Below are 57671 nucleotides of genomic sequence, written 5' to 3' on the forward strand. Positions count from 1 at the left end.
TTGAGGCTTGCCGCTTCAGATGCTCTCCAGCTCTTTCTGCCACGCCTTGTTCTCTTTCTTCGAGGTACCGCCCAGCATTTCGACGGTTTGGCGCAGGCGGTAGCGTGTGAGGTCTGGGCCCAGGTGTGCCATGGCATCGAGTACTGACACCGAGCTGGCCTGGCCGGTGATGGCCGGGAACAGCAAGGGCATCAGATCACGCAGTTTCAGCTCCATATAACCAGCCACTGCCTGAATGACCGCGGTGATATTGTCTTTGTCCCAGTCGCGCAAGGCTTCCAGCTTCCACAGCAGCAGTTGCAGAGCCTTGCGCACGCCGTCCGCATCCAGTTTTTTGTGCGCAAACAATTCCGGCGCCGGGTCCACCTTGCCAGCCATGAAAAAGCCCAGCAGGTTCGGCAGGTCGCTGAAGGTCTCAACACGGGTCTGAGCCAGCGAAATCATCGGTTTAAGATACGCCGGATTAAGCGCCCACTGCTGTACTGCAGCGGCAAAGTCATCCTCAGACAGCTCGCGAATCCATTGGCCGTTGAGCCACGACAGCTTTTCGATGTCGAAAATCGGGCCACCCAGCGATACGCGCTGAATGTCGAAGTGCTCAACCATTTCGGCCAGGGTGAACTTTTCACGCTCATCGGGCATGGACCAGCCCATGCGACCCAGGTAGTTCAGCAGCGCCTCCGGCAGATAGCCCATACGCTCGTAGAAGGTGATGCTGGTCGGATTCTTGCGCTTGGACAGCTTGCTCTTGTCCGGATTGCGCAGCAACGGCATATGACACAGCGCAGGCATCTCCCAGCCAAAGTACTGGTACAGCAGGATGTGCTTGGGCGCCGAGTTGATCCACTCCTCGCCGCGCAGCACGTGGGTGATGCCCATCAGGTGGTCGTCCACCACGTTGGCCAGGTGATAGGTCGGCAGACCATCTGCCTTCATCAGTACCTGCATATCGACCTGCTCCCAGGGGATGTCGATTTCCCCGCGCAGCATGTCCTGCACCTTGCAGATACCTTCGTTCGGCACCTTCATGCGCACCACATGGGACTCTCCCGCTGCAACGCGGGCACTTACCTCTTCCGCACTCAGGTGCAGGCAGTGTCCGTCGTAGCCAGGCGTTTGCTTGTTGGCCATTTGCTCGGCGCGCAAGGCATCAAGACGCTCGCTGGAGCAGAAGCAACGGAAAGCATGGCCCTTCTCGATCAGCTCTTCACTGTGCTGCTGATAGATGGCGCTGCGTTCGCTTTGGCGATACGGGCCGTGCGGGCCACCCACATCCGGACCCTCATCCCAGTTCAGGCCCAGCCAGCGCAGCGAATCCAGAATTTGCTGCTCGGAGGCAGCACTGGAGCGTACCTGGTCGGTATCTTCAATGCGCAGGATGAACTGGCCACCGTGCTGACGGGCAAAGCACTGGTTAAACAATGCGATGTAGGCGGTGCCAACGTGGGGGTCGCCAGTCGGGGACGGAGCAATGCGGGTACGAACAGTCATGGACTCTCTCGATCAGACAGCCCGGCTGCGACCGAGCTGTATTGGTGTAGTAGGCCGCCGATTTTATCAGGGCTCAGCCTTCAATCTCTATATAGTCGGACGCCCGCTCCTGCAGACGCTCGATGACAAAATCAATGAAGGCCTTGACCTTCATCGCCTGAAAACGGCGTGACGGATAAAGCGCGTACAGCTCACTGGAGGGCAGGTGCGTGTTCTCCAGCACCCGCACCAGGGTGCCGTCCTCCACGCAGGCTTCGGCGATGAAGGCCGGCACATTGATGATGCCGGCACCCGCCAGCGCAGCCTCACGGGCAAAGGTGATGTTGTTTACCAGCAGCACCGGGTTGATCGGCACACTGACCGCCGGCTGCTCGAAACGCCATTTGCGCGCCCCATCAACCAGCGCATGAATGCAGCGGTGCGCGCTCAACTCGGCTGGCGCAGCGGGCATACCGTAGCGCTTTATATAGTCGGGGCTGGCATACAGCTGGCGTGGGCTGGTCATCAAGCGGCGCGCCACCAGGCTTGAGTCCTGCGGGCGCCCGAGGTGAATCACCACATCCACCCCCTCCTCGACCGGGTCAACCGTGCGGGTGCTCAACTCGACCTCGACCTGAATGGCCGGATAGGCGCGCATGAACTGCCCGACTACTCCGCCGAGAAACAACTGGCCGAATTCAATCGGCGAGCTGACCCGCAGCAACCCTGTCGGCTCGCGCTGCAGCTGCATGATCGCCTGCTCAGCCTCGGCAAACTCCTGCATGATCTGGCGACAGCGCTCATAGTAGGCCTGCCCCACCTCGGTGAGGCGCAACTTGCGGGTGGTACGGTTCAGCAACCGCACGCCCAAACGCTCCTCAAGCTGCGCAATGCGCCGGCTTACAGTGGATTTCTGCATACCCAGCGTGGTCGCGGCGCTAGTAAAGCTGTGGCACTCGACTACCCGAGTGAAGATCAAGGCGTCATCCAGCCCCATTACAACTGTTCCCCTGCTGCAACAAAGTTTCCAGATTCTAGCGCCTCCGACGCCCCGGGGAACAGTGTTAGAGTGCGGGCAGAACAAAAATTGAGGTAACGCATGTCAGCCCGCGTCAGAGTCCGTCTGTTTGTCTTCCTGCTCATTTGTGCCCTGCTGGGCGCCGCTGCCTTTGCCCATTGGTGGCTGGTAGGCCGCCACTACCAAGAGACCGACAACGCCTACGTGCAGGGAGACATCACGTCGGTTTCCAGCCGCCTGTCCGGTCAGGTGCTCGATGTTCTGGTAAGCGACAACCAATCAGTCGCCGCTGGCGACCTGCTGGTGCGCCTGGACGCACGTGACTTCGAAATCGCCGCTGCCGAAGCGCGCGCCAATCTCGCGACCCGCCGCGCCGAACAGCAACAGGCGCGGTCACGCCTGACACAGCAGGACAGCCTGATCGCTGCCGCTGCCGCCAATGTCGAGGCCAGCCAGGCCGAACAGCGGCGTATCGAGCTGGATATCAAGCGCATCACCCCCCTGCGCCAGTCCGGCTACGCCTCGGAAGAACAACTCAGCAACTTCCACGCCCAGCTGGAGGTGGCCCGCGCACAGGTCAGCAAGGCCCGCGCGGACCTGCAAACTCAGACCCTGGCCAAAGACACCCTGAATGCCGACATCGCTCGTCTGGACGCCCAGATTCAAGTCGCCGAAGCGACCGTAGAACAAGCTGAGCTGGCGCTTGAGCGCACCGAGATTCGCGCACCTGTTGCCGGTCTAGTCGGGCAACGCACCGTGCGCATTGGCCAGAACGTCGCCCCCGGCAACCACCTGTTGGCGGTGGTGCCTAACAGCGATCTGTGGGTCAAGGCCAATTTCAAGGAAACCCAGATCGACCAGATGCACGAAGGGCTGCGAGCGGAACTGGTGTTCGACAGTTTCCCCGACCAGGTCATTGAAGGCCGCGTACAGAGCCTGTTCCCGGCCTCCGGGGCACAATTCAGCCTGCTGCCGCCGGACAACGCCACCGGCAACTTTACCAAGGTCGTACAGCGTATTCCGGTCAAGCTGGTCATCGATCCCGAGCACCCCTTCAGCGACCTTGTTCGCCCTGGCATGTCGGTGCACGTGAAGGTCGACCTGCGTGGCTGATGCCGGCTTCAACAACGAGATTCCACCACCGGGCAGGCGCGACTGGATAGCCTTGCTCAGCGCCATCCTCGGCGCCTTTATGGCGATTCTCGACATCCAGATCATCAACTCCTCGCTGAAGGACATTCAGGGGGCGCTGTCGGCGACCATTGAGGAAGGTTCCTGGATATCCACTTCCTATCTGGTGGCCGAAATCATCATCATTCCGCTGGCGGCCTGGTTGACCACCATCTTCTCGCCGCGACGCTTTGCGATCACCATCTCCACCATCTTCGTCATTGCCTCGCTGTTGTGCTCCATGGCCTGGAACCTGGAAAGCATGATCGTGTTTCGCGCCTTGCAAGGCCTGGCCGGCGGCGCGCTGATCCCCTTTGCCTTTACCCTGATCCTGACCAAGCTGCCACCTGCCCAGCGCCCCAAAGGCATGGCCATGTTTGCCATTACCGCCACCTTCGCGCCATCAATTGGCCCCACCATCGGCGGCTGGCTAACCGAAAACTTCGGGTGGGAGTACATTTTCTATATCAATATCTTCCCGGGCATTCTGATGGCTGCCGGCTTGATGTACGGCCTGGACAAGGCCAAGCCGCGCTGGGACCTGCTGCGTCAGGGTGACTATATCGGCATCGCTACCATGGCGATTGGCCTGGGTTGCCTGCAGGTGTTTCTGGAAGAGGGGCATCGAGAGGACTGGTTTGAGTCGCGGTTGATCACGACCCTGGCGATCATTGCCTTCATTAGCCTGTGCAGCTTTGTGATTGTCCAATTGACCCGCGACGATCCGCTGGTAAACCTGCGCCTGCTGAAAGACCGCAACTTTCTGCTCGGCAGCCTGGCCAATATTGGCCTGGGCGTTGGCCTGTACGGCACGGTGTTCGTGCTGCCGGTGTACCTGGCCCAGATCCAAGGCTACAACGCCCTGCAGATCGGCCAGGTCATCATGTGGATGGGCATACCGCAGCTACTGATCATTCCGCTGGTGCCGATCTTGATGCGGTTTATCGACGCTCGCCTGATCTGCGCTACGGGCTTCTTCCTGTTTGCCTTTGCCAGTTTCTTCAGCGGCCGCCTGAATCTGGACTTTGCCGGCGACCAGTTCATCGCCATCCAGATTTTCCGCGCATTCGGTCAGCCGATGGTGCTGGTGCCCATGTCGATCCTTGCCACTGCCATGATTGCGCCGTCGCAAGCGGGGTCCGCCTCTAGCCTGTACAACATTTTGCGCAACCTGGGCGGCGCCATCGGGATCGCTGCCCTGGCGACCATCCTAGACAGTCGCGCCAAGTATTACTTTGACTTTCTGCGTGAGCACATCACGCCCGGTAATGCAGCGTTTGAACAGCGTATGCATCTGCTCACCGCTCAGCTCGGCGACCCCCAGGCTGCGCTGCAACTGCTCAATAATCAGGTGCATCAACAAGCGGCGATCATGGCCTACAACGATGCCTTTCACCTGATCGCTATCATGCTCGGCTTTTCGATGGTTTTCGTCCTGATGTGCCGCGCCCTTCCCAAGGAAGAACCAGAACCGGCTGCCAGCACTGCCGAGCCCGCCCCTAGCTGAGCCTCTGCGCGGGCGATCCCGCCGGCGGCCAGCTGTGTCTTTTTTTGAGCACCCTATGGCAATAGAGCCTTCCTGCGAGTAGCATCAGCGAATACTGTCAAAAATATTCAACAATCGCATAGGTGCCCTCATGGTCGAGACTCAACACACCACGTCCTATTACGCCGCCTCGGCCAACCCTTCACCAGCGCGCCCCGCACTGCAAGGCACTAGCGAAACGGATGTGTGCGTCGTGGGTGCTGGCTTTACCGGCATTTCGGCCGCCCTGCACCTTGCCGAGCAGGGGTTTCGGGTCACCGTACTGGAGGCTGTGCAGGTGGGCTTCGGCGCATCCGGACGCAACGGCGGGCAGATCGTCAACAGCTACAGCCGCGATATCGATGTTATCGAGCGCACCCTGGGCGCCGACCAGGCTCGCCTGTTGGGCGACATGGCCTTTGAAGGCGGCCGTATCATCCGCGAGCGGGTGGCCCAGTATGGAATCGATTGCGACTTGAAGGACGGCGGCGTGTTCGCGGCGTTTAACGCCAAGCAGATGCAGCACCTGGAGGCACAGAAAAAGCTCTGGGAACGCTACGGCAACACCCAGCTGGAGCTGCTCGATGAGCGCCGTATCCGCGAGGTGGTCAATACCGATATTTACGTCGGCGGCATGCTGGATATGAGTGGCGGCCATATCCATCCGCTGAATCTGGTGCTGGGCGAGGCGGCTGCGTTTGAATCGCTGGGCGGCATTATCCATGAACATTCGCCGGTAACCCGCATCGACCAGGGCGAGAACCCCGTGGTGCACACGGCCAACGGGCAAGTGAAGGCGCGCTACGTCATCGTTGCCGGCAACGCCTACCTTGGCGACCTGCTGCCGCAGTTGGCGGCCAAGTCGATGCCCTGCGGTACGCAGGTAATTACCACCGAGCCCCTGTCCGAAGAACTGGCCAGTTCACTGCTGCCACAGGACTACTGCGTCGAAGACTGCGCCTATCTGCTGGACTACTACCGGCTCTCCGGCGACCGCCGCCTGATCTTTGGCGGCGGCGTAGTCTATGGTGCCCGCGACCCGAGCAACATCGAGGCAATGATTCGTCCCAACCTGGTTAAAACCTTCCCGCAGCTCAAGGACGTGAAGATCGATTACGCCTGGACCGGCAACTTCCTGCTCACGCTGTCGCGCTTGCCACAAGTCGGTCGCATCGGCAGCAACATCTACTACTCACAAGGGTGCAGCGGGCACGGGGTCACCTTTACCCACGTTGCCGGGCGTGTGCTGGCCGAAGTACTGCGCGGCCAAGCCGAGCGATTCGACGCCTTCGCCGCCCTGCCACACTACCCCTTCCCTGGCGGCCGCCTGCTGCGTGTGCCATTTACTGCCATCGGCGCCTGGTACTACCAGATGCGCGACAAGCTCGGGCTGTAGTCGAGGGCGCGCGGGAGGTGAAGCAGATCACAACGGCAGTGGCACTTCGGAACCTGCAGCCGTTGCACAGGTCGTTAAAAGGGAGCGCAACATGCGCATCGGACGTCCACCTTCCGGTGGTTGAAAGCTTCCACGCAGGGAAGCCACAACAGAATGAGGAATAACCCATGACTTTCATGCGATCCACCAGGCGTTACCTGTCTATCCTGCTGACCGCACTGTTCATGCTGACATCGATGGCCAGCCTGCAAGCCCAGGCCGCCATGGTCGGCACCAGTGAAGCCGTCGCCCAGCAACAACTGAGTGTAGACCGCGCCGAGCTCAAGGCAATGCTCGACGATCAGGCCGTACAGGATAAGCTGGCCAGTCTCGGCGTCTCTCAGGACCAGGTCGAAAAGCGTATCGACAGCCTGACCGCCAATGAGCTTGCCGAGTTCAATAGCCAGCTGGATGACGCGCCGGCCGGCGCCGGTGTTGTCGGTATCATCGTGCTGTTTCTGGTGATTTTCATCATCACCGACATGCTGTGCGCAACCGACATCTACAGCTTCGTCAACTGTGTGAATTAAACCATGTACAAGGCTCTGCGCCTTGGCCTGCTACTAGGGCTGGCAGCCATGCTGTCAGCCTGTGCCGGCCTTGCCCCCCGCACCACTTTCGATCTACCCACCGACCTGCCCGCCAACCGCTTGCTGACTAACCTGCCCTTTCACGCGCAGGATGCCTATCAGTGCGGCCCGGCATCGCTGTCCATGCTGCTGGGTCAACGGGGAATCCAGATCAGCCCAGAGCAACTGAAGGGTCGAGTCTACCTGCCCGAACGTCAGGGCACATTGCAGGTGGAAATGGTCGCTGCCGCCCGTGAGCAGGGGCTGCTGGTATACCCACTGCCCCCTGAACTGGACGCTATTCTGCGTGAACTGGACGACGGCAATGCGGTGCTGGTGATGCAGAATCTGGCCTTCGACTGGTATCCCCAGTGGCACTACGCCGTCGCCGTGGGCTACGACCTGAATACCCGGGAGCTGATCCTGCATTCAGGGCTCAATGCCCGTCAGCGCGAGCCCTTCGCCGTCTTTATGCGAACCTGGGAACGTGCTGAGCAATGGGCGCGGGTTGCGGTACCGCCGGGCCATATCCCGGCCAGCGCCGAGCCCCTGCCCTACCTGGCCGCCGCGGCAGACCTGGAGCAACTCGGTCAACGCGACAACGCCGCCAAAGCCTATCAGGCCGCCGCCGAGCGCTGGCCAGAGCAACCCGCAGCGCTGCTGGGCCTGGGCAACATTGCCTGGAACAACGGCCAGCAAGCAGACGCCATCGAGCATTTCAGTGAATTGGTACGCCGTTTCCCCGATTATCCAGCCGGCTGGAACAATCTGGCCACAGGTATGCAGGAAATGGGTTGTGACGCCGCCGCCGAGCAAGTGCGAGCCTGCGCTGCAAACAGCCAGAGTGTCAGCGATGGCAGCTGCATGATCCCGGTCTGTCGCTGATCCGAGAGACAGCACGCGCCACTTTTCGCCAGCACTGCGCAAGATGTTGCGCAGTGCGCCGAGATAAGCATCACACCTCCCGCAGCCGAAACCTCATAAGCAACATAACCCTATGATTAGCAAAGAATAAAAATATCGGCACAAAGCTTGCCTCATGCTGAGCTATCGACCCAGGACGGGTTCAGTTCAGTAGCAAATGGATTAAGCAATGCGCCTATCGCTTCCCCCTCTCCACTTCGCGCCTTCCACAGCGCTCTTCCTATCGCTCTGCCTGCTCTGCGGGTGCAACGGCAACCTGCGCTTCGATGACGAGCAATATCAGCCCCTCGACGCCTCCCATCGCACCACCGATGCAGGAGGGCGCTAGATGGAGCTGATGCTCGAAGTAATCTCCCCCCCGCCAGAGCCGCAGCAACCACCGCTATCACGCCTGTTCAGACAAGCTGGCGGCGTCATTGGCCGGGCCGCCGATTGCGACTGGGTACTGCCCGATCGCCAGCGCATCATCTCCGGTCACCACGCGCAGATCAGTTACAGCGACCAGGCGTTCTATCTGACCGATACCAGCAGTAACGGCATTCACCTGAAAGCTGACGGTCGGCGGCTGACCAAGGATCAGCCCGAACGCATTGAGCACGGCCAGATCTACTGCCTGGGCGAGCTGGAGGTCCGGGCACGTCTACAGCAGGTCTCGGCCAGCAACCACGCCCCCATCCCTGACGACGCCTTCCTCTCTCTGGATGGCGACAGCAGCGGCGCCGACAGCCCAGACCCACTCGCTGCCTGGCTCAGTGAACCGGCCGCTTTGGTGCAGCCTACCTCCAGCGCCGAGCACCATCGCGTCGAGGCCGAACACGTCAGACTTCCACGCGCACAGACCACACTCACAACCACACCCGCTGCGGAGGGCGAACTGGCCGAACAGCTGTGCCAGCAGCTTGGCATTCAGCCTGCGTCGTCCGCCCAGGCGGTCGCCATCAGCAAGCAGGCCATCACACTGTTACGTAGCGCCGTGGCCGAACTGCAACACAGCCTGTACGCACAGCAGCAAAGCGCCGGGCAACTGCAAGGTGGCAGCAACCGCCACCCGTTAACCACCGGCCAGGACAGCGCCGCCGCGCTGCAGCAATTGCTCAGCGCCGCTGACGGCGACGAACTGCTGCGCAGTGCCTGGCGCCAGTTGCGCACCCATCAGCTGGCGCTGCAGCAGGCCAGCAATCGGCTGACCGATCAACTGCCGGCGCTACTGGCGCCCGCGCAATTGCTCGGCCCAGCTCTGCTACGTACCGACGGTGCCCGCTGGCGCGCGCTGCAGCAGCAGTACCAGCAACCCGCCGCGCTGCAGCAACGCTGTCAACAGGCTCTCAAAGACGCCTACCAGGAGCAGCACCAGCTGCTGCAAAGCCTTCACCACAACCCGTTCGGATGACCCTCAATGTATCGTCTTCTTCCCGTACTAGCAGCCTGTCTGCTGAGTGCCTGCAGCATGCTGTCACCCTACTCGGAGCTCACCAAGATAGACTTGCAGCTCAGCGCCAGCGACAGCCTGAACCCGGACTTGCATGGCCGCCCCTCGCCCGTCGTGCTGCAACTGGTTGAGCTGCGCCATCCGGTAGCCTTTGAGCAGGCCGACTTCTTCGCCCTGCAGCAACGTCCACAACAGATATTGTCACCCGATCTGCTGGCCCTCCAGGAGCTGGAACTGCGCCCTGGCGAGCAGCGCAGCTTCAAGATTGCAGCGCGCCCGGATACCCGCTACCTGGGCCTAGTTGCGGCATACCGTGACCTGCCCAACAGCCGCTGGCGTATCCAGTTGGCGCTGCAACCCGGTAAGCGCAACACCTTCGAGCTGGCCTTGGGTGAATACGGCATCGAACCACGCCACCCAGCCGGAGACCGCTGACATGCCGGCATTGAAAGTCGTCTGGCACGAAGGCATGTTGCTGCGCCCCCAGCACTTCCAGCAGCACGATCGCTACTACGACGAGCAACTGACCCGCCGCACCAACGGGCTGCATGCGCACGCCTGGGGCTTTACCCAGCTGACGCTGGACAGCCAGTTTCTCGCCCTAGGCAAGATCGTCATCACCGATGCCAGCGGGCTGCTGCCCGACGGCAGCCTGTTCGATCTGTCCCAAAGACCCGAACCTTTGGCCCTCGATGTGCCCCCCGGCACCCTGAACAGCCCTGTCTACCTGGCCCTGCCGCTGGTCAGTGGCGGGCACGTTGAAGTCCAGACTCAAGGCACGGACAGCTCGCTGGCACGCTATGTCAGCACCGACCACGACGTTAGCGACGCCAACGCCGGCGCGGCCGGCAGCGCTACCCTGCGCTGCGCACAACCGGCTTTTCGGCTGATGCTCGGCGAGGCTAAGGACGACCAGGCGCTGGTGCGCCTGCGCCTGTGTCAAATCCAGGAGAGCAACAGCGACGGCAGCATTCGTCTGGACGACGAGCAGGTCGCCAGCTATCTGCACTGCCAGGACAGCCCCTTTCTGCAGAAATGCCTGCAGGAGGCCATCAGCCTGGTACAACACCGCGCCGATGCACTGGCCGAGCGCCTGCGCAGTCGCGGCAAGGCGGCCAGCGCCGAACTGGGCGATCTACTGATGCTGCAGTTGCTCAACCGCCACGAGCCCCTGCTGCGCCAACTGCGCAGCGGCAGCCATACACCACCAGCCGCCCTGTTCAGTCTGCTACTTAGCCTGCTCGGAGAGCTTTCCACTTTCAGCTGCGACAGCAAGCGACCGCCCACCGAGTTGCACTATCAGCACAGCGACCAAGGCGGCAGCTTCCGCCAATTGATGCGCGCCCTGCGGCAAAGCCTCTCGATGGTGCTGGAGCAGCACGCGCTGGAGCTGCCGCTGCAGCAACGACAATACGGCATTCGTGTCGCCCCGCTCAGCGACCCGGCGCTGCTGGACAACGCCCTGTTTGTCCTCGCCGCCAAGGCTGATTGCGATAGCGACAGCCTGCGCAAGCGCCTACCCAATCACCTCAAGATCGGCGCAGTCGAGCAGATTCGACAATTGGTCAACCTGCACCTGCCAGGCATCCGGCTGCGCGCACTGCCAGTGGCTCCGCGTCAGCTGCCGTTCCACAGCGACCGCACCTATTTTGCGCTAGAGCTCAGCGCTGACGAGCGCGCGCAGCTTGCCAGCTCCGGCGGCTTCGCCTTTCACGCCGGCGCAGAGCTGAGCAACCTGCAACTCGCCTTTTGGGCCATCAGGAGCTGACTTCCATGCATGCAATGGCATCCCCCCAGGACGACCGCACGGTCATCCTCGCTCAGGACGACAACTTGTCAGCCGACACACCGCTCACTGATTACAACCCGGTGTTCCAAGCGGCACCTCTGGCCCAGCGCCTGACCTTACCGCCCGGCAACAGCTCGTTACTGATAGACGCCCACGGCCCCAACACCTTGTTGGCGCTCGCCGCCCCACTGTTCTCCGAACTGATTCAGCTGAAGTACGCCGCCCCGCAGGACAGCCCTGAGCTACTGCGCGAGTCTCTGCGCGTCGGCATCCAGCAGTTTGACCTGCAGTGCCAGGAACACAAGGTTGAGCAGACCACTCGCCATGCGGCCCGCTACGTCCTCTGCACCGTGCTGGATGAAGCCATTCTGGGCACCCGCTGGGGTAACGACAGCGACTGGTCGCAACACAGTCTGCTCAGCCAGTTCCACCAAGAAACCTTCGGCGGCGAGAAGTTCTTTGTGCTGCTGGAGCGCCTGTTTCGAGAGCCGAGCCGTCACCTAGACGTTCTCGAATTGATGTACGTCTGCATTGCGCTCGGCTTTCAGGGCCGCTACCGCCTGCAGCCGCGTGGCGAAAGCGCCCTGGCAGATATCAGCGAACGCCTGTATCGCGAGCTGAAACGCTACCGCGACGAACCCGACAGCCGACTCGGTACCACAGCGGCGCCCGAAAACGGTACGCAACAACTGTCACGCGGTATGCCCGCGTGGCTGCTGATCGCCGGCACGCTGGGCATGCTGTGGTTGCTGCACAGTGGTTTCAGCAGTGTGCTGGACCAGCAACGCAATAACACCTTGCAACACTACAGTGCCCAGGAGGCTCAGCCATGACACCCGCGCTGACCCGCTTACTTACCCTACTGCGCTCACCACCCGGCTGGTCCGCGCTGTTGCTGATACTGCTCGGCTTGCTGATCTGGCAGCTGGGCCCCATGGTATCCATCAACGGCCACGCTATCTGGAGCAGCCGCTGGAGCCGCGCGGCGACCCTGGCCTTACTGGCCACGCCATGGGTGATATGGCGCCTGATCAGCTACTGGCGCAAACGCCCGGCCCCCAAGCCACCCAGCCCGGAAGAAGAGCAACAGCAGGCCCGTCAGATCGACGTGCACCTGGCCCTGCATCAGCGCTGGCTGCTGGCCCAGCAGCAAATGGGCCACGCCGGACTCAGTGCCCGCGAGCGTCGACAGTTGCCCTGGTACTTGTTGATTGGCCCGCAAAACGCCGGAAAAAGCAGTCTGATTTGCCAGTCGGAACTGCCCCTGGTGAGCACCACCGCCGATGCACCGGAAGGTGACGCCGGCCCAAGTCCGGCTGAATGGCACTGCCACCGAGCAGGTGCGCTGATTGACTGCAGTGGCCACTGCCTGCCCGACGCCGAGTCCGCCGCACCAGCAGCGCACTGGCAGGCACTGCTCAATCTGCTGCGCCAGCGCCGCCAACCGGCACTGAACGGCGTGCTGGTCACCCTACCAGTCGACCTGCTGCAACAGGACCACAACCTTGAATTGGACAATCTGGCACGCCGCCTGCGTCAGGCACTGGCAGAGCTGCGCCATCAGCTTGGTCTGGACCTGCCGGTGTATCTGCTGCTGAGCAAGGGAGACCTGATCCCGGGCCTCACCGAACTGCTAGAGCAATTGCCGGCCAATCAACGTCAGCAGCACTTTGGTATCCATATCGATGACCAACCCAACACCGATCCGCAACAGCAAAGCCGTGCCTATGCCGGCCTGCTCGGCCGCCTGAATACTCAGATGCTGAACCGCCTGCATCAGGAGCGCGACCCGGCCCGTCGCAGCCAACTGTTTGACCTACCCTGGCAGCTCGCTCGCCTGGAAGGTCCACTGCAACGCTTTATCGAGCAGAGCTTCAGCGCCAACCGCTACCAGCCCGGTGCCCGCCTGCAAGGCCTGTACTTCACCTGCGCAGGTCAACACGAGCACGACTGTCTGATGTCCTCACCACTGCCGGCCAGACAGTCCGGGTTTATCACGGAGCTGTTGGAGCAGATCATCCTCGGTAACCCCCAGCGCGTATGCCTCGACCAGCAGCGCCGACAACATCAGCGGCGCCGTCAGCGCATCGGCCTGGGCCTGGCTGCCGCCGGACTGGCAGCCTGCACCCTTGGCTGGGGCTGGGCCTATCACCAGCAGAGCGAGCGCCTCAGCCAGCTGGCGCAGCTGGCTGAGCACTTCCTGCCTACTACGCCTACCATTGAAGCGCATAGCCGCATCACAGCGCTGCTGCAGCAATTGGACACCCGCTACGCGGCCACCCTGGTGCAACCCAAGGTAACCAGTAGCGCGCTTGGCCAGAACCTGACGTTGGAGCAGGCTCCAGCAGTACAACCACAGGTGCAACGCCACTATCAGCAAGCGCTACGCGATTACCTGCAACCTCTGATCAGCCGCCAGCTGGAGGCGCGGTTGCGCAGCGCACACGCCGATCGTCAACAGCTGATTGGCCACCTGCGCGCCTACCTGATGCTCAGCCAGAGCGAGCGCCTGGACGCTGACTACCTGCAACAGTGGATGCGCGAAGAGTGGCGCCACCGATACCCCGACCAAGCCGACGTCCAACAACACCTGAACCAACACCTTGCCAGGCTGCTGGCACTGCCCTGGCAGTCGGCAGCAGCAAACCACGAGCTAATCAGCGCGGTGCGCGAACAACTGCAGCAAGAGTCTCTGGCCCAGCTGACCTATCGTCTGCTGCGCGAACAGGCCCGCGCCCTGCCCACCTACCGCCTCGACAGCCAGTTGGGTGCCGATCACCAGCTGTTGGCCAGCCGACCGGTGGAGATTCCCGGTTTCTATAGCAAGCCGGGCTATCAGACGCTGTTCCAACAACGGGGGCCGGCGTTAATCGAGCGCCTGCTGGAGGACAACTGGGTGCTTGGCAATCGCAGCCGCCTGACGCCCAGTGAGCGGCGGCAGCTGCTGATTGAAGTGGAAGCGCTTTACTTTCAGGATTACACCGATCAATGGGTACGCGCCCTGGCCGCACTGCGCATGGCACCGCTACGCAGCGGTCGTGCCGTCACCGATCTGGCCGCTCTGGGCGCCAGCAGCGCGCCACACCTGCAACTGCTGCTGCAATTGCGCGAGCACACCCGGCTGATTGACCCGGCACTCGACCATTCAGCGCCTGCCAGCCCGGCCAAACAGGCGTTGCAGCAACAATTCTCCGAGTTGCACGCACTGCTGGATGACACCGGCGCGCCCAGTCCAGCGCTGCGCCAGAGCCAGCAGGCGCTAGCGCAGCTGCAGCTGCAGGTCGCCCAGCTATATAACAGCGGCGACAGCGGCCAACAGGCCTTTGAAATGGCGCGCAAACGCATGCAGCATCAGGCTGATGCCATCAGCGCCACCCGTGACGCCGCCGGCGTGCTGCCGGCGCCACTCGACAGCTGGATCGGTCAGGTGGCGTCCGACGCCTGGGGACAGGTGTTGGCCGACGCAGGACGCTATCTCAATCAGCGCTACCGCGCAGACCTCTACAGCGTCTACCGCAGCGCCCTCGCCCAGCGTTATCCATTCAGCGCTGACAGCAACCGCGACGTTGAACTGAATGACTTCCGCAGTTTCTTCCAGCATGAGGGTACGGTCGAGCGTTTTATCGGAAGTTACCTGCAACCCTTCGTCATCCACAGCAATGGACGCTACCGCCTGCGTTCGCTGGACGGCCGCAATCTGCCGCTCTCTGCGGCTCTACTGACGCAACTGGGCCGCGCTCAGGCGATCCGTGACGGCTTCTTTGCCGACGACCCCTTCGAGCCCGGCGTACAGTTTCGCCTTGAGCCCTATGCCCTGGATGCCAGTCTCGGCCGATCCAGCTTTCATTATGGCCCGCAGCAACTGGAGTATCGCCATGGCCCGATTGTCGCCACCGCTTTCCGCTGGCCTGCGGCAGAGGGCAGCGAGCGCATCAGCCTGACCCTGGAAGACCTCGGCGGCCGCCGCATGCGCCTGCAGCAGGAGGCCGGCGCCTGGTCTCTATTCCGTCTGCTAGATCGGGTGGATATCGAACGCCAGGAAGAGCGCGATGCACTGCTACTGCGCGCCAGCATCGGCGGCATGCGCGCTCAGTACCTGCTGCACAGCCAGCGAGCGCCCAATCCGTTTGACCCTGAACTGCTACGTAACTTCGCCCTGCCAGCGCAGCTATGATCCACTGGGACAGTGCAAGCCAGACGCATACCGGCAAGGTACGCAGTCGTAACGAAGACGCCGTGCTGGACCGGCGGCCACACAGCCTGTGGGCAGTCGCCGACGGCATGGGCGGCCACCAGAACGGCGCTCTGGCGAGCAGGATGATTGTCGAGCAACTGGCAGACCTGCCGTTAGGCGCCAATCTGGATCAAAACCAGCGGCGGATACGTCAGGCTCTGCATCAGGTCAACCATCGCCTGACCCAGGACCTGACGCTGTCCGCCGGCCAGCCCGCACCGCTGATTGGCAGCACCGTGGTCGCGGTCACCGCCTATGGCATGCGCGCAATGTGTCTGTGGGCCGGCGACAGTCGCTGTTATCTGTGGCGCCGGCAGAAGCTCTACCTGCTATCCAAGGACCACACCCTCGCCCAGCAACTGATCAGTGGCGCCAATATGAGCCCGGCACAGGCTGCCCGACACCCCAGCGCCCAGGCGCTCACCCGCGCGGTGGGCGCGCACCAGATCCTGCGCCTGGACGTCACCGAGTTCAACCTGCAAAGCGGCGACCGACTGCTGCTATGCAGCGACGGCCTGTACCGTGCGCTGACAGTCCGCCAACTCAACCAGGCACTGGCGCTGCACAGCGCCCGCGCGGCGGTTGAGCACCTGTTTGCACAGGTCCTGCAAGGCGCCGCCAGCGACAACCTCAGTGCCATTGTCATCCGCCCGACTCCCCCGCCGAGCCTACCGTGAACCAGGCAACCCAACCCCTGCAGGCACCCAGCGAGCTTCCGCAGCTGATGGGCAAACGCTACCAGATCGAGCGCCTGCTTGGCGTCGGCGGCATGGGCGCGGTGTATCGCGCCCGCGACCTGCTACGTGAACAGTTTGGCGACCCCGAGCCCTGGGTCGCACTGAAAACCCTGAACGACACCTTCGCCCGCCATCCCGACGCCAACGCCCTGCTGTACAGTGAATTTGCCCTTACCAGCCGCCTGCATCACCGCCATATAGTGCGCCCGCACAGCTTTCACGTGGACGCCGAAAGCCAGCGCGCCTTTCTTACCCTGGAATTACTGGATGGTCCCACGCTCGATCAGATCATGGCCTCGCACCCGCAGGGCATGCCCTGGGCCGAGCTGCAACCCTTGGCTCTGGCCCTGCTGGATGCCCTGCGGCACGCTCACCAGCGCGGCGTGCTGCACGGCGACATCAAACCGACCAACGTGATGCTCTGTGCCAGCGGTGTCAGGTTGTTTGACTTCGGTCTGGGCCAGGCTAATGAAGGACTGTTGAGCAGCCTCCCAAAACTGTCGCGCCGCCGGCTGGCCGCCTGGACACCCCGCTACGCGGCGCTGGAACTGCTGGATGGCGGCGACCTTAGCAAGGCCACCGATCTCTACGCACTTGGTTGCGTACTGTATGAGCTTGCCAGCGGGCATCACCCCTTCAGCCGCCTGACCGCACGCCAGGCCATGCGCATGGACCAGTACGCCAGCTTGCAAAAACCCGCCGGCTTGCCAGCGCACTGTTGGCCAGCACTGCGCACTGCGCTGGCTTTCGAACCGGCACAACGTCAAGGCAGTGTGGAACAGCTACGGGAGGTTTTCGGGCAACCGAGTCGACGCTGGTGGCTGCCGCTGAAGCGTAATCGGCCGACGGTATTGCCGCCGGCCTGAGGGTCAAATCAGAGCGCCAGCTCGCGATTGGAGGCGGCGATAAAGGCCTTCTTCAGGTCTTCGTAGGTGTGAACTGCGGGGAATTGCGGAAACTCGCGAATCACATTGTCCGGGGCATGGAACAGAATACCGGCATGTGCTTCAGACAGCATGGTAGTGTCGTTGTAGGAGTCACCCGCCGCGATGATGCGGTAGTAGATACTCTTCAGCGCGATGACCGACTGGCGCTTGGGGTCTTTCTGGCGCAGCTGATAGTCAACAACACGGTCGTTCTCATCCGTGATCAGGCGGTGGCACAGCAGCGTTGGGAAACCGAGCTGACGCATCAGCGGCTGGGAGAACTCATAGAAGGTGTCAGACAGAATGACGACCTGAAAACGCTCACGCAGCCAATCGACAAACTCAACAGCGCCTTCCAGCGGCTTCAGCGTCGCGATGACTTCTTGGATATCCGACAGCTTGAGGCCGTGCTTGTCGAGAATAGACAGACGTTGCTTCATCAGCACGTCGTAATCGGGAATGTCACGGGTGGTCGCCTTGAGCTCCTCAATGCCGGTCTTTTCGGCAAAGGCAATCCAGATTTCCGGGACCAGTACGCCCTCCAGGTCAAGGCAAGCAATTTCCACGCGACACTCCTGATTTTCAATAGTTGAGGCTGGCGCACAATCTACCGGCAAGCGCCCCCGCGCGCAACGGGAAGCGGGTTTCCACCGCCCGCCACCATGGCAAAAAGGCATAAAAATATAACCAAATAAAAGAGGATGGACTAAGACGCCCTTTGTTAGACTGCCGGCGTAAACCAGAAACGGTGGCACACCGATCCACCGCCGGATTGAGAGCCTGATGCAATGAGTAATTTCGACATCGACCAGTTGGCCAGCGAATACGCCAACAAGTCGCCCCAGCAGATCCTCGAACTTGCCCTGGGCCAGTTCGACAATCTCTGGCTGTCATTCAGTGGCGCCGACGATATCGTCGCTCTGGATATGGCCTGGAAAATCAACCCCGAGATCAAGGTGTTCACCCTGGACACCGGCCGCCTGCACGCCGAGACCTACCGCTTCCTTGAGCAGGTACGCAAACACTACGGCATTGAGCTTGAAGTGCTGTCTCCAGATCACCAGCAACTGGAAGCCTACGTCCGTGAAAACGGCCTGTTCGACTTCTATGAAAACGGTCACGGCGGCTGCTGCGGTGTGCGCAAGATTGCCCCGCTGCGCCGCAAACTCGGCACAGTCGACGCCTGGATTACCGGCCAGCGCAAGGATCAAAGCCCCACCCGTGCCGACGTGCCGGTGATTCAGCTGGACACCGCCTTTTCGACGGACGACCACTCACTGGTGAAGTTCAACCCGCTGGCAAACTACAGCAGCGAGGACGTCTGGAACTACATCCGCATGCTGGAAATCCCCTACAACCCGCTGCACGAGAAGGGCTTTATCAGTATCGGTTGCGAGCCCTGCACCCGTCCGGTCCTGCCCAACCAGCATGAGCGCGAAGGCCGCTGGTGGTGGGAGGAGTCGACCAAGAAGGAATGCGGCCTGCACGCCAGCAACCTGATTGCCCGCAGTTAGGGCCTGTTACCGACCGAGGCCGGTGCTAGAGCACCGGCAACTCGACCCCATCAAATAAAGCTTCCAGCTCCACCTTATTACCGCACAGCAGCGCCTGCTCGATCACATCGCGGGTCAGGTGAGGCGCAAAGGCTTCGATAAATTCGTACATATAGCCGCGCAGGAAGGTGCCTCGGCGGAAGCCAATCTTGGTCACACTCGATTCAAACAGCCGGCTGGCGTCAATGACCACCAGGTCCGGGTCAGCCACCGGGTCAACCGCCATGTGCGCGACAATGCCGACTCCCAGGCCCAACCGCACATAGGTCTTGATCACGTCGGCGTCGGCAGCGGTAAACACCACCTTGGGCGACAATCCGCGATTATTGAACGCATCGTCGAGCTTGGAGCGGCCGGTAAAACCAAACACGTAAGTGACCAGCGGCCAATCCGCCAACGCCTCCAGCGTCAACTCTGGCAGCTGCGTCAAGGGATGCCCTTTGGGCACGATGACGCAGCGATTCCAACGATAACAAGGCATCATCACCAGGTCGGAGAATAACTCCAGTGCTTCGGTGGCGATGGCAAAATCGGCGGTGCCATCAACCGTCATCTCGCAGATCTGCATCGGCGACCCTTGATGCATATGCAGGGACACTTCCGGGTAACTCTGGATGAACTTCTGAATGATCGGTGGCAACGCGTAACGCGCCTGGGTGTGCGTTGTTGCCAACGTCAAGGTGCCCTTGCGCTCATTGCTGAACTCTTGGGCAATCTGCTTGATGCTGTCGACCTTGCGCAGTATCTCGCCAGCGGTAGCGATAATACGCTCGCCCGCTGGCGTAATACGGGTCAGGTGCTTGCCACTGCGAGAAAACACCTCTACGCCCAACTCGTCCTCAAGCAGGCGAATCTGCTTGCTGATGCCAGGCTGAGAGGTATAGAGACTCTGGGCGGTGGCGGACACGTTCAGGTCATGGTGGGCCACTTCCCAGATATAGCGCAGCTGCTGCAGCTTCATGAATGCATCCTCTGTCGATCCAAACCCGGTGCGGCTTGGCTGGCGCGGCAGCGCGGAAAGCGCTTATAACCAGATCGCCTGTTTTGACAGTTAGGTTAGTCCATAAATTCCAGCAACGGAACGAATTAGTGCTGCGTCTCACACAGCCAATCGCTCATCAAGCTGAAGAGGATGGTTTGAGGTTGCTGATCCCGTGCGGCACATGCCCGGTAGGCACCACGCCCACGGCGCGCTGACAGTGGCCTTCCTGATCATCAAAAAACAGGTCGGCACCAAAGGCCTGGAGAAACTGCGACTTGTCCAGCCCGCCGAGAAACAGCGACTCGTCCAGTCGAATATCCCACTCGCGCAAGGTGCGGATCACCCGCTCATGGGCCGGAGCACTGCGGGCGGTGAACAGCGCCGTGCGAATCGGGCACTGTTCGCCGGCAAATTCGGTCTGAATTCGATTGAGCGCGGCAAGAAACGGTTTGAACGGACCACCGCCGAGGGGGTCGCGTGCGGCGGCCTGTTCACTGGCCTGGAAAGCGGCCAGCCCGTCGCGCTGAAACACCTGCTCCGACTCATCGGAGAAAAGCACCGCATCCCCATCAAAGGCAATACGCAGCTCATCGCGCTGCTCTGGACGGCGCTTGGCTGGCAGAATGGTTGCCGCAGCAAAACCGGCCTCCAGCGTCGCGCGCACATCTTCAGCGTGCGTCGAGAGAAACAGCTGACAACCAAAGGCCGGAATGTAGGTAAAGGGACTACGGCCGCCAGCAAACGCCGCGCGGGTGATGCCAAGGCCATAGTGCTGAATGGAATTGAATACCCGCAAGCCGGTGTCCGCGCTGTTACGCGAGATCAGCACAACCTCGACGCGGCTATCGCCTTCGAGCAGATTGTTGATGCGCAGCAGCTTTTGCACCAGCGCAAAGGCTTCGCCCGGGTCCAGCGGAATATCCTCACGGGCGATCTGATACTGCCGGTAGGCTTCCAGCCCCTGCTGCTCGAAAACCTGATGGCTTTCGTCCAGATCAAACAGCGCTCTGGACGAGATGGCAATGACCAGTTTGTCTCCGAGCAGGCTGGGCATGGAACGTCCCTATTCGTTAGTCAGGTAGCGGGCCTGAAGAAATGTCAGCTGATCCAACATTGCCTCGATTTTCGGTAGGCTGCAACCGGCCTCTGCGCCCAGACGCAGCAGCTCACCATAGAGAGCGTCCAGCTCCATCGGGCGCTTGTGCAGCCAGTCATGGTACATGCTCGGATGGTAGTCCGGCATGGCTTCAGTACCCTTGAACATGTAGTCGATCACACCATCAGGGATGCCGACGCCACGCGCACGGGCAGCAGCAATCACTTCTTCCATCATTTCGGTGATCAGCTTACGGCTGGCGGGGTTGTTGACCAGTTCCTGAGTACCGGCGTTGAGCACTACAGAGATGCCATTGAAGGGCGCATTCCAGATCAGCTTCTGCCAGCGCGCCTCATCTACACCAGGCAGCAGACGGGTCGGGATATCGCCCGAGGTGAGCAATGCCACGCCCTCTTCCAGCAGCGCCTGCTGCTCGTCCTTGGTCGCCGCCGGGCCAGAGTGATAGCCCAGATCAATCATTCCGTTGGACTGGTGCTTGACCACACCCGGACCTTCGCGGAACAGGCAGACGTAACACAGGCCGCCGATCAGGTGCATGCTGTCAGGCAGGAAGGGGCGCAGGTGATCTTCATTGTTCAGGCCATTCTGCAGCAATACGACCTTGGCATCGGACTTGCCTGCCTTGGCAATAATGTCGCCCAGATTGCCGGCGGTGGATTTTGCGCCTACGAAAATCCAGTCGCACTTGGGCATGTCTGCGGCATCCTTGTACGCCTGAACCGGATGCACGTGCAGTGTGGGGTTGACCAGACTGTCGATGGTAATGCCCTTCTCTTTTACCACTTCGTATTCGCTACGCAGCAGGAAGTGCACGTCATTACCGCCATTGGCCAGCATCGCGCCGTAAAAACCACCGATAGCGCCGGTGCCAATGATCCCGATCTTCAGATTACTCTGACTCATACAACCCTCATTTGGATGATGTGTTATTGGTATCCGGCCATGGTAATCCGCCCACCTGCTGCACGACAGTCAACAACACGACAAAATCAGGCCACTGCTGCACATTCGGGCGCCGATTAATTTTGTTTTTCAGGGCGATAGCGGCCTGCGGGGTAGCCTAAGCGGCCAACCTTGATTAAGCTGTGACGCACTCAAAATAGTGCCGCACTACGCGGCCGGTACCACTTCCGGGAAGACTGATGGCCGATTTACCTATTGATGACCTGAACATTACCTCCAACGAGATCCTGATCACCCCCGAGCAGCTGAAAGCCAAGATTCCGCTCAGTGAGGCTGCCCAGGCTACCGTGGTGGAAAGCCGCCAGGTGATTCGTGACATCCTCGACGGCAAGGACCACCGCCTGTTCATTGTCATCGGCCCCTGCTCTATCCACGATATCGAGGCCGCCAAGGACTACGCCGCGCGTCTGAAGAAGCTCGCCGCCGAGGTCAGCGACACCCTGTATCTGGTGATGCGCGTGTACTTCGAGAAGCCGCGCACCACCGTGGGCTGGAAAGGCCTGATTAACGACCCCTACCTGGATGACTCCTTCAAGATTCAGGATGGTCTGCACATTGGCCGCCAGCTGCTGCGCGACCTGTCGGAAATGGGCCTGCCTACTGCGACCGAAGCGCTGGACCCGATCTCGCCACAATACCTGCAGGATCTGATCTCGTGGTCGGCCATTGGTGCACGCACCACCGAGTCCCAGACCCACCGTGAAATGTCCTCCGGCCTGTCGTCCGCTGTAGGCTTCAAGAATGGCACCGACGGCAGCCTGTCCGTTGCCATCAACGCCCTGCAGTCCGTCTCCAGCCCACACCGCTTCCTGGGCATCAACCAGCAAGGCCAGGTATCGATCGTCACCACCAAGGGCAACCCCTACGGCCACGTGGTACTGCGCGGCGGCAACGGCAAGCCCAACTACGACTCGGTCAGCGTCGCCCTGTGCGAGAAGGACCTGGAGAAGGCCGGCATTCCCAGCAACATCATGGTTGACTGCAGCCACGCCAACTCCAACAAGGACCCGGGCCTGCAGCCGCTGGTCATGGACAACGTTGCCAACCAGATCCTTGAAGGCAACGACTCCATCATCGGCCTGATGGTCGAGAGCCATATCGGCTGGGGCAACCAGTCCATTCCCAAGGACCTGTCGCAGTTGCAGTACGGTGTCTCTGTCACCGATGCCTGCATCGACTGGGCGACCACCGAGCAAAGCGTGCATAGCATGCGCGACAAGCTCAAGGAAATACTCCCGCGTCGCCCACGCATGCAACGCTGAGCAGCAGCCAACAAAAAACCCGCCGGATCGGCGGGTTTTTTGTTGGTTTCGGCAAGCTATTCAACGTGTGCAGCGTGGCGATCCATATAACGCTCAACGTAAGAACAGGAAGGAATGACCGTGTAGCCGTGCTCACGGGCAAAGGTCAGCGCGTGGGCGGTCAATTTGGCCGCTAACCCCTTGCCACGCAGGGCATTGGGTACAAAAGTGCGGTAAATATCCAGCGTCTTCTTGCCCAGATCCATGTAGGCGAGATAAGCGCGTGCACCTTCCAGTGCGATATAGAACTGCTTGCCTTCCTGATCGTGCTGAACGGTGGCGTTCATAGTCATTGTCAGTCTCCCAGGCAGCTATAACTCCAAGCGAGGAATTATCTACTGTAGACCTTATTCAGCAAGAATGTTCCCCATCTGGTGAAACTTTGTGCACTTGAGCACGCGGCGCACACCTCACGCCGCGCGCTCTGCAGGCCTCAGGAGACCATACCCATGCCCAGGGACATCAGCAGACCGATGGATGCAAGGCAGGCGATGATCGGAATGGCCACGGTCACCACAAAGATGTCGCGATAGGCTTCCTTGTGGGTGATACCCATGATCATGAAGGTCGCAATCACCGCGCCACAGTGCGGCAGCGAGTCCAGACCGCCGGAAGCAATCGCCGCGATACGATGCAGAATTTCCGGATCAACACCCATCTCGATGTAATGCGGACCCAGCGACTGCATGAAGATCTGCAGGCCACCCGAGGAAGAGCCGACAATCGCCGACACCACGCTGACCGAGGCAAACACCGACAGCAACGGTGGCAGGTCGACGTTGAGGATCCAGTTGGCAAACTGGCCGAAGCCAACCGTTTGGCTCACCACACCGCCAAAACCGATAACGGCAGCGGTATTAAGCAACGGCATAATGGAGTCATCAGCGCCCTGCCCAAAGGCCTGAGCTGCGGTACGACGCAGATTCGGGAACAGCAGCACGCAGGTCAGCGACCCCAGAATCAGCGAAATGCTCGGCCAGATGATCGGTTGGGCCGCGCTGAACATCAGCACGCGGGCCATCGCGCCATCGCTCTCTGACCAGTCACCCATACCCAATAGTGCTCGCGGCAGCATGATCGAACCCAACACCACAACCATCGGGATCAGCGCCATCCACCAGACCGGTGCATCGTTCGGATCGCCAATCAGCTGCTCCATGCGACGATCCTGAGCGTTCTCCACAAAGCCTTCGCCACACGCTTGGGCGCGTTTCCACTGGTTTTCTACGTACCACATGCCCAGTCCGGCCATGAGCAATGCCGCGAAGATACCGATCCAGCCTCCGGCGAACAGGTCTGTGCCAAGCGAACTGGCGGAGATCACGTTATGAATGGACGGGGTACCCGGCAGCGCCGTCATGGTGAATGTGCCTGCGCCAACCGAGGTAGCGGCGGCCCACAAACGCTTGGGAAGGTTGGCTTCGCGCATCAGTGTGATGCCCAGCGGATACATGGTGAACACCACTACGAACACCACAACACCGCCATAGGTCAGCAGCGCACAGACCACCATGCCAACCAGTAGTGTGTGGCGCACGCCCAGGGCGCGGGTAATCGACAGCGCGATACTCTTGGCCGCCTGACTGGTCGCCATGACCTTACCGAAGATCGCACCACACAAGAACAGCAGAAAGAATTTGCCAGCAAAGGTGAATGCACCCAGCGGACCGAAGGGGAAGAACTCGAGGAAGGTTTGCGAGATAAGCATGCCGTTGGTCAGGGCAACCACCAGGGAGCAGACCAGAGAGGCAATGAAAATGTTGATCCCTCGCAGCGCCAGATAGATAAGCAGCGCCACACCGGCGATCAGACCGAGGTTTCCGAGCATTGTTTTTATCCTTGTGATGAACAGCGCAGGTACATTACCCCAGCACAGAATCAGCACAAAGCCCTGAGCAGCCCAATCAGAGCCCTTTATTGTTGTTGATTAGTAACAGAATTAGCGCACCGCCACTTCCAAGCGTTCACTCAACTGCTACTATTACCTCGCTGTCGGGAACGTACAGCAGAGCATCTTGGGAACTCATACGACCTTCCCGGGTCTTCTGCTGTGCGTTCTTGAAGCATGGAACTTTTACATAAGGGGAAAGTTATGAAGACTGCACTGAAAGTATCCGCCGTAGCACTGGCAGCCCTGGTTGCCGCTGGTTGCAGCAACAGCATGGAAAAGGAACTGAGCGCTCGCGTTGCCGCCAACGAAAACGCGACCGCCAGCGCCCAGGCCCGTGCAGATGAAGCATACCGCAAGGCTGATGAAGCTCTGGCTGCCGCTCAACGCGCCCAGCAGACTGCTGACGAAGCCAACGAGCGCGCCCTGCGCATGCTCGAAAAGGCCAGCCAGAAGTAAGATGGCTGCCTGCAGCCGATCCGGATCACATGGCCCGGATCGGCTGTCCAATCACCCCGGGAATGCCGCTCTCGGCATACACCAGATCCCTGATAGCCTTCCAGTCCAGCCTGAAGCCCTGCACCTTCTCCTGCTGCTCCGCCAGCAGACGCTGAATTGCTGCCTGCTTGTCCAGCGTTGACGGCATGCCGTGCTCATCCAGCGCCGTGTGCACCTCCAGATACAGCAGACCGTCCTTGACACCCAACTTGTAGGGCTGGTTGACGATCGTCACCGGCGTGCCAACCGGCACTTGCGGAAACAGCTCGGTGATATCCTCGTTACGCATGCGGAAACAGCCATGACTTACCCGCATGCCGATACCAAACTTCTTGTTGGTGCCGTGGATCACGTATCCGCTAAGCGCCAGGTTCATCTTGAATGGCCCCATCGGGTTATCCGGACCCGGCGGCACAACCGAGGGCAACGGGTCGCCGTTGGCTGCGTGCTCTTCCAGAATGGACTTGGGCGGATACCACGACGGGTTGGCCTGCTTGCGCAGGATGCGTGTCTCGCCAATCGGCGATGACCAGCCCTCACGGCCGATACCTACCGGATAGCTGGACACCAGCTCGCCCCCCTTGTGGTAGTAGTACAGGCGAAACTCGGGCAGGTTGATCACCACCCCCTCTCGTACGCCCTGGGGCAGCACGTGTTCCCCCGGCAGCACAATTTCTGCGCCCGCTCCCGGCAACCAGGGGTCAATGCCAGGGTTAGCCGCAGTCATTTCCAGGTAGCCAAAGCCGCGCACACTGCCCAGGTCGGCAAAGGTATCCTCGTAGGAAGCCTGGTAACGCTCAACCTCACCGATCATATCCTGCTCGGGCGCAAGCAACGGGTAGTCGTTAGCCAGCACCGATGTCGCCAAACTTGCCAGCAGACCGGCAAGCAGCCCTTTTTTCAGTCCTGGACGCATCATCCACATCAGTATCAGCTCCCGCTCACCGTCATGTTCAAGTCAAACTGCTGCATCTGCGCTGTCGCCGGGCGCGAACGCCCGCCGCTACTGCGTCGCGCGCCGCCCTTTGTCTGTTCTGCGTGGTTCACACAGGCCGGACACAGCGTGCGCGCATCGGCCCGGGTCAACTCCCTGTAGACAGGCAACGAGGGCAAGAGGTCGCCGCACAGCGTGCGCTCGCGCGGCACATCCAGCCGCAGGTTGATATCTACCAGATGAACGTGCCGGAAGTCTTCGACAAAGAGATCCAACTGCTCATCCTGCTCTACCAGACACCAGCGTCTGGCCATCCAGGACAGGTTCAATCTTCGCCCTCACCCACCGCTGGCTGACGCGCTAGCCAGGCTTCGATCAGCGGCCAGGCGTTCTCCAATATCCCGGGCTGGCCCTGCACGTTGGGGTGAATACCATCACCTTGCATAAGCGCTGGCTGCCCCGCAACGCCCTCCAGTACAAAGGGTACCAGCGCAACCTGCTGCTGCTCGGCAACATCCCGGAACACCTGCTCAAATGCCGAGGTGTAGCGCACACCGTAGTTGGGTGGTATCCGCATCCCCAGGATGGCCACATCGGCGCCGGCCTGGCGCGACTGTTCGACCATGGCCGCAAGATTCTGTTGCATTTTGTCCGTGGGCAGGCCCCGCAAACCGTCGTTACCACCCAATTCAATAACCACCAGATCCGGCTCATGCCGCGTCAGCAGCGTCGGCAGGCGTGCCAACCCACCGGCGGTGGTGTCGCCACTAACCGAGGCATTATGCACCTGCACGGAGCTGTTTTGAGCCTGCAAACGGCCCTGCAACAGGCTTACCCAGCCGTCACTAATTTCCAGACCGAAAGCGGCGCTGATACTATCACCGAGGATCAAAATCCCCTGTGCTGCTGCGGGAAGAGAGAGCAAACACAGCAACAGCCCTCCCAGCCAGTTTCTCAAGACGTTCATCAGGCCCGTTACCATGTCAGACGCAGTCGTAATTGCCCGCCACCTTAACAAAGTCGTCACCACCTCGGAAGCGCCACTGCAGATCCTCAAGGACGTAAACCTGAGCATCCAGCGCGGCAGCAGCGTTGCCATCGTCGGCGCCTCTGGGTCGGGCAAATCCACTCTGCTCAGCCTGCTCGCCGGTCTGGACCTGCCCAGCAGTGGCGAGGTGCTGCTGGCCGGCCAGTCGCTCACCACCCTGGATGAAGACCAACGCGCCGCCCTGCGCGGTCTGGAAGTGGGTTTTGTGTTTCAGTCCTTCCAGCTCCTGGACAGCCTGAACGCGGTCGAAAACGTGATGCTGCCGTTGGAGCTGGCCGGCCGCCGAGATGCCCGCCAGCACGCCACCGAGCTGCTGGAGCGCGTCGGCCTCAAGGCGCGTATCAGCCATTATCCGCAGCAACTGTCTGGCGGCGAGCAGCAGCGGGTTGCCATTGCCCGCGCCTTTGCCAGCGAGCCCGCCATTCTGTTTGCCGACGAGCCGACCGGCAACCTGGACGCCGCCACCGGCCAGAAGATCACCGACCTGCTGTTTGACCTGAACCGCGAACACGGCACCACACTGATTCTGGTCACCCACGACGAACGCCTGGCGACCCGCTGCGAGCGCGCCCTGCACATGCAGGCAGGCCAACTGCAGGCGGAGCAGGCTGTATGAACAGCGCGCCGCTGGCCAGCCTCGCCTGGCGCCTGTTGCGTCGGGAATGGCGCGCGGGGGAGTTGCGCGTCCTGCTCGGCGCATTACTGATTGCGGTCACCATCAGCACCGCGATCAGTTTTTTTACCGAGCGGCTTGAACGCAGCATGACCGGTCAGGCCGCCGAGTTTCTCGGCGCCGACCTGGTGATCTCCTCCGGCAGCCCGCTGCCGACCCTCTATGCCGAAGAGGCCCAGAGCCAGGGGCTGCAGATCAGCCAACAGGTTGGCTTCAACAGTGTCATGGCCAGCGATGCAGCCATGCAGCTGTCCAGCGTCAAGGCGGCGGATGCAGCCTATCCGTTACGCGGCCAGATGCGCATTGCCGAGCAACCTTTTGCAGCCGAGCAACCGGTCAGCACCGGCCCGGCAGCCGGCGAGCTGTGGATCGAGCCGCGCCTGCTGACCCAGCTGGAACTGGAGGTGGGTGATGCGCTGGAGGTGGGTTACGCCAGCCTGACCATCAGCGCGCTACTAACCCATGAACCGGACCGCGCCGGCGACTTTTACAGCCTGACGCCGCGCGTGCTGATGAACCTGCAGGACCTGGAGGCCACCGGCATCGTACAGCCCGGCAGCCGCGTGCGTTATCGCCTGTTGCTGTCTGGTAGCGATGAGCAGCTGAGCGCCTATCAGCAGTGGCTGGAGGAGCGCCTGGAGCCCAACCAGCGGATCACCTCGGTCAAGGACGGCAACCGTCAGGTGGGCCGCGCGCTAGGGCGAGCGGATCAATTCCTTGGCTTGGCCAGTATCGCAGCGGTGGTGCTGGCGGGCGTTGCCGTGGCCCTGTCCGCGGGCCGCTTTGCCCTGCGTCATTTCGATACCAGCGCCATGCTGCGCTGTCTCGGGCTGTCACGCCGGCAGGTGATGCGACTGTTCCTGCTACAGCTACTGTACCTTGGTGCGCTCGCCACCCTGCTGGGTCTGGCATTCGGCTGGCTGGCCCAGTGGGGACTGCTGCGGCTACTGCGCGAGCTGCTGCCCAGCAGCCTGCCCGAGCCCGGGCTGACGCCCTTGCTGGTGGGCGGCGCAACGGGCCTGTGTGCGCTGCTCGGCTTTGCCCTGCCGCCACTGCTGCGCCTCGGCCAGGTTGCCCCGCTGCGCGTCTTGCGCCGTGACCTGGCGCCCATGCCCAGCAGCAGTTGGCTGATCTATGGCCTGGCGCTGGCAGTACTCAGCCTGTTGATGTGGCAGTTTACCGGTGACCTGCAAATCACCCTGGCGATAATCTTCGGCGGCGCGGCGGCGGCGTTGATATTGGGCCTGCTGGCCTGGCTGCTGCTGCGCAGCGTTGCCGGCAAACTGCACAACCTCAGCCTGGCCTGGCGCCTGGGCAGTGGCGAGCTGCTGAAACGCCCGGCAGCGGCGGCAACGCAGATTCTCGCCTTCGGCCTGATCTTCATGAGCATGCTGGTAGTGCTGATTCTGCGCACGGAATTGCTCAGCGACTGGCAAGACCAACTACCGGCCGATGCCCCCAACCACTTTGCACTGAATATCCTGCCCAGTGAGCAGCAGGCCTTTGCCGAGCAGCTGGAGCAGATAGGTGCGCGCAGCGCGCCCCTCTACCCAGTTACGCCGGGGCGGCTGGTCAGCATCAACGGTGAGCCGGTGCGCCAGGAGGTAAGCAAGGAAACTGAGGCTGACGGCCAGGGTCGTGAACAGGACCGCGGCACCCGCGCCATCAACCGCGACCTCAGCCTGACCTGGTCTGCCACGCTGCCGCCCGACAACCAGCTGACCGCCGGCCAGTGGTGGGGCGACAGCACGCCTGATAACGCCGTCTCGATCGAATCCGAGCTGGCGGAGAGTCTAGGCGTTGGCCTGGGCGATGAGCTGGGTTTTGTCATCGAGGGCCAAGCCCTAAGCGCCACCATCACCAGTATTCGCCAGGTCGAGTGGGACAACTTTACGCCCAACTTCTACATGGTGTTCGCCCCCGGCGTGCTGGATGGTCTACCCGCCACCCTGCTCACCAGCTTCCATCTGCCCAGCAGCGAGCGTACTTCGCTGCGCGGGCTGACCCGTCAGTTTCCGGCGATGACATTGCTTGAGGTGGAGCCGGTCCTGGAGCAGATTCGCGGCATCCTCAAGCAGGTCACCCTGGCGGTCGAGTATGTGCTGGTCTTTGTCCTGCTGGCCGGCTTGGCTGTGCTGTTTGCCGCGCTGCAGGCAACGCTGGATCAGCGCCTTTACCAAGGTGCACTGCTGCGTACTCTGGGTGCTGAACGGGCGCTGCTGCGCCGCGCCACCTGGCTGGAGTTTTTGCTGCTGGGGCTGCTGGCCGGTGTCATGGCGGTGGTGGCAGCCGAGCTGGCTACCTGGACGCTCTACCGCTTTGCCCTTGAGCTGGATTGGGCACCCCACCTGCTGTTCTGGCTGCTCACACCACTGGTGGCTGCGCTATTAATTGGCTGCGCCGGCGTTTGGGGTACCCGTGCAGTAGTGCGCCAGAGCCCCATGCGGCTGATCAGCCGGGGCGCCTGAGCTATGAGCCGTTACCGTCCACCCCGCCGCGCCGGCACCCCGCTTATCACCGCAGCAGGCGCCGCGCGGCTGCGCGAAGAACTCGATGAGCTCTGGCTGCGCAAGCGCCCCGCTGTTACCCAGGCCGTCAGCGAGGCCGCCGCCCTGGGCGACCGCTCGGAGAACGCCGAGTACATCTATGGCAAGAAGATGCTGCGCGAGATCGACAGCCGGGTGCGCTTTCTGCGCAAACGCCTGGAAGCCCTCAAGGTAGTAGACCGGCCTCCGAGCGACCCCAGCCGCATCTACTTCAGCGCCCATGTCGAGCTGGAAGACGAAGACGGCAAGATACTCAAGTTACGCATCGTCGGCCCTGACGAAATCGACCCAAAACAGCAACACATCAGCATCGACAGCCCCATGGCTCGCGCCCTGCTGGGCAAGCAGCTGGACGATGAGATCTGCGTGCAGGCGCCCGGTGGCGAGCGCCTGTACTGGGTGACGGCTATCCGTTACGCCTGATCCGGCAGTTGAGCGCTCTCATCAGCGTTGCTCTCGCGCCGCATCGCAGCCTCTTCACGGCTGGTTTCCAGGTAAATCAGCGTCCAGTCCGCTACGGGTTCAAGGGCTTGGGCCTGAGAAAACACTCGGACACGTCGCTCTGGCGTCAGGGCTAGCATGGGCACACGGTTCTTGCCCGCTTCCTGCTGCCACTGCTCGAAACCAAAGCCCTCAGTAAGGGTAGTGGCCTTGAAGCGTGCGCCTTGACTGATCAGGCTCGACAGCTTGCTGAAGGTCATCCCCTCCGCGCCCATCAACAGACCCTCGTGGGCGCTGGATATTTGCAACCGCTCGTTAGCCCCGCTGCGCTCGTTACGCACGCTGAAGATGCGGTGCGCGGAGAAATCCCGCTGGAAGTGCTTGTTGAGCAGCGCGTTGCGTTCACGCTCAGGCGTCAGCGTAAGCAACGTGCCAAGCCCGGCAAGATCCAGATTATCGTCAAAGTGCGTCGACAACGGATTGCCGCGCAGGGTGCGCAACCCCTTCATACGTGCCTGACGAATCGAGTCCCAGTGGGTATCGACGATCAGCAGCGGCACCTCCAGCTTGTGCAGCACCTCGCCCAGCGAGCGCGCTACGGCGTTGGCACCAATCACCAGCACGCCCCGCCGCTCCGGCTCAGTCACACCCAGCAACTGCGCCATGCGCCGGGCTGTAGCGCTTTGGAACACCACTGTCCCGATGATCACGGCAAAGGTCAGCGCACTGACCAGCGCGGCATCCTCATAACCAGCCTGCTCCAGCCGCAAGGCAAACAGCGCCGACACCGCAGCCGCGACGATACCTCGCGGCCCGATCCAGGCCACCAGCGCGCGCTCGTTCCAGGTCAGCTCACTGCCGATGCTGCTGATCCACACCGCCAGCGGTCGCGCCACAAACTGAATCACGGCCAGCAGCGCCAGCGCCGGCCAGCCCAGCGCCAACAGCGCGCCCAGATCTACCCGTGCCGCCAGCAAGATAAACAACCCGGAAATCAGCAGTACCGAGAGGTGCTCCTTGAACACCAGAATTTCCTCGATATCCACGCCCTTGGCATTCGCCAGCCAAATACCCATCACGGTGACAGTCAACAGGCCGGACTCGTGGGCGATCTCGTTGGATACCGTAAAGGCCACCAGCACCAGAGCCAGCGACGCCAGCACTTCCAGATATTCAGGCACCCAGTGACGGCGCAGTGCAGTGGCCATCAAGGCGCCACCCGCAGCACCCGCTATGGCGCCCACCGCGATCACCTCAACGAATATCCACAACCCGGCACTAATACCATTGGCGCCGGCGCCCTGGGCAACAATCCACTCGTAGACCAACACCGCCAGCAAGGCACCGATCGGGTCAATCAGGATGCCTTCCCAGCGCAGCACCTTGGAGATCCGCTGCGTGGCCCGCAGGGTGCGCAGCATGGGCACCACCACCGTCGGCCCCGTCACCACCACCAGCGCACCAAACAGCGCCGAGAGCGCCAGATCCAGCTCGATTAACCAGTGACAGGCGGCGGTAATCACGCCCCAGGTCACCAGCGCACCGACAGTAACCAGCCGGCGCACCACGCTGCCGGTTTCCTTCAGCTGTTCAAACTTGAGCGTCAGGCTGCCCTCAAACAGGATCAGCGCTACACAGACCGACACCAGCGGAAACAGCAACTCACCCAGGAAGGCATCAGGCTGCAGCAAACCAAACACCGGCCCCAACAGAATGCCGGCCAACAGCAGAAACAGGATCGCCGGCAAGCGCAGGCGCCAGGCTGCCAACTGGCAGACCAGGCTGACCAGCGCCACCCCGGACAGGGTCAGCGCCGGGGTAATCATCTGGTGTATTTCGCTCAATGTTATCTCCCTGTAAGCGAAGGAATATCAGGCACCACGCAGCGCCTCGCGGCCATGCGGAACCCGCAGGTCCGGCCCCGTTCCAAGCGGCACAATGCGCGTCGGATTGATGGTGTCGTGGCTGTAATAATAGTGCTGTTTGATGTGCTCAAAGTTCACCGTTTCGGCTACACCCGGCCATTGATACAACTCGCGCAGATAACCCAACAGCGCTGGATAGTCCTCAATGCGCCGCAGGTTGCACTTGAAGTGGCCATGGTAAACCGGGTCAAAGCGTATCAGGGTGGTAAACAGTCGCCAATCGGCAAGCGTGATTCGCTCACCCAACAGATAACGACGCTCGCCAAGACGCGTCTCCAGCCAGTCGAACGCGCCGAACAGCGTGGCACAGGCCTGTTCGTACACCTGCTGCTCAGTAGCAAAGCCGGCCTTGTAGACCCCGTTGTTGACTTCGTTGTACACACGCTGGTTGACCTCGGTCATCGCCTCTCTCAGCGCAGCCGGGGCAAAATCACAGGAGTTGCCGGTCAGGCTGTCAAAGGCGCTGTTAAACAGCTCGATAATCTCGGCCGACTCGTTATTGACGATGGTCTGCTCCTGGGTATCCCAGAGCACCGGAACGGTAACCCTGCCGGTGTAATCTGCCCGGGTGTGGGTGTAGAGCTGGTGCAGGTGCCGATAGCCGTACAGTGGCTCGGGCTCGGCAAAGCTCCAGCCGTGCTCGAGCATGTGCGGATGTACCACCGTCACACCGATGTGCGGCACCAACCCTTTGAGCTGTCGCAGAATCAACGTGCGATGCGCCCAGGGACAGGCCAGCGATACATATAGGTGATAGCGACCGCTGTCCGGGGCGAAGCGCCCGCCCGGCTCGATCCGTTCGCGAAAACCGGCGTCTTCGCGCTTGAACGCGCCGCCGGTGCCCTTGGTGTCATACCACTGGTCAACCCAGCGTCCATCGACAAGACGTCCCATCTGGTTGTTTCCTATTGCTTGGCCCAAGGGGCGTTTTGGCAGCGCAGAGCGCTGCCAGCTGTGCAGCTAGACTGACATTCTGATCAGATATTGCAACGCTCAGACAAAAGGCTGCGGTAATTTGCCGGCAAAGTCCGTATAATACGCGCCCATCTTATCCCCCAAGGTTTACTCCCCCTATGTCCGACACCTCTCCGGCGGCTCCGCAGTTTGCCGATCTTGGCCTGCCCGCCCCCCTTCTTGAGGCGCTCAACAGCCTCGGCTATGAAACACCCTCCCCGATTCAGGCCGAGGCTATCCCGACCCTGCTGTCCGGCAAGGACCTGCTGGGTCTGGCCCAAACCGGCACCGGTAAAACCGCTGCCTTCGCCTTGCCGGTCCTGGCCGGCCTGGATGTCAGCCTGCGTGCCACCCAGGCACTGATCCTGACGCCCACCCGCGAGCTGGCCCTGCAGGTCGCCGAAGCCTTCCAGCGCTATGCCCAGAACATGCGCGGCTTCTCCGTGCTGGCCCTGTACGGCGGCTCGGCCTTTGCCCCCCAGTTCAAAGCACTGGAGCGCGGCGCCCAGGTTGTCGTGGCAACCCCTGGCCGTCTGACCGACCACCTGCGCCGTGGCAGCCTGAAGCTGCAGGATCTGCGTTACCTGGTGCTGGACGAAGCCGACGAAATGCTCAAGATGGGCTTTGCCGACGACCTTGAAGCGGTCTTCGAAGAAGTACCGGAGCAGACCCAGAAGGCGCTGTTCTCCGCCACCATGCCACCCGGCGTGCGCAATGTAGCGCGCAACCACATGAAAGAGCCGGCCGAGATCCGCCTGCACAGTGGTTCGAGCAGCAGCCTGGAGACCATTACCCAGAAGGTCTGGGAAGTCTCCAACCACCACAAGCTGGACGCCATGACGCGCCTGCTGGAAGTCGAGCCGGTCGAGGCCATGATCGTCTTTGTGCGCACCAAGACCGCCAGCCTTGAGCTGTCCGAGCGCCTTGAAGCCCGCGGCTTTGCTGCCGCCGCGCTGAACGGCGACCTCAGCCAGCAGCTGCGTGAACAGGTGGTTGACCGCCTCAAGCGCGGCCTGCTGGACATTGTGGTGGCGACTGACGTTGCCGCCCGTGGTCTGGACGTAGAGCGTATTACCCACGTACTGAACTACGACCTGCCGCACGACAGCGAAAGCTACGTGCACCGCATCGGCCGTACCGGCCGCGCCGGTCGTCAGGGCACCGCGATTCTGTTCGCCACCCCGCGCGAGCGTCGCCTGCTGCACGTGCTGGAACGCGCCACCGGCCAGAAGATCGAGCCGCAAGCGCTGCCCACCGCCGATGCCGTGCGCAGTGGCCGCCTGAACAAGCTGGCTGCACGCCTGAACGACGCCCGCGAGCACTCCACCGCCCTGCATCAGCAACTGGTCAACGACCTGCAGGAACTCACCAGCCTGGATGCCTCCGAGCTGGCCGCCGCGCTGTTGAGCATCCTGCCGAGCGCCAAGACCCTGCTGGAGCCGGTCGCCGACCTGCCTGCCCAGGCACCGCGCAAGGACCGCCAGTTTGACCGCGACAGTGGTCTGACCCGCTACAAGGTCCAGGGCGGCCGCAAGAGCGGCCTGATGCCCAAACCGCTGGTTGACGTACTGGTCAAGGTGGGCGGCGTCCAGCGTCAGCAGATTGGCCACATCAAGCTGTTCCCCGAGCACACCGGCGTCTACCTGCCGCAGCTCGACCAGCAGACCCTCAACCGCCTGGCTGGCGCCGAGATCAACGGCATCGCCCTGCAGATCAAGGCCTGGCCGCTGCCCGAAGGCGAACTGCCGCCGCGTGATCACGCGCCGCGCAAGCCGCGTCGTGACTTTGCCAAGGGCAAGGGCAAGCCGCCGCGCAAGGGCTGATCGCGGAGTCGGTGACAGATGGAATGGATTGATATCGGCGTCAACCTGACCGATAAGGCCTTTGCCCAGGACCGCGATGCGGTGCTGGAGCGGGCCTGGCAGGCCGATGTCAGCCAGATGCTGCTGACCATGACCTCTCTTGAGCAGGCCGACAGCCTGCTCGCGCTGTGCGCCGAGCAGCCGCAACGGCTGTTCACCACCGCCGGCGTACACCCGCACGAAGCTCGCCACTGGGCCGCTGACAGCAGCCGGCAACTCGCCGCTCTGTGCACGGAGCCTGCGGTGCGCGCCGTAGGTGAATGCGGACTCGATTTTAACCGCGACTTTTCTCCCCGCCCGGCGCAGATCAAGGCACTGGAGGAACAACTGGCGGTCGCCGTTGATACCCAGCTACCGGTTTTTCTGCACGAACGCGAGGCCAGCGATACCCTGCTGGCAGTGCTGCGCGACTATCGCGATCAGCTCAGCGGCGCCGTGGTGCATTGCTTCACCGCCGAGCGCGACGCGCTCTATGCCTATCTCGACCTGGACCTGCACATCGGCATTACCGGCTGGATCTGCGACGAGCGACGCGGCACCCACCTGCACTCGCTGGTACGCGACATCCCCGCCAGCCGCCTGCTGCTGGAAACCGACGCGCCCTGGCTGCTGCCGCGCACCCTGTCGCCCAAACCGAAAAACCGTCGCAACGAGCCAGCGTTTATCGTTGAGGTAGCGAAAATGGTAGCGCAGTGCCGCGGCGAATCCTTGCAAACCCTGAGTGATAACAGCTGCCGAGCAACGCGCGCGCTGTTTACCCTACCCGAAGGAGCATGATGGTCTATATTGGCTGAGTCGCACGGACGCCAAGGACCCGCATGCCTGCCACACCGAATTCTCCGCACCCAAGACAGCTTGTCGCGCCGCTATTCGGACTGGTATTGCTTCTCCTGCTGGGCGTAGCGCTAAGCCTGTTTCATTACTATCAACTCAGCCAGGTGATGCGCAACGACGGCAGCAAGCTATTTGAGCGTGTAGTGCAGCAGGTCGGACGCGAACTGGACAACGTATACCGGCCACCCATGCAGGCGCTAAACCTGCTCAGTCTGAGCTCACTGGTCAAGACTGAAAACCTCGCCGAACGCTTGGACTATCTGCCCTTGCTGGCGCGCGTATTGACCGATAACCCCCAGTTAAACTCGGTCTATGTCGGCTGGCATGATGGTGACTACCTGATGCTGCGTCCACTGCGCAACCCTCTCGGCCAACAGCGCTTTGCCGCCCCGCAACACGCCGCCTGGATGGCCTGGCATATTGGCGCCGATGGCAACCTGCGCCACAACAGCTACCTGTTCCTCAATACCGATCTGCGCATTATCGAGGCACGTATGGCGACAGACGAAGGCTTCGACCCGCGCCAACGCCCCTGGTACGCCGCAGCCAACAGCGCAGATCAGCGACTGGTCACGACACCTTACGTGTTCTTTTCTACCCGCGAGTTCGGCACAACCCTGGCCAGGGCGGCCGATAATCATGCCGTACTAGGGGCCGACCTGACCCTTGACCAGCTCTCCGACACCCTGCGCCAACAACGGGTTACGCCCTCCTCGGAACTGATTCTTTATACCGGTGAGGGTATCGTCATTGCCTACCAAGACCCGCAACGACTGCAACACACGACCCTAGGCAGTGGTGCGCTTGAACCCAGGCGTTTTCAGGAGCTAGGCAGCACCCTGCTGGCGACCATCGCACTGGATGGCTACCGGCAGCAACGGCAAACGGTAAAGGAGCTGGAGGGGCAACGCTGGGTGATACAGCAACAGCGCATCGGCGTACAAGGCTCGCCCGACACCTATCTCGCGGTACTGGTGCCGGAGGCCGAGCTGCTGGCCGATGCCTATCGCTTGCGCCAACAGGGTTTCTGGTTCTCTCTGGCGGCCAGCCTGGCGTTGCTGACCCTGGGTTGGGTGTTGTGGTGGCGACTGCGACCCGCGCTGTAGGTTGAGCACCCGCTTGACAGTGCCTCCCATAACCGACCGCTAATCCGAGAATTTACTTTAAGCTCTCGACCCAACTCTCTATTTAAGTAATGATGCGCAAAAACAGGGACTGACAGGAAAGCGGTTCTGCCTCCAGCCAACACTCGCTCCGGGAGCTGCCCCACATGCCGAACGTTGTCTCACGTGCCCTTCTGTGCCTGATCCCCCTGCTGGGCTTGTCAGGCCTTGCTGCCCAGGCGCAGGCCGCCGATAGCGGCACCCTGCCCGCCCGCGTGCAAAGCGCGCTGCAAGCAGCGCAGATCCCGTCTGACGCGGTGTCACTGGCCGTGATTCCTCTCGAAGGCCAGGGCATGGCCCAGTTCATCAACGCCGACGCGCCGGTCAACCCGGCCTCCACGATGAAACTGGTGACCACCTATGCCGCGCTGGAAATCCTTGGACCGACACACCAATGGCGCAGCGATTTATTCATCGACGGCCCGGTGGTCAACGGCACCCTGCAGGGCGACCTGATCTTTCGCAGCGGCGGCGACCCCAAGCTGACCCTGGAGCGCATGTGGCTGATGCTGCGCGACCTCAAGGCGGCAGGTGTTCGTAACATTACCGGCGATCTGGTACTGCAGCCGGCAGACCTGCGCCTGCCCAATGACGTACCGCCGTTCATCGACGACAGCGGCAACCAGAACCGCCCCTTTCTGGTCGAGCCCGACCCGCTGCTGACCAACCTCAAGCTGCTGGTGGTGAGCAGCTATGGTGAGCAAAATGGCGTGCGCATCAATGTCGAGCCGGCGCTGCCGGAGGTCAAGATCGTCAACCAGTTGACCCTGCTGCCGCCCACGCGCACCTGCCCCAGCCCCAACGTGGCATACGGTATTCAGGATGAAGGCTATCAGGCCACCATCACCCTGACCGGCAGTGTGCATGAGGGCTGTATCGCCCAGCGCTACCTGTCTGCCTTGACTGCCACCACCTACACTGCCAGCACCCTGCGCACCCTGTGGCAGGAAATGGGCGGCACTATTCAGGGCGGTACTCAGATTGGTCGGGCGCCAGCCAGTTCAAGACTGGTAGCACAAAGCTGGTCACCGGATCTGGTTGATGTGGTGCGCGACATCAACAAGTGGAGCAACAACACCATGGCCCGGCAGCTGTTTCTGACCATTGGCCGTGAAAACCGCATTGCCAGCGACCGCGATGATCACAAGGCAGCCGTGCGGGTTATCAACGAATGGCTGCGCGGCAAGGGCATCCAAACCAACGCTCTGGTGATGGAGAATGGCTCCGGCCTATCACGTATGGAGCGCTTGAGTGCCCGCGACCTGAGCCAGTTGCTGGCACAGGCTTGGCAGAGCCCCTATCGCGCGGAGTTCATTGCCTCCATGCCGTTAGCGGCAATGGACGGCACCATGCGTCGGCGCCTGCGCAATACGCCGGTAGCCGGCCAGGCCCATATCAAGACCGGCTCACTGCGCAGCGTGAAGGCCATTTCCGGCATCACCCGTGACGCCAATGGGCAAAGCTGGGCGGTGACGGCGATCGTCAACCACGTCAGCGCGGCCTCCAGCAGCCAGGCGCTGGACTTGGTACTGCAGGACGTCTACCGCCGGGTTCCAACCGATATTGCTACCGCGCAGTAAAAGACCAAGACAGCCGTGGCATCTCGCGCCGTGGCAGAAACCGCACGGGCACGACATGTCGTGCCCCTACAGCGCCCCGCTCAGGGGCGTTTCTGTATCTGCCAGGTGCGGTGAATGCGGCTGTTGCGCTGGAAGTCGCGATCCAGCGTCTGCGCGGATATATCCTCAACCAGATAGCGCGCCTCAACCGCCTCATCCATCCGAAAACGCCGGAAGTTGTTCGAGAAGTACAGTACCCCGCCCGGCGCCAGCAGCTTCATCGCCAGCTCCAGCAAGCGCGGGTGGTCGCGCTGCACATCGAACACCCCTTCGAGCTTTTTCGAGTTGGAAAAGGTCGGTGGGTCGATGAAGATCAGATCAAACTGTTGTCCACCCGCTGACTCCAGCCAGGCCATCACATCGGCGCGCTCAAGCCGATGCAGATCAGACAAGCCATTCAGCGACAGGTTGCGCCGAGCCCAGTCCAGGTAGGTGTTGGACAAGTCCACACTGGTGGTTGAGCGAGCACCTGCAGCAGCGGCATGTACCGTTGCTGTCGCGGTATAGCAAAACAGGTTGAGGAACCGCTTGCCCTTGGCTTCAGCTGCAATGCGCAGGCGCATCGGGCGGTGATCCAGAAACAGACCGGTGTCCAGATAATCGGTCAGATTGACCAACAAGCGCACCTGCCCTTCGCGCACTTCAACAAATTCGCCCTGCTGGGCCATGCGCTGATACTGCTGCTTACCCGACTGACGCTGGCGCTGCTTCAGGGCGATATACTCCGGCTTTACGCCCAGCACCTGCGGCAGCGCGGCCATTACATCCTGCAGGCGGGCTTCGGACTTCTCTTCGCTGACCGAGGACGGCGGCGCATACTCCTGCACGTGTACACGATCACCGTACAGATCAACCGCCACAGCAAACTCCGGCATGTCGGCGTCATACACCCGGTAGCATTCAATATTCTGCTGACGCGCCCATTTACCCAGCGTCTTCAGGTTCTTCTTCAGGCGGTTGGCAAACATCTGTGCCGACTCGCTAAGCCGAGCGGTTTCTGCCGCCACCTGGCCCGCGGTGGGCGCGTCGGCAGCCTTGGTGACAAAGCGCTCACTCTCCAGATTCATCAGCAGCAGCTTGCACGGCAACGCGCCGTTAAACAGGTTGTACTGCTTGTGGCTGCGAATACCCATGCGTTTGCCCAGCTCGGCGTTGCCGGTAAAGATCGCTGCCTGCCAGCCCTGACATTGCTGGCGCAGCACCTCGCCCAGCTTTTGATAGAGGTACACCAGACTGGCCGTCGTCCCCAGGCGCTCGCCATAGGGCGGGTTGCAGACCACCAGGCCCTGCTGACCGCGATCAGGCTTGGGGGCAAAGGTCGCCAGTTCGCCCTGGTACACCTTGACCCATTCACCCACCCCTGCACGCTGGATATTGTTGCGGACCGGCTGCAATAGTCGCGGATCGGCCTCGTAGCCTCTGATCCACAGCGGTGGCCGCGCCAGGCCGCGCTCGGCGCGCTCACGCGCCTCACCCAAGACCTTCTGCCACAACACCGGCACGTGCTGCTGCCAGCGACTGAAGCCCCAGTGCTCGCGCTGCAGGTTGGGCGCGACATCGGCGGCCATCAATGCCGCCTCGACCAAAAAGGTACCCGAGCCGCACATCGGATCACTCAGCGCGCCGCCCGCCTCGGCCAACGCCGGCCAACCGGAGCGAATCAGAATGGCTGCGGCCAGGTTTTCCTTCAGCGGCGCAGCGCCCTGCTGCAGGCGATAACCGCGCTGGTGCAAACTGGCACCGGACAGGTCCAGCGCCAGCTGCACTTCGCCACGGTGGCAATGCACATTAATGCGCAGGTCCGGCCTTACCTTGTCGACGCCGGGGCGACTACCGTCGGGGCGGCGCAATTGGTCCACCACCGCATCCTTGACCTTGAGTGCACCAAAGTGGGTATTGTCGATACCGGCCAGGCTGCCGGTGAAGTCGATAGCCAGCGTACCGTCCGTCGCCAGGTGGTCGCGCCAGTCGATCATCTGCACGCCGGCGTACAGGTCTTCGGCAGTGCCGGCAAGAAACCGCTTGAGCACCAGCAGCACGCGGTTGCCCAGACGGGACCACAGGCACAGCCGATAACCCAGCTCGATATCTCCCTGCACCGACACGCCAGCGACGGTTTCCTTGGCGGACTCGGCGCCCAAGGCAAGCACTTCGTCGCGCAGCAGACCCTCCACGCCCTTTGGACAGGTAATAAAAAATTCAAGGATCTCGCGCATGTCGTTGATTTCCGGATAACGATGACGTTTATATTTCAGTGACAACTAACCAATTGGGCGTGGTATGCCAAATCGATCTTTGAAGTGTCTGCCTGCGATAGGGTACAACAGGCTAAGACTTGAGCGGTGAGACAGTATTCGGAGCCGGGCCAGACAACCCTTTTTCCCGGTCTCCAGGCAGCGTAGCCGATCCATGGCTGCGCTCCGATTGCGGAGCGACTTCGGTCGCTCCGACCATGTCATAGCAAGCGAGGACGCCAACTTATGAGAAGACTCAAGCGTGATCCGATGGAGCGAGCATTTCAACGCGGTTACCAGCATGGAGTGAGTGGCAAATCCCAAGACACCTGCCCTTTTAACAACCCCTCTACCCGCCAGAATTGGATCAATGGTTGGCGTGAAGGTCGCGCGGACCGTTGGGATGGCTATACCGGCATCTCGGGAGTACATCGTCTCAACGAGATGCACGCCGTAGGCTAAGCCTCAGCTGTTTTTCAATTTTCCCCAAGGCGCTCGCCCACAGCGCCGGGCCCAAGCGGGCCCATCCAGCCCCCGTTCTGCGGGGGCTTCTATTTTCAGCGCCCCGGCATGACCGCAATAGCATCGGCACACTCGCGAATCAGTTCCGGTCCGCGGTAGATAAAGCCACTGTACAGCTGCACCAGACTGGCGCCCGCGGCGATCTTGTCTGCCGCATCCGCGCCGCTGAAAATGCCGCCCACACCGATAATCGGCATGCGCCCTTTCAGCTCATCGGCCAGCAGACGGATCACCTCGGTAGACATATCGGTCAGCGGCGCACCAGACAACCCACCCGCCTCCTCGGCGTACGGCGAGTCCGCAACTGCGCTGCGATCAAGGGTGGTATTGGTGGCAATCACCGCATCCATCCCTTCCTCCAGCAAGGTCGCGCCAACCAGCGCAACCTCCTCAGGCGTCATGTCCGGCGCAATCTTGATGGCGATAGGCACGTAGCGGCCGCGCTCGGCTGCCAGTTGTTGTTGAGACTGCTTGATCTGCCTGAGCAGTGCTTTCAACGTCTCGCCGTATTGCAGCGTGCGCAGGCCAGGAGTATTGGGCGAAGACAGATTAACCGTGACGTAGCTGGCACGGTCGTACACCTTGCGCAGGCAATACAGGTAATCATCCACGGCATTCTCGACCGGGGTGACCGCATTCTTGCCGATGTTGATACCCAGCACGCCCTCATAGCGTACACCTGCCAGGCGCTCCAGCATGGCATCCACACCCTGGTTGTTGAAACCGAAGCGGTTGATGATGGCCAGCTGATCGGTCAAGCGGAACAGGCGCGGCTTGGGGTTACCCGGTTGCGGACGCGGCGTTACGGTACCCACTTCGATAGAACCGAAGCCCAAGGCGGACAAACCGTCCACAGCGATCGCATTCTTGTCCAGCCCCGCCGCCAGCCCAACCGGGTTGTCAAAGGTCAGCCCCATCACCTCGACCGGCTGCGAGGGCACCGGGCGGGCCAGTTTGCCGGCAAGGCGCAGGCGCCCAGCGGCGCCAAGCATGTCCAGTGCGAGGTCGTGGGAGGTTTCTGCAGGCAGGCGAAACATCAGCGAGCGAAGCAAATCGTACATGGCGGCATCCGGGGCAGAAAATTCAGGGGCCAGAGTATACCCGATCAATCCGCCAGACGTTCGAGCTTGATCAACTTGCCCTCGTCGGTGAACTGCAGCACAAAACTGCCATACACACCCTGGTGGGTGAGAAAGGGCCGCAAGTGGTGGGCAGGCAGGCTGACCCGGCGGCCATCACGGCTGATCATACTGACCCGCTCAGCGTGCCCCCGATACCAGGCCAGATAACGCTCTGCCGGCAGCGCGAGGTCGAGAATAAGTTGTTGCATGCTGCCTTCTGTCACCGAGGTAAAAACCAGACACCGGGCCAGCGGCTGCCGCCCGGCGTCACATCGCTGCGCAGATCAGCAGACAGTACCCGCCTAATCGGCGTCAGCGTCACCGCCGTGGTGACGCGCGTGCTGCGCCAAATCAAGCAGCTCTCGCATGGCGACGGCAACAATCGCATAGTCACCAGCGCCAACGCTGCGCAGTTCAGCCAGCATCGCCTGCCAACGCTGCACCAGCGCCTGATTGCGGCTGACCCAGTCAGCAACCAGGGTTTCAACCGGTTGTTTGTCGGCAGCGCCCTGCAGCGCTGCTACAGTCATACTGCGCACCTGCCAGTCCAGGTCATCGCGGTAGCTCTCGCGGGCCAGCGCCTGCCAATGGTTGTCGACCGGCAGACTGGTCACCTGCTGGCTGAACCAGGGCAATTGCAGCTCGCTACCCAAAGCAAAGAACACCTGCGCTACGCGCTCGGCATTTTGCCCGGTCGCGTCCGCCGCTTCAACAATGCCAAGCAGTGTATAGGCGTGCCCGGTACCGGCGACCATCCGCGCGATGTCTTCCGGCACACCGGTTTCCACATATCGATTGAAGCGCGCCTCCCACAGCTCGCGCACATCCCCCTCAAGCAACTGATCAAAACGCTCGGCCAGGGTTTTCACACAGGGCGCGAAGTGCTCTACCTCGCGCTCGGGCAGCAATTGCGCGCGACGGTTGCGAATAAACCAGCGACTGGCCCGCCGCCCCAAACGCATCAACTCGTCCATCAGCTCCAGCTGAACCTCAGCGGGCACCTGATGATCCAGCGCCTCAATGCCGGCAAAGTGGGTCTGCAGATGGAAAACATCACGCGCTACCACCCAGGCGCGGGCGACATCGCTGATGCTGGCACCGGTCGATTGCACCAGCCGGCGCAGGAAAGTGATTCCCATGTGATTGACCAGGTTGTTGGCCAATTGGGTCGAGACAATCTCTCGACGCAGCCGGTGACTCGCCAGAGCCTTGGAATGCCGTTTGAGCAGCACCTGCGGGAAGGCCGTCTCCAGTTCACGCGCCAGGTAGGGGTCCTCGGGCACGTCGGAGGCTAGCAGCGCCTCTTTCAGATCCGCCTTGGAGTAGGAAATCAGCACCGACAGCTCGGCACGGGTCAGGCCCTTACCGTTAGCCTTGCGCTCTGCCAGCTGCTCGTCATCGGGAATGAATTCCAGCGCACGGTTGAGTTTGCCGCTGCTCTCCATGGCGCTGATAAAGCGCTGATACTCGCCCATGGTCTGCGCTGCCTGACGCTGCGCCAGACTGATCGCCTGGGTCTGCTTGTAGTTATTGGCCAGCACCAGATCAGCCACGGCGTCGGTCATGCTGGCCAGCAGCGTGTTGCGCTGCTTGGCGGTCATGTCCTGGGCAGCCACCACCTCGTTCAGCAGAATCTTGATATTGACCTCATGGTCCGAGCAGTCGACGCCACCGGCGTTGTCGATAAAGTCGGTATTGAGTGCCCCACCGGCCAGGCAAAACTCGATACGGCCCAGTTGGGTCAGACCCAGATTGCCACCCTCACCCACCACACGGCAGCGCAGGTCGCGGCCGTTGACGCGCAGGGCATCGTTGGCCTTGTCGCCCACATCGGCGTGCGTCTCCATGCTGCCCTTGACGTAGGTCCCAATGCCGCCGTTCCAGATCAGGTCTACCGGCGCCTTGAGCAGCTGATGGATCAGCTCGGTGGGCGTCAGACGTTCGGCGTCGATGGCGAAACACTCGCGCATTTGCGGCGTCAGCGTTATCTGCTTAAGACTGCGGGCGAACACGCCGCCGCCTTCAGAGATCAGGCTGCTGTCATAGTCCGTCCAGCTTGAGCGCGGCAGCGCAAACAGGCGCTCGCGCTCCTGATAGCTGGCTTCCGGGTCGGGATTGGGGTCGATGAAGATATGCTGATGGTTGAACGCGGCCACCAATTTCAGGCTGCGCGATTGCAGCAGACCATTACCGAACACGTCGCCGGCCATGTCGCCGATCCCGATCACGCTGATCGGGTCGGTCTGCACATTCAGTCCCAGCTCGCGGAAGTGCCGCTGCACCGACACCCAGGCGCCACGCGCGGTAATCCCCATTTTCTTGTGGTCGTACCCGGCAGAGCCGCCGGAGGCAAAGGCATCGCCGAGCCAGAAGCCGTAGCCTGCCGCGATTTCGTTGGCGATATCGGAGAAGGTGGCGGTGCCCTTGTCTGCGGCCACCACCAGATACGGGTCGTCGGCGTCATGCCGCACCACGTTGGCCGGCGGCACGACCTTGCCGTCGACCAGATTATCAGTGATGTCCAGCAAGCCCTGGATAAACAGCCGATAACAGGCGATGGCCTCCTGCTGAACCTCATCGCGGCTCCCACCCACCGGCAGGCGCCGCGGAACAAAGCCGCCCTTGGCGCCAACGGGCACGATAACCGCGTTCTTCACCTGCTGGGCCTTGACCAGCCCCAGTACCTCGGTGCGGTAATCCTCTTCGCGGTCGGACCAGCGCAGCCCGCCCCGGGCGACCTTGCCGCCACGCAGGTGCACACCTTCCACGCGCGGCGAATAGACGAAGATCTCGAACATCGGGCGCGGCAGCGGCAGTTCCGGTATCTGCGTCGGGTCAAACTTGAGACTCAGGTACTCGCGCATCTGGCCGTCGGCGTCGCTTTGATAAAAGTTGGTACGCAAGGTGGCTTTGATCAGGTCCAGATAGCGCCGCAGGATGCGGTCTTCGTTAAGCACCGCCACCTCATCCAGCGCCCCCAGAATCGCCTTCTCCAGCTTGCCCTGCATGTCCGCCAGATCATCGGCACTCAGCTTGCGCCCCAGATAAAAACGGGTACGGAACAAGCGCACCAGCTCGCGGGCGATATCCGCGTGCGCCACCAGGGTGCTGGCAATGTACGGCAGCTCAAAACCCAGGCGAATCTGCTTGAGGTAACGCGCGTAGGCGCGTAGCAGCGCCACATCACGCCAAGGCAGCCCAGCCAGCAACACCAGTCGGTTGAAGGCGTCGTTTTCTGCCTGCCCCGACCAGACCGCGGCAAAGGCATCGCGGAACAGCGCGTTGGTCTCCTGAATATCCAGCGAGGCGCCGGCGCCAAAGGTGAACTCAAAATCGTGAATCCAGAACTGCGTACCGTCGGCCTGCACCACACGGAACGGGAACTCGCCCAGCACACGCAGGCCGAGGTTTTCCAGCACGGGGATCACATCCGACAGCGGCAGTGATTCGTTCAGGTGGTAGAGCTTGCAGTGCAGTATCCCCGGCTTCTGTGCCAGCGGCTGGTAAAAGCTCATGGCCAGCGGCGCCGCCTCGGTCAGCCCCAGCAGGGTTTGCAAATCAACCACCCCGGTGGCTGGCGTAAAGCGGTCGCTGTAACCCGGCGGGAAGCCGTCGCCCAGATGTGCCAGCACATCGGTCGCCCGCGCCTCTCCGAGACTCTCCAGCAGACGATCACGAAACTCGTCCTGCCAGTTGCGGCAGGCGCGCACCACTTCCTGTTCAATTTTCACGGGGTCGATATCCAGGGTCTTGGTCGGGTCAACGCGCAGGATGAACTGGGTGCGCGCCAGGGTGGATTCAGAAAAGTAGGTCCAGAACTCGCTTTCACTGGCTCCCACGCGTCGTGTCAGCACCTCCTGGATGGTGCGACGAATATCCGTGGAATAGACATCCCGCGGCACAAAAGCCAAACAGTAATAAAAACGCCCGTAGTTACCTCGGCGCAGGAACAGCCTGATCTGGTTACGCTCCTGCATCTGTACGATGGCGATAGCCGTTTGCGCCAGCTCATCAACCGGGGTCTGGAACAGATCATCACGGGGCAGTACCTGCAGCACCTGCTCCAGCTCCTTGGCCAGGTGGCTGCGCGGAATAAAACCGGACACCTCGCGCACATGCGCCACCTTGCGCCGCACATGCGGGATATGGTCCACCAGCGCCGAGTAGACCCGTGAGGTGTAAAGGCCCATAAAACGATGCTCCAGCAACACGTTGCCGTCAGCATCCACCTCGCGTACCGATACATAGTCCGGATAGGCCGGGCGATGCACCCGGCTCAGCTGCGAGGCCTTGGCGAAGGACAGCAGCAGGGGCGCCTGCAAATAGGCCGTGACGGTATCCGGCAAGCCCTCGAGATTTTCATCACGCGGATTCAGGGCCAGCGCGCCCAGGCTGGCGTCGGCACGCAGCCCCAGGCGCTGTTCGGGCAGGCCTTCGTTGATGGCAAAACACTCGTAGCCGAGAAAGGTAAAGTGGTCCTCCAGCAGCCACTCGAGAAACGCCACCGCCTCGGCGCGCTCATCGCGCGAAAAGTACTGCTTGCGACGGCTGCCGAGCTGGCCAATCAGGTCTTGCACGCGCTCGCGCATCGCAGCAAAGTCCTGCACCGTGGCGCGCACAGTCTCCAGCGCGCCCAGCAGGCCGCTTTGCAGGGCGTTCAGATCGGCGGTATTGGTCGCCCGATCAATTTCGATATACATGACCGATTCGGCCCGCGCGTCACTGGCGTTGCTGCCGCCGTTCAGCAGTTGCTGCAGTTGCCCCTGCTCGTCGCGCTGCACCTGCATGATGCTGTTGTAGAGACTATGAATGGCGTATCCCTGGCGCGTCAGCTCCATGCGTACCGAGTCCACCAAAAACGGCAGGTCAACGTGCAGCACCTCGACAATGCTGTGGGTGCTTTGCCAGCCGTGCTGCTCTGTATCTGGGTTGAAGACCCGCAGCTTGACCTCACCCCCAGGCAGTTGCTGAAAGAAGCGCCAGGCGGCCAGGATAGACCCCAGCAGGTCGGTATCCTGCCGGACCTCCAGCTCGGCCAGCGAAGCGATGCCGAAAAACTGACTGCAAAACTGCGCCACGGCAGCGTGATCACTGCGTGGTACCAGCGCCTGTAAGCGGGTTTGCAATTGCTCGATAAACGCCTGCTTGGAACTGGCCGTAATCAGCGCCATGTTGCCTCCCTCCTCGGGATTGGGTGTAGTAAGTCGGCGCCTTTGGCAGTTACACCTGCCCCTGCCAGAGCGCGTAATGCACTGTTTTTTTCTGTGAGGATAGTCTAGACCAAGGGCTTTTCGTTAAAGTGACATCCACTGATTCCAGCCCGTGCCTCAGAACAACGGACACCACATGACCCACCGGGATTCCCTGCTGCAGTTGAAGGCCTTTATGGGCCAACACATTTTTGGTCAGGAACATCTGATCGACCGCATGCTCATCAGCTTGTTGGCGGGCGGTCACGTACTGGTAGAAGGCGCTCCTGGCCTGGCCAAGACCAAGGCCATCAAAGCCTTGTCCGAGGGTATAGAGGCGGATTTTCACCGTATTCAGTTCACTCCAGACCTGCTGCCCGCCGACATCACCGGCACCGAGGTCTACCACCCGGAAACCGCCACCTTCAGTTTTCAGCAGGGCCCCATTTTTCATCACCTGGTGCTGGCCGACGAGATCAACCGGGCGCCGGCCAAGGTGCAATCTGCCCTGCTCGAGGCCATGGCCGAGCGCCAGGTCAGTATCGGCCGCGAAACCTACGGCCTGCCTGAGCTGTTCATGGTGATGGCGACCCAGAACCCCATCGAGCAGGAAGGCACCTACCCGCTGCCCGAAGCCCAACTCGACCGCTTCTTGATGCACGTTCGCATCGGCTTTCCCGACGCGGCCCTCGAGCGGCAGATTCTGCAACTGGCCAGGGGTGAGGCCCGGGGCGAGGAACCGCGCATTGCCGAGCGCATCAGCCAAGAGTGCATTCTCGCGGCCCGGCAAGAGGTGCTTGAGCTGTTTATGGCCGATGCGGTGGAGGAGTATCTGATCCAACTGGTCATGGCCACCCGCCGGCCAGACCAGTACAACCCGCAGTTGGCCGAATGGCTGGAGATGGGCGCCAGCCCGCGCGGCACCATTGCACTGGATCGCTGCGCTCGCGCGCACGCCTGGCTGGCCGGGCGCGACTTTGTCAGCCCCGAAGACGTACAGGCCATTGCCCACGACGTGTTGCGTCACCGCGTGTTGCTGAGCTTTGAGGCCGAGGCCGCCGGTATCGACAGCGATCAGGCAATCAACCTGCTGATCGACTCGGTGCCGGTGGTCTGAGCCGCATGAGCGCCGCAAGCGACCCGGCCATCCACACCACGCTGGATGCCCTGCTGGCCACCCGCAGGCACTGCCATGAGCTGCCGCTATTCAGCCGACCGGTGCGCAGCAGCCGGCAGATGGGCCAGCAAAATTCCCGCTTGCGTGGTCGTGGCGTGGACTTTGACCAGGTACGCGCCTATTTGCCCGGCGACGATATTCGTAACATCGACTGGCGCGTCACCGCACGCAGTCAGAAGGTACACACCAAAGTCTTCAACGAAGAGCGCGAGCGGCCGGTCTTTCTGATCGGCGAGCAAAGCGCACGGCTGTTCTTTGGCAGCCAACGCTGCTTCAAATCCGTACTGGCCGCCGAAACCTGTGCCCTGATCGCCTGGACCGCGCTGGCCCACCACGACCGGGTAGGCGGCATGGTGTTTGGTGATGCCGAGTGCCATGAGGTGCGCCCCCGCCGCGATCGCAAGGCGTTGCTCAAGCTACTGCAGTTGCTGGTGCAAGCGAACCACACCCTGGCCCCTGAGCAACAGGACCCGCAAGAGCCTGGCGCCGAGTCGCTCAACCTCGCGCTGCGTCACAGCCGCGAGATCATTCGCCCCGGCAGCATTCTGTACATCATCTGTGACCACGCGGCCATCGACGGTCTCAACCAGAGCCTGCTGGTGCCGCTGGCGGGTCACAACGATGTGATCCTGCTGCCGGTCTTCGATCCGCTGGATGCCGAGCTGCCGCGCTGCGGTCTACTGAATTTTGCCCAGGCCGGACGCCACCTGACCCTGGACACCCGCCAGGACGCAGTGCGCGCGGACTACGCCAATCAGTTCAATGCCCAGCGCCAGGCCTGGTTGCGGCTGGCGCGCCGGCTGCGCTGCAGCCTGCTGCCGCTGGATACCCGCTACCCGGCTCACGAGCAGTTGCGCGACACCCTGAGCGGGCACCCCCGCCCGGCCGCCCTGTGACTAGCCCGCTGCAGGAGAGCCTGCTGTTACCGGCTCCGCCGCCACCGATCAGCTGGTGGCCGCCCGCGCCTGGCTGGCTGCTACTGGCTGCCCTGCTAGTCAGTCTGCTGGTGTTGGTGCCGCTGCTGCTGGTCCTCAACCGCAAGCGCCAGCGCCGCCGCCTGAAGGCTCAGCGTATTATCTGGGAGGTGCCGGACAGCCTGACAGATCAGGACTGGCTCGCCGCGCTCAACACCCAACTCAAGCGCCACCTGAAAAGCCGCGGCAACGCCACCGCCACACGGCTCTATGGCCAGGCCTGGGTCGACTACCTGTGTCAGCACTACCCGCGTCCACGCAACGACTTGCTGGCCCCGCTTGGCAGTTCCCTGTATCAGGCGCAACTAACGCTGAACCCACAGCAGCGCAGAGCACTGCAGCGCGAGCTGCTGCGCTGGATCAGGTACAACCATGTTTGAATTTGCCTGGCCCGCCGCCCTGTTGCTGCTACCGCTGCCCTGGCTGCTGCGCTGGCTGCTGCCTGCGGCTGAGCGCCCAGCCAGAGCCCTGCAGGTCGCCTTTCTGCCGCGCTTGAGACGACTGGATAGCAAACAGCAGGTGCTGGTGCACACCCCGCGTAGTGCAGCGCCACTAATTCTGATTTGGCTACTGCTGGTGATGGCCTGCGCCCGCCCGCAACTGCTCGGTGCCCCCCTGCCACCGCTCAGCAGCGGACGCGACATGATGCTCGCCATCGACCTGTCGGCCAGTATGGACACCCGCGACCTGCAGCTCGATGGCGCTGCCAGCGATCGTCTGAGCGTCGTCAAGCACTGGCTCAGCGAGCTGATCGGTCAGCGTGGCGGCGACCGCCTGGGCTTGATCCTGTTTGGCGACAAGGCCTATGTGCAGTCGCCGCTGACCTACGACCTGGACAGCGTCAGCACCTGGTTGAACGAGACCTTCATCGGCTTAGCTGGACGCGATACCGCCATCGGCGACGCCATCGGCCTGGCCATCAAGCGCCTGAACGCGCAGCCGGCCAACAGCCGTGTCCTGCTGCTGGTCACTGACGGCGCCAACACTGCCGGCACCATGTCGCCCATCCAGGCAGCGCGTATAGCCAGCGACGCCCACATCCGTATTTTTACCGTTGGCGTGGGCGCCGAAGGCGGTGGCCAGAGTGATTTGCTGAGCATTCTGGAAGGCGACAGCGACCCCGCCAACGATCTCGACGAGGCCACACTACAAGAGATTGCCAAGCTGACCGGAGGCGACTACTTCCGCGTCAGCGACAGTGCCGCGCTGCAACAGATGATCGAGCGTATCGAGCAGCTTGAGCCCAGCCAGCGGGCCGACCGGGCCAGCCGCGAGGCCAAACCACTCTACCCCTGGCCGCTGGCACTGGCGTTGCTACTCAGCACCCTGTGGAGCAGTCGCCCGGTGCGCCGGAGGATGCATGCCTGAGTCGGGAATGCCCTTCGCTTTTCTGCGCCCCCTGTGGCTGCTTGGCCTGATTCCGGCGCTGCTGCTATGCGGTTACCTGTACCGTCATCATCGCCAGCATTCCGGCTGGGATGCGCTGCTGCCGGCCAACCTGCGCAGGGCACTGCTACAGCATCAGACCGGACGCCACTATAGGGGGCGCTACCTGCTGCTGGCCTGCGTCTGGAGCCTCAGTCTGGTGATTCTCGCCGGCCCGGCCTGGGAGTCAGACAACACCCAGCGCCGCGAAGACAGTGGCAGTCTGATCCTGGTGTTGCAGGTCTCGCGCAGCATGCTTTCCAACGACCTGCCACCGACCCGTCTGGAGCAGGCAAAGCGCAAGATTCGCGACCTCCTACAACGCTACCCGGACCGCCGTGTGGCGCTGATTGCCTACGCTGGCAGCGCCCACCTGGTGGCCCCGCTGACCCGCGACCACGACACCCTGCGCAACCTGCTGGACGCATTGCACCCGGACATCATGCCAGTGCGCGGCCAGCAGCTCGATCAGGCGCTGCAACTGGCCGCCGACATGCGCTCACAGCGCGGCGACAGCGCCACCCAGGTACTGCTGCTGGCCAGCAGCATCGAGGGGGTAAGCAGTGAAAGCCTGTCTGTCAGCGCCCGTGAGCTTGGCGCTGCCCTGCGTATCATCGGCATTGGTACGGCTGACGGTGCGCCCATTCCGTTGGCAGAAGGCGGCTTTATGCGCGACGACCAGGGGCGGATTCTGCTGCCGCGTCTGGATGAACAGGCGATGCTCGATTTTGCTCGATCTGAGGGCGGTGATTACCGCCGTCTCAGTACCGATGAGCGTGACCTGCAGCAACTGCTGGCCGACAGCAGCAACCAGCCAAGCGACGCCGGACTGGGCGTCCAGCGGCAAGATCAGGGCCATTGGCTGCTGTTATTGCTGCTACCGCTGGCGGCCCTGGGCGCACGCCGTGGCTGGCTGCTGCTGATACTCTGCGCCCTGTGGCTGCCGCTCCCGGCAAACGCCCTGAGTTGGCAGGATCTGTGGCAGCGCCCTGACCAACAGGCCAGCGCCCTGCTGCAGGCGGGTCAGGCTGCCGAAGCCGCCAGCCGTTTTGAAGATCCGCAGTGGCGCGCCTGGGCATTGTTGCAGGCCGGCGACTATAGAGCGGCAGCCGACGCCTGGGGCGCCTTGGCCAGCGCCGAACCTGACAACGCCCAGTATCACTTCAGTCAGGGCACCGCGCTGGCGTTGGCCGAGGACTACCAGGGCGCGCTACTCGCCTTTGAAGCTACTCTGACGCAGGCGCCCGACCACACCGCTGCGCGCCATAACCGCCAGCAGGTCGAGGCCTATCTGGCCAGCCTGCAGGAGCAGGCCGATCCCGATGAAGAGCCAGCGCAAGAGCAGCCCGCGAGCGAGAACGCCGAGCCAGATACCCAGCCTGGGGGCAACAATCCGGGCGAAGCAGAGGTCGACGGTGCCAGCGACGAGGGCCAGGCCAGTAGCGGCGAAAGCAGCAGCGCCGGCGGCCTGGACCCTGCCGCCGGTGCCCAAGGCAGCAGCAGCGGCGATTCCCAGGGCCAAAGCACTGGCGCCCTACCCGGCGAGCTGATCGCCAGCCCGGAGGATGCGGGAGACGCCACTCAGCATGGCGGTAGCGGCGGCGGTGGCAGCAGCCGGCAACAGATCGAACAGCAACAAGCTGTGCAACAATGGCTACGGGACATACCCGATAACCCGGCCGAACTGCTGCGCCGCAAGTTCCTCTATCAACACCTGCAAAAACCGGACGGACGCCCACGATAATGCGCCAGCTGTTTCTTCTCCTCGTGCTACTGTGCTGCAGCTCGCCGCTCCAGGCGGCGCTGCAGGCCAGTGTCAACCGCATTCAACTGGCGCCGCAGCAAACCGTCGAATTGACGCTGGAAAGCACCCTGGCCAGCCGCGAGGATCAGCTCGATCTAAGTCCGCTGCAGGAGCACTTTCAGGTACTAAACCACCGCCGTCTGAGCCTGGTCAGCCAGATCAACGGTCGCACCGTACCGGTGACCCGCTGGGTCGTCGAACTGCAACCGCTGCGCACCGGGTTTGTCGTTATACCGCCGCTGTCGCTTGGCGGCGAACACAGCGACCCGGTCAGCCTCCGGGTGCTGACCGCGGAGCAACTGGTCAGCGCCGACCCGGCCAATCAGGCCGCCGTCTTCATCGACGCCGAGGTCGACACCGCCACACCCTACGTGCAGGCACAGGTGCTCCTCACCCTGCGCATCTACCATTCCGTTTCACTGTACGACGACTCTACCCTGAGCGGGCTGGATATCCCCGAGGCGCGCGTAGAAGCCCTGGGCGCGCCCAAAACCTATGAACGCACGCTCGATGGTGTGGTACATGGCGTGATCGAGATTCGCTACGCTATCTATCCACAGCGCAGCGGGTCGCTGGAAATACCCTCGCAGCTGTTCAGCGCCACCGCCCTGCAACCCCGTAAGGCAGAACGCAACAGCGGCCACAACGCACGTTTTCTGCAGCTGCGCTCGCCCAGTCTGCAACTTGAGGTACGCCCCATCCCCGCCAGCTACCCGGCCGACACCCCTTGGCTGCCGGCACGCCAGGTTCGCTTGAGCCAGAACTGGCAACCCGACCCAGCCCAGGAACTGCAGCGCGGTGAGCCCCTGACCCGCACGCTGTCAATTCAGGCCGACGGCCTTACCGCCAGTCAGCTCCCCGAGCTCAGCACCCTGAACCTGAACAACGACGACCTGCGCCAATATAGTGACCAGCCGCAGCTGGAAAACCAGCTTTCCGATACGGGTATCCTCGGCCTGCGGCAAGAAAGCTCGGCGGTTGTCACGCGACATGCCGGCCACTTCGAGATTCCTGCTATCGCCGTGCAGTGGTGGAATACGCAGACCGATCAGTTGGAAACATCCGAACTGGCTGCCGTGCAGCTCAACGTGCGCAGCAACGGCGCTCCCCAGGCACCGCCCCCGGACTGGAATCTGCCGGCCAGCAACGAGGCACCGCTGCTGTGGCCCTGGCAGCTGATATGCGCCCTGCTGACCTGCGCCCTGCTCTGGACTCTTCACCTACTACGCAACGCCCGTTCAACCCTCAACAGCCTGCAGCAGCTCGATGAAGACAGCGCCGGCCTGGAGAGCGACTTGCCCGACAACCCGCTGGCAGACCTGCAAACCGCCTGCCGCCACAACCGCCCGGCCGAGGCTCGCAAGGCGCTGGAGCACTGGGCCAAACGGCAAGACAGCGACCTGATCTCCCTGAGTCACGCTTATCCGGTGCTGGCCGATGCGCTGGACGAGCTGAACGCCTGCCTGTTCGGCCAGATCGACAGCACCTGGCGCGGCAAGCCCCTGTGGCGCGCCGTGCGCAAGGTTACCCAAGCACGACAGCGCGAGGCCGAAGCGCTGACCGAGGGCGGCATCGAGCCACTCTACCCGGACGTGTAAGGAAGCACTGATCAATTCCACACGCCCTCTGGCGCTCAGGCTGGGCAGCACTCTGCGTTGTGATTTCTCGACAGGTCCCGACATGCCTTCGAAATCACGCCTTGATTGCAGCCCAGCCGAATGCGGCCCAGCCTGAACGCCAGAGGGCATGCGGAATTGATCAGTGCTTCCTTCATAACCTTCACCCAACCGTCACACAACCGTCACACAACGTTGCGATCATCTGGTTTCCCCACGTCCGAGCACACCATGTCAGACGCGCAACACCAGATTCACCGCCACCTCCCCGAACACGCTCAGCTTGAGCAGTTACTGCATCAGGCTGCCCGCCACCTGCGGGTCAGCACCCCCTTGCATGTACCCGTCAACGGGCTGTCGATTCCGGTACGGGTGATCGAGCTGGGCAGCCGCTCGCCACAGGCGCCGGTGATCGGTTTCTTTGGTGGCGTGCACGGTGTCGAGCGCATTGGCACCCAGGTACTGATCTCCTGGCTGCACAGCCTGGTGCACCGGCTGGACTGGGATGATCAACTGCGTGAACAACTGGAACGGGTGCGCCTGCTGTTCATGCCGATGATCAACCCCGGCGGCATCTGGCACCACAGGCGCAGCAACCTCAATGGTGTAGACCTGATGCGCAACGCCCCGGTCGATGCGATGGGACCGGTGCCCTGGCTGGTCAGTGGCCACCGCATCAGTCGACGCCTGCCCTGGTACCGCGGCAAACTGGGCAGCGCCATGGAGCCGGAGGCGCAGGCGGTGGTGAACACCGTGCAAAAGCGCATGATGAACGCGCCCTTTGCCATGAGTGTCGACTGCCACAGCGGCTTCGGTCGCCGCGACCGGCTCTGGTGCAGCTACGCGCGCAGCCACAAACCGATCGCCCATATCGCCGAGGTGCTGCGCCTCAAGCAACTGTTCGAGCAGACCTACCCGCACCATCACCCCTATATCATCGAGCCGCAGTCGATCAACTACACCACCCACGGCGACCTCTGGGACTACCTGTATGACCACAGTCAGGAGCACTGTCCTGACAACCTGTTCCTGCCGTTCACCCTGGAAATGGGCTCCTGGTTGTGGGTGCGCAAGAACCCCCGGCAGATGTTCGACTACTTTGGCTATTTCAACCCGGTCATCAGCCACCGCAAGCGTCGGGTACTGCGTCAGCACCTGCCGTTGTTCGAGTTCCTCACCCACGCCACCCGCTGCTGGCGAAGCTGGACGCCAACGCCGCAAAACCGCGAGCAATTGACCAGCGACGCCATCGCAATGTGGTTTGTCGACAAGCCGTAACGCTCCTGTCGTACCCCTGTCACGCACAGCTGCCATAAGGGAAGGCTGATCGACCTCGCACGCCAGTGACGGCGCAGGGCATGGGTCGGCTTCCCCATCACCATCAATCAGGAGCAGTATCGTGGGCGGATTCAATCGGCGGGATTTTTTGCGTGCCTCGGCCCGAGGGTCTGCTGCCGTTTCGTTTACCCGCCTGCCGGAGGCCATTTTTCGGCCAGGCAAGGCGGAGGGAGTTCAGTGTGGTCATTCCACACAAGCGACCGACAACGCAGCATGGCCGAAAAATGGCCCCGGCCCTACGGGTTGCGCCTGTAAAGCCGCCACTCGGCGTCGCTCGTCGCTCACGTGGAATGACCACGCTACGCTCCTCGCTCCTTGATTGACGGCTTTACAGGCTGCAACAGGTGGGTGAACGAAACGGCAGCAGGCCCTAGGCAGCATTGTGGTATCCAGCGGCTTACAGGGGTGCCTGTCGAGCAGTTCCTCTTCCAGCGACGAAGAACCAGTGCGGGGCCTCGCCTTTGAGCACGGCGTAGCCAGCGGCGACCCACTGACCGACCGAGTACTGCTGTGGACTCGCATTACCCCCACCGATGGCAACAACGCAGAGGTGCAGATTGGTTGGGAGATCGCCAGCGACAGCGCCTTCACCGATCTGGTACACAGCGGCACCGCCAGCACCAGCGCGGCGCGTGACTTTACCCTCAAGGTCGACGCACAAAACCTGTTGCCAGGCACCAGCTACTACTTCCGCTTCAAGGTAGCCGGTCTCACCTCCCCCGTCGGCCGCTGCAAGACACTGCC

The 57671-nt window shown here is 62.0% G+C and carries 48 protein-coding genes (1 of these 48 running past the window's edge); 31 read left to right on the top strand and 17 right to left on the bottom strand.

Annotated features, from left to right (window positions below; all coding sequences use genetic code 11):
• Nucleotides 1-15: 15 nt before the first annotated feature.
• On the bottom strand, nucleotides 16-1491 hold the full coding sequence (gene gltX, locus HV822_RS00815; RefSeq protein ID WP_238871784.1) for a glutamate--tRNA ligase: 1476 nt from the start codon (nucleotides 1489-1491) through the stop codon (nucleotides 16-18).
• A 73-nt stretch (nucleotides 1492-1564) separates the two neighbouring features.
• Nucleotides 1565-2467 carry a LysR family transcriptional regulator gene (locus HV822_RS00820; RefSeq protein ID WP_238871785.1) on the bottom strand — a complete coding sequence of 301 codons (903 nt, stop codon included), beginning with the start codon at nucleotides 2465-2467 and terminating at the stop codon, nucleotides 1565-1567.
• A gap of 102 nt (nucleotides 2468-2569) precedes the next feature.
• Here HV822_RS00820 and HV822_RS00825 point away from each other — a divergent pair, with 102 nt between their 5' ends.
• The 12 genes from HV822_RS00825 (at nucleotide 2570) to HV822_RS00880 (ending at nucleotide 17166) form a co-directional block, all read left to right on the top strand.
• A complete protein-coding gene (locus HV822_RS00825) occupies nucleotides 2570-3601 on the top strand; it encodes an HlyD family secretion protein (protein ID WP_238871786.1) in 1032 nt (343 codons plus the stop codon).
• Nucleotides 3594-5165: a DHA2 family efflux MFS transporter permease subunit gene (locus tag HV822_RS00830; RefSeq protein ID WP_238871787.1), complete on the top strand. Its 1572-nt coding sequence runs from the start codon at nucleotides 3594-3596 to the stop codon at nucleotides 5163-5165. Before HV822_RS00825 ends, HV822_RS00830 begins: the two co-directional genes overlap by 8 nt.
• Before the next feature lie 130 nt (nucleotides 5166-5295).
• Entirely contained in the window at nucleotides 5296-6579 is a 1284-nt protein-coding gene (locus tag HV822_RS00835; RefSeq protein WP_238871788.1) for an NAD(P)/FAD-dependent oxidoreductase, read from the top strand.
• Nucleotides 6580-6755: 176 nt separating this feature from the next.
• Nucleotides 6756-7148, top strand: a complete 393-nt coding sequence (locus HV822_RS00840) for a PA2779 family protein (protein WP_238873661.1) — start codon at nucleotides 6756-6758, stop codon at nucleotides 7146-7148.
• Between the two features lie 3 nt (nucleotides 7149-7151).
• Complete coding sequence (locus HV822_RS00845) at nucleotides 7152-8072, top strand: PA2778 family cysteine peptidase (RefSeq protein ID WP_238871789.1); 921 nt, start codon at nucleotides 7152-7154, stop codon at nucleotides 8070-8072.
• A gap of 367 nt (nucleotides 8073-8439) precedes the next feature.
• A complete protein-coding gene (locus HV822_RS00850) occupies nucleotides 8440-9501 on the top strand; it encodes a type VI secretion system-associated FHA domain protein (RefSeq protein WP_238871790.1) in 1062 nt (353 codons plus the stop codon).
• 6 nt (nucleotides 9502-9507) lie between these two features.
• Nucleotides 9508-9975 carry a type VI secretion system lipoprotein TssJ gene (gene tssJ / locus HV822_RS00855; RefSeq protein WP_238871791.1) on the top strand — a complete coding sequence of 156 codons (468 nt, stop codon included), beginning with the start codon at nucleotides 9508-9510 and terminating at the stop codon, nucleotides 9973-9975.
• A gap of 1 nt (nucleotide 9976) precedes the next feature.
• Entirely contained in the window at nucleotides 9977-11308 is a 1332-nt protein-coding gene (tssK, locus tag HV822_RS00860; RefSeq protein ID WP_238871792.1) for a type VI secretion system baseplate subunit TssK, read from the top strand.
• Between the two features lie 5 nt (nucleotides 11309-11313).
• Complete coding sequence (gene icmH / locus HV822_RS00865) at nucleotides 11314-12162, top strand: type IVB secretion system protein IcmH/DotU (protein ID WP_238871793.1); 849 nt, start codon at nucleotides 11314-11316, stop codon at nucleotides 12160-12162.
• Nucleotides 12159-15503, top strand: coding sequence for a type VI secretion system membrane subunit TssM (gene tssM, locus HV822_RS00870; RefSeq protein WP_238871794.1), 3345 nt, complete (start codon nucleotides 12159-12161; stop codon nucleotides 15501-15503). The genes icmH and tssM overlap by 4 nt, the downstream gene beginning before the upstream one ends.
• Nucleotides 15500-16240 (top strand): PP2C family protein-serine/threonine phosphatase, encoded by a 741-nt coding sequence (locus tag HV822_RS00875; RefSeq protein WP_238871795.1) that lies wholly within the window; start codon nucleotides 15500-15502, stop codon nucleotides 16238-16240. Before tssM ends, HV822_RS00875 begins: the two co-directional genes overlap by 4 nt.
• A 47-nt stretch (nucleotides 16241-16287) precedes the next feature.
• Nucleotides 16288-17166 carry a serine/threonine-protein kinase gene (locus tag HV822_RS00880; protein ID WP_238873662.1) on the top strand — a complete coding sequence of 293 codons (879 nt, stop codon included), beginning with the start codon at nucleotides 16288-16290 and terminating at the stop codon, nucleotides 17164-17166.
• Nucleotides 17167-17174: 8 nt separating this feature from the next.
• Here the strand turns inward: HV822_RS00880 and thrH are convergent, their stop codons facing one another.
• Nucleotides 17175-17792, bottom strand: a complete 618-nt coding sequence (gene thrH, locus HV822_RS00885; protein WP_238871796.1) for a bifunctional phosphoserine phosphatase/homoserine phosphotransferase ThrH — start codon at nucleotides 17790-17792, stop codon at nucleotides 17175-17177.
• 222 nt (nucleotides 17793-18014) lie between these two features.
• On the opposite strand from thrH, the gene HV822_RS00890 reads away from it, so the two are divergent.
• A complete protein-coding gene (locus HV822_RS00890) occupies nucleotides 18015-18740 on the top strand; it encodes a phosphoadenylyl-sulfate reductase (protein WP_238871797.1) in 726 nt (241 codons plus the stop codon).
• Between the two features lie 25 nt (nucleotides 18741-18765).
• Here the strand turns inward: HV822_RS00890 and cysB are convergent, their stop codons facing one another.
• From cysB to HV822_RS00905, 3 genes are all read right to left on the bottom strand, one after another.
• On the bottom strand, nucleotides 18766-19740 hold the full coding sequence (gene cysB, locus HV822_RS00895) for an HTH-type transcriptional regulator CysB (RefSeq protein ID WP_238871798.1): 975 nt from the start codon (nucleotides 19738-19740) through the stop codon (nucleotides 18766-18768).
• A gap of 157 nt (nucleotides 19741-19897) precedes the next feature.
• Nucleotides 19898-20815, bottom strand: coding sequence for a 5'-nucleotidase (locus HV822_RS00900; protein WP_238871799.1), 918 nt, complete (start codon nucleotides 20813-20815; stop codon nucleotides 19898-19900).
• A gap of 9 nt (nucleotides 20816-20824) precedes the next feature.
• Nucleotides 20825-21781: a putative 2-dehydropantoate 2-reductase gene (locus tag HV822_RS00905; protein WP_238871800.1), complete on the bottom strand. Its 957-nt coding sequence runs from the start codon at nucleotides 21779-21781 to the stop codon at nucleotides 20825-20827.
• Nucleotides 21782-22020: 239 nt separating this feature from the next.
• On the opposite strand from HV822_RS00905, the gene HV822_RS00910 reads away from it, so the two are divergent.
• Nucleotides 22021-23103, top strand: a complete 1083-nt coding sequence (locus HV822_RS00910; RefSeq protein ID WP_238871801.1) for a 3-deoxy-7-phosphoheptulonate synthase — start codon at nucleotides 22021-22023, stop codon at nucleotides 23101-23103.
• A gap of 56 nt (nucleotides 23104-23159) precedes the next feature.
• Here HV822_RS00910 and HV822_RS00915 read toward each other — a convergent pair whose 3' ends face one another.
• Entirely contained in the window at nucleotides 23160-23435 is a 276-nt protein-coding gene (locus tag HV822_RS00915; RefSeq protein ID WP_238871802.1) for a GNAT family N-acetyltransferase, read from the bottom strand.
• A gap of 140 nt (nucleotides 23436-23575) precedes the next feature.
• On the bottom strand, nucleotides 23576-24970 hold the full coding sequence (locus tag HV822_RS00920; RefSeq protein ID WP_238871803.1) for a GntP family permease: 1395 nt from the start codon (nucleotides 24968-24970) through the stop codon (nucleotides 23576-23578).
• 264 nt (nucleotides 24971-25234) lie between these two features.
• Here HV822_RS00920 and HV822_RS00925 point away from each other — a divergent pair, with 264 nt between their 5' ends.
• Nucleotides 25235-25489 (top strand): Lpp/OprI family alanine-zipper lipoprotein, encoded by a 255-nt coding sequence (locus tag HV822_RS00925; RefSeq protein WP_083724281.1) that lies wholly within the window; start codon nucleotides 25235-25237, stop codon nucleotides 25487-25489.
• 25 nt (nucleotides 25490-25514) lie between these two features.
• On the opposite strand, the gene HV822_RS00930 is transcribed toward HV822_RS00925, so the two are convergent.
• The 3 genes from HV822_RS00930 to HV822_RS00940 are packed head-to-tail and all read right to left on the bottom strand — an operon-like array spanning nucleotide 25515 to nucleotide 27420.
• Nucleotides 25515-26447, bottom strand: a complete 933-nt coding sequence (locus tag HV822_RS00930) for a L,D-transpeptidase family protein (protein WP_396265187.1) — start codon at nucleotides 26445-26447, stop codon at nucleotides 25515-25517.
• Between the two features lie 11 nt (nucleotides 26448-26458).
• Nucleotides 26459-26791, bottom strand: coding sequence for a hypothetical protein (locus tag HV822_RS00935; RefSeq protein ID WP_238871805.1), 333 nt, complete (start codon nucleotides 26789-26791; stop codon nucleotides 26459-26461).
• Entirely contained in the window at nucleotides 26788-27420 is a 633-nt protein-coding gene (locus HV822_RS00940; RefSeq protein ID WP_396265189.1) for an arylesterase, read from the bottom strand. The genes HV822_RS00935 and HV822_RS00940 overlap by 4 nt, the downstream gene beginning before the upstream one ends.
• Nucleotides 27421-27442: 22 nt before the next feature.
• Between HV822_RS00940 and HV822_RS00945 the strand changes: the two genes are divergently transcribed.
• Genes HV822_RS00945 through greB form a run of 3 tightly spaced genes read left to right on the top strand, consistent with a single transcriptional unit; the run spans nucleotide 27443 to nucleotide 31152 of the window.
• Nucleotides 27443-28126: an ABC transporter ATP-binding protein gene (locus HV822_RS00945; RefSeq protein ID WP_238871807.1), complete on the top strand. Its 684-nt coding sequence runs from the start codon at nucleotides 27443-27445 to the stop codon at nucleotides 28124-28126.
• Nucleotides 28123-30651, top strand: a complete 2529-nt coding sequence (locus tag HV822_RS00950; RefSeq protein WP_238871808.1) for an ABC transporter permease — start codon at nucleotides 28123-28125, stop codon at nucleotides 30649-30651. Before HV822_RS00945 ends, HV822_RS00950 begins: the two co-directional genes overlap by 4 nt.
• A gap of 3 nt (nucleotides 30652-30654) precedes the next feature.
• Complete coding sequence (gene greB / locus HV822_RS00955) at nucleotides 30655-31152, top strand: transcription elongation factor GreB (protein WP_238871809.1); 498 nt, start codon at nucleotides 30655-30657, stop codon at nucleotides 31150-31152.
• On the opposite strand, the gene HV822_RS00960 is transcribed toward greB, so the two are convergent.
• A complete protein-coding gene (locus tag HV822_RS00960) occupies nucleotides 31143-32996 on the bottom strand; it encodes a cation:proton antiporter (RefSeq protein WP_396265190.1) in 1854 nt (617 codons plus the stop codon). The genes greB and HV822_RS00960 overlap by 10 nt on opposite strands.
• 45 nt (nucleotides 32997-33041) lie before the next feature.
• Nucleotides 33042-33989: a glutathione S-transferase family protein gene (locus HV822_RS00965; protein WP_238871811.1), complete on the bottom strand. Its 948-nt coding sequence runs from the start codon at nucleotides 33987-33989 to the stop codon at nucleotides 33042-33044.
• Between the two features lie 179 nt (nucleotides 33990-34168).
• Between HV822_RS00965 and HV822_RS00970 the strand changes: the two genes are divergently transcribed.
• The 4 genes from HV822_RS00970 to dacB all read left to right on the top strand — a co-directional run bounded on the left by HV822_RS00970 (nucleotide 34169) and on the right by dacB (nucleotide 39488).
• The gene (locus tag HV822_RS00970) at nucleotides 34169-35872 is read left to right on the top strand and encodes a DEAD/DEAH box helicase (RefSeq protein WP_238871812.1); all 1704 of its coding nucleotides are present in this window, start codon (nucleotides 34169-34171) and stop codon (nucleotides 35870-35872) included.
• A gap of 18 nt (nucleotides 35873-35890) precedes the next feature.
• Nucleotides 35891-36688: a TatD family hydrolase gene (locus HV822_RS00975; RefSeq protein ID WP_238871813.1), complete on the top strand. Its 798-nt coding sequence runs from the start codon at nucleotides 35891-35893 to the stop codon at nucleotides 36686-36688.
• A gap of 104 nt (nucleotides 36689-36792) precedes the next feature.
• Entirely contained in the window at nucleotides 36793-37851 is a 1059-nt protein-coding gene (locus HV822_RS00980; RefSeq protein ID WP_238871814.1) for a cache domain-containing protein, read from the top strand.
• A gap of 164 nt (nucleotides 37852-38015) precedes the next feature.
• Nucleotides 38016-39488, top strand: coding sequence for a D-alanyl-D-alanine carboxypeptidase/D-alanyl-D-alanine endopeptidase (gene dacB / locus HV822_RS00985; RefSeq protein ID WP_238871815.1), 1473 nt, complete (start codon nucleotides 38016-38018; stop codon nucleotides 39486-39488).
• 80 nt (nucleotides 39489-39568) lie between these two features.
• On the opposite strand, the gene rlmKL is transcribed toward dacB, so the two are convergent.
• The gene (rlmKL, locus tag HV822_RS00990) at nucleotides 39569-41743 is read right to left on the bottom strand and encodes a bifunctional 23S rRNA (guanine(2069)-N(7))-methyltransferase RlmK/23S rRNA (guanine(2445)-N(2))-methyltransferase RlmL (protein WP_238871816.1); all 2175 of its coding nucleotides are present in this window, start codon (nucleotides 41741-41743) and stop codon (nucleotides 39569-39571) included.
• Nucleotides 41744-42007: 264 nt separating this feature from the next.
• Here rlmKL and rmf point away from each other — a divergent pair, with 264 nt between their 5' ends.
• Nucleotides 42008-42223, top strand: a complete 216-nt coding sequence (gene rmf, locus HV822_RS00995) for a ribosome modulation factor (RefSeq protein WP_083724237.1) — start codon at nucleotides 42008-42010, stop codon at nucleotides 42221-42223.
• A 95-nt stretch (nucleotides 42224-42318) separates the two neighbouring features.
• Here rmf and HV822_RS01000 read toward each other — a convergent pair whose 3' ends face one another.
• The 3 genes from HV822_RS01000 to HV822_RS01010 all read right to left on the bottom strand — a co-directional run bounded on the left by HV822_RS01000 (nucleotide 42319) and on the right by HV822_RS01010 (nucleotide 48575).
• Entirely contained in the window at nucleotides 42319-43344 is a 1026-nt protein-coding gene (locus tag HV822_RS01000; RefSeq protein WP_238871817.1) for a quinone-dependent dihydroorotate dehydrogenase, read from the bottom strand.
• 44 nt (nucleotides 43345-43388) lie between these two features.
• A complete protein-coding gene (locus tag HV822_RS01005) occupies nucleotides 43389-43613 on the bottom strand; it encodes a DUF2835 domain-containing protein (RefSeq protein WP_238871818.1) in 225 nt (74 codons plus the stop codon).
• A 93-nt stretch (nucleotides 43614-43706) separates the two neighbouring features.
• Nucleotides 43707-48575: an NAD-glutamate dehydrogenase gene (locus HV822_RS01010; RefSeq protein ID WP_238871819.1), complete on the bottom strand. Its 4869-nt coding sequence runs from the start codon at nucleotides 48573-48575 to the stop codon at nucleotides 43707-43709.
• Between the two features lie 175 nt (nucleotides 48576-48750).
• Between HV822_RS01010 and HV822_RS01015 the strand changes: the two genes are divergently transcribed.
• The 8 genes from HV822_RS01015 to HV822_RS01050 form a co-directional block, all read left to right on the top strand.
• Nucleotides 48751-49710, top strand: a complete 960-nt coding sequence (locus HV822_RS01015) for an AAA family ATPase (RefSeq protein WP_096005098.1) — start codon at nucleotides 48751-48753, stop codon at nucleotides 49708-49710.
• A 5-nt stretch (nucleotides 49711-49715) separates the two neighbouring features.
• Nucleotides 49716-50666, top strand: coding sequence for a DUF58 domain-containing protein (locus HV822_RS01020; RefSeq protein WP_238871820.1), 951 nt, complete (start codon nucleotides 49716-49718; stop codon nucleotides 50664-50666).
• Nucleotides 50663-51124, top strand: coding sequence for a DUF4381 family protein (locus HV822_RS01025; protein WP_238871821.1), 462 nt, complete (start codon nucleotides 50663-50665; stop codon nucleotides 51122-51124). Before HV822_RS01020 ends, HV822_RS01025 begins: the two co-directional genes overlap by 4 nt.
• Nucleotides 51117-52112, top strand: coding sequence for a VWA domain-containing protein (locus HV822_RS01030; protein WP_238871822.1), 996 nt, complete (start codon nucleotides 51117-51119; stop codon nucleotides 52110-52112). Before HV822_RS01025 ends, HV822_RS01030 begins: the two co-directional genes overlap by 8 nt.
• Nucleotides 52105-53913 (top strand): VWA domain-containing protein, encoded by a 1809-nt coding sequence (locus HV822_RS01035; protein WP_238871823.1) that lies wholly within the window; start codon nucleotides 52105-52107, stop codon nucleotides 53911-53913. The genes HV822_RS01030 and HV822_RS01035 overlap by 8 nt, the downstream gene beginning before the upstream one ends.
• Nucleotides 53913-55571, top strand: coding sequence for a BatD family protein (locus tag HV822_RS01040; RefSeq protein WP_238871824.1), 1659 nt, complete (start codon nucleotides 53913-53915; stop codon nucleotides 55569-55571). Before HV822_RS01035 ends, HV822_RS01040 begins: the two co-directional genes overlap by 1 nt.
• A 249-nt stretch (nucleotides 55572-55820) precedes the next feature.
• Nucleotides 55821-56867 (top strand): DUF2817 domain-containing protein, encoded by a 1047-nt coding sequence (locus tag HV822_RS01045; RefSeq protein ID WP_238871825.1) that lies wholly within the window; start codon nucleotides 55821-55823, stop codon nucleotides 56865-56867.
• A gap of 505 nt (nucleotides 56868-57372) precedes the next feature.
• Nucleotides 57373-57671, top strand: the 5' portion of a protein-coding gene (locus HV822_RS01050; RefSeq protein ID WP_238871826.1) for an alkaline phosphatase D family protein. 1330 nt of this gene lie beyond the right edge of the window; the window shows 299 of its 1629 coding nt (coding positions 1-299); its start codon is at nucleotides 57373-57375; its stop codon lies beyond the right edge, outside the window.

Origin of the sequence: Halopseudomonas maritima, from assembly GCF_021545785.1 — a bacterium.
Taxonomy (GTDB): Bacteria; Pseudomonadota; Gammaproteobacteria; order Pseudomonadales; family Pseudomonadaceae; genus Halopseudomonas; species Halopseudomonas maritima.

Coding starts and splice junctions, on each gene's coding strand:
- gltX (WP_238871784.1), bottom strand. CDS start 1,491: ATGACTGTTCGTACCCGCATTGCTCCGTCCCCGACTGGCGACCCCCAC.
- HV822_RS00820 (WP_238871785.1), bottom strand. CDS start 2,467: ATGGGGCTGGATGACGCCTTGATCTTCACTCGGGTAGTCGAGTGCCAC.
- HV822_RS00825 (WP_238871786.1), top strand. CDS start 2,570: ATGTCAGCCCGCGTCAGAGTCCGTCTGTTTGTCTTCCTGCTCATTTGT.
- HV822_RS00835 (WP_238871788.1), top strand. CDS start 5,296: ATGGTCGAGACTCAACACACCACGTCCTATTACGCCGCCTCGGCCAAC.
- HV822_RS00840 (WP_238873661.1), top strand. CDS start 6,756: ATGCGATCCACCAGGCGTTACCTGTCTATCCTGCTGACCGCACTGTTC.
- HV822_RS00845 (WP_238871789.1), top strand. CDS start 7,152: ATGTACAAGGCTCTGCGCCTTGGCCTGCTACTAGGGCTGGCAGCCATG.
- HV822_RS00850 (WP_238871790.1), top strand. CDS start 8,440: ATGGAGCTGATGCTCGAAGTAATCTCCCCCCCGCCAGAGCCGCAGCAA.
- tssJ (WP_238871791.1), top strand. CDS start 9,508: ATGTATCGTCTTCTTCCCGTACTAGCAGCCTGTCTGCTGAGTGCCTGC.
- tssK (WP_238871792.1), top strand. CDS start 9,977: ATGCCGGCATTGAAAGTCGTCTGGCACGAAGGCATGTTGCTGCGCCCC.
- icmH (WP_238871793.1), top strand. CDS start 11,314: ATGCATGCAATGGCATCCCCCCAGGACGACCGCACGGTCATCCTCGCT.
- tssM (WP_238871794.1), top strand. CDS start 12,159: ATGACACCCGCGCTGACCCGCTTACTTACCCTACTGCGCTCACCACCC.
- HV822_RS00875 (WP_238871795.1), top strand. CDS start 15,500: ATGATCCACTGGGACAGTGCAAGCCAGACGCATACCGGCAAGGTACGC.
- HV822_RS00880 (WP_238873662.1), top strand. CDS start 16,288: ATGGGCAAACGCTACCAGATCGAGCGCCTGCTTGGCGTCGGCGGCATG.
- HV822_RS00890 (WP_238871797.1), top strand. CDS start 18,015: ATGAGTAATTTCGACATCGACCAGTTGGCCAGCGAATACGCCAACAAG.
- cysB (WP_238871798.1), bottom strand. CDS start 19,740: ATGAAGCTGCAGCAGCTGCGCTATATCTGGGAAGTGGCCCACCATGAC.
- HV822_RS00900 (WP_238871799.1), bottom strand. CDS start 20,815: ATGCCCAGCCTGCTCGGAGACAAACTGGTCATTGCCATCTCGTCCAGA.
- HV822_RS00905 (WP_238871800.1), bottom strand. CDS start 21,781: ATGAGTCAGAGTAATCTGAAGATCGGGATCATTGGCACCGGCGCTATC.
- HV822_RS00910 (WP_238871801.1), top strand. CDS start 22,021: ATGGCCGATTTACCTATTGATGACCTGAACATTACCTCCAACGAGATC.
- HV822_RS00915 (WP_238871802.1), bottom strand. CDS start 23,435: ATGACTATGAACGCCACCGTTCAGCACGATCAGGAAGGCAAGCAGTTC.
- HV822_RS00920 (WP_238871803.1), bottom strand. CDS start 24,970: ATGCTCGGAAACCTCGGTCTGATCGCCGGTGTGGCGCTGCTTATCTAT.
- HV822_RS00925 (WP_083724281.1), top strand. CDS start 25,235: ATGAAGACTGCACTGAAAGTATCCGCCGTAGCACTGGCAGCCCTGGTT.
- HV822_RS00930 (WP_396265187.1), bottom strand. CDS start 26,447: ATGATGCGTCCAGGACTGAAAAAAGGGCTGCTTGCCGGTCTGCTGGCA.
- HV822_RS00945 (WP_238871807.1), top strand. CDS start 27,443: ATGTCAGACGCAGTCGTAATTGCCCGCCACCTTAACAAAGTCGTCACC.
- HV822_RS00950 (WP_238871808.1), top strand. CDS start 28,123: ATGAACAGCGCGCCGCTGGCCAGCCTCGCCTGGCGCCTGTTGCGTCGG.
- greB (WP_238871809.1), top strand. CDS start 30,655: ATGAGCCGTTACCGTCCACCCCGCCGCGCCGGCACCCCGCTTATCACC.
- HV822_RS00960 (WP_396265190.1), bottom strand. CDS start 32,996: ATGATTACCCCGGCGCTGACCCTGTCCGGGGTGGCGCTGGTCAGCCTG.
- HV822_RS00965 (WP_238871811.1), bottom strand. CDS start 33,989: ATGGGACGTCTTGTCGATGGACGCTGGGTTGACCAGTGGTATGACACC.
- HV822_RS00970 (WP_238871812.1), top strand. CDS start 34,169: ATGTCCGACACCTCTCCGGCGGCTCCGCAGTTTGCCGATCTTGGCCTG.
- HV822_RS00975 (WP_238871813.1), top strand. CDS start 35,891: ATGGAATGGATTGATATCGGCGTCAACCTGACCGATAAGGCCTTTGCC.
- dacB (WP_238871815.1), top strand. CDS start 38,016: ATGCCGAACGTTGTCTCACGTGCCCTTCTGTGCCTGATCCCCCTGCTG.
- rlmKL (WP_238871816.1), bottom strand. CDS start 41,743: ATGCGCGAGATCCTTGAATTTTTTATTACCTGTCCAAAGGGCGTGGAG.
- rmf (WP_083724237.1), top strand. CDS start 42,008: ATGAGAAGACTCAAGCGTGATCCGATGGAGCGAGCATTTCAACGCGGT.
- HV822_RS01000 (WP_238871817.1), bottom strand. CDS start 43,344: ATGTACGATTTGCTTCGCTCGCTGATGTTTCGCCTGCCTGCAGAAACC.
- HV822_RS01005 (WP_238871818.1), bottom strand. CDS start 43,613: ATGCAACAACTTATTCTCGACCTCGCGCTGCCGGCAGAGCGTTATCTG.
- HV822_RS01010 (WP_238871819.1), bottom strand. CDS start 48,575: ATGGCGCTGATTACGGCCAGTTCCAAGCAGGCGTTTATCGAGCAATTG.
- HV822_RS01015 (WP_096005098.1), top strand. CDS start 48,751: ATGACCCACCGGGATTCCCTGCTGCAGTTGAAGGCCTTTATGGGCCAA.
- HV822_RS01020 (WP_238871820.1), top strand. CDS start 49,716: ATGAGCGCCGCAAGCGACCCGGCCATCCACACCACGCTGGATGCCCTG.
- HV822_RS01030 (WP_238871822.1), top strand. CDS start 51,117: ATGTTTGAATTTGCCTGGCCCGCCGCCCTGTTGCTGCTACCGCTGCCC.
- HV822_RS01035 (WP_238871823.1), top strand. CDS start 52,105: ATGCCTGAGTCGGGAATGCCCTTCGCTTTTCTGCGCCCCCTGTGGCTG.
- HV822_RS01040 (WP_238871824.1), top strand. CDS start 53,913: ATGCGCCAGCTGTTTCTTCTCCTCGTGCTACTGTGCTGCAGCTCGCCG.
- HV822_RS01045 (WP_238871825.1), top strand. CDS start 55,821: ATGTCAGACGCGCAACACCAGATTCACCGCCACCTCCCCGAACACGCT.